We start from the raw sequence: 57,671 nt of genomic DNA, 5'->3' as shown, positions 1-57,671 counted from the left end.
CGGCTATTGCCATGAGCACCGCTTTCCTTAACCGTCAGCGAGATCAGGCGGAATGCGATGGTGAGCACCGCCACGCCAATCACGCCGGACAGGATATACATGGCAGCCTGACCGGCAAAGTCAAGGCCCTGCTCCTCGGAATAGGCCTGCAGATAATCGCCCGTGGGCAGGACATCGGCAAAGGTCGGAGTATCGAGGCCAACCGAAGTCTGCAGACTGTCGTCACCAGCCTCCTGAACGGCGGTCGCGGCGCCCTCGGCGTCCCACTCGCCCCATGCGTCACCCGTGGCCAGCAGGCCCAGCGGCGTGGCCACGACAAGCACGGCGACCAGGATGAGCGTGGGGACCAGCGAGGTCTTCTTGGCGGCTGCGCCCTCGGCAGTAAGCTGTCCATCGGCGGCTTCGGGGCCGACGATAACGCCCGGCGCCGTCTTCTTGATAAAGCCGTAGATCGCGGCAGTCGCCACGCCCTCGACCACACCGGCTACCAGCATGTGCGGAATCAACATGGCCGGAATGGAAACAGACAGCGGGAAGGGGCAGTATAGCGGGGCACCCGAGGCGTTGGTGAAGAGCATCGGCTGAATGCCGAACTCGATGGCAGCGCACAGGGCAGCCACGCACAAGCCGATCCAGCCGCTCACGATGGCAGAAACCGAAGTGCCCCAGCTCTTGTCGTGCAAACGGCTGTTAAGCGCGCGGAACACGATGGCTGCGGCAAACGGCAACACGAAGGCCATGTTAAAGCAGTTAGCGCCAAAGGACAGGATGCCGCCGTCGCCAAACAGCAGCGCTTGCAGCGCCAGCGCGACCGAAACCGCGATGGCAGCGGCCTCGGGACCCAGCAGCAGCGCGATGAGCGCGCCGCCGACGGCGTGGCCTGTGGTGCCGCCAGGCAGCGGCACGTTGAACATCATGAGCAGGAAGGAGAACGCAGCGCAGATGCCCAGGAAAGCCATGTGCTCGCGATCGAGCGTGGCGCGTACCTTTTTGATGCAATGGACCCAAACGGGCACCATCGCCACCGCCATAACGGCATCGGTCTGCGGGGACAGGTAGTTATCTGGAATGTGCATATACGCCTCCCGGTTATCGACGCACAGAATTGCAACGCCGCTTGAATCACCTTGTCAGTGTTACGCATTGTCAGATTCGTAACACGCCGCGGGCTATCATAGCAAAACGGCGCACTGCCGACAAAGCAGCACGCCGTTATGTAATGCGCGTGTCATATATGAAGGCTCAACGGTGCCTTATACCGAAAACAGCAGTCACGTAAGACTCGGCGGCAGCCGACGCTGGCCTATATCCGGCGCAGGACCTAGCCGCGGACCTCGCCGTTTACGCCCTTGCACACCTTGGTGACGATCTTCTGGTGCGCCTTTTCGACCTCTTCGCTGGTGAGCGTGTGGTCGTCGGAGCGATACGTAAGCGCAAAGGCCATGGATTTCTTGCCCTTGCCGATGCGGACCGGATCGCGGTAGACATCGAACAGGCGCACGCCCTCGAGCAGCTTGCCGCCGGCACTCGTAATACGACGCTCAAGATCCTCGCAGGTCACAGTGTTGTCAACCACGATAGCGAGGTCGTGCTCAACGGCCGGGTACTGCGAGAACTCACGGTAGTTCTCCTGGTTGCGGGCGCCCTTGATCAGCTTATCCAAGTCGAGCTCAAAGGCGACGACGACCTCGTCAATGCCCATAGCCTCGCGCGCCTCGGGGTGGATCTCGCCGACCCAACCCAGCACGGTGCCGCCGGACAGGACCTCGGCAGCACGACCCGGCTGCAGGAAGGCATAGCCCTCGCCCTCGACGGGACGGAAGCGAACCTTCTCGATGCGCAGCTGGGCGAGCAGCTCCTCGACGATGCCCTTGCCAAAGAAGAAACGCAGCTTGCGGTACTTCATGCTCCAAGACTGCTCGCTCCACTGGCCCGAGAGCACACCCGCCACGGACTTGGTCTCCTTGGGCAGGCTGGCATTCTCGCGACCATGGAACAGGCTGCCGACCTCGTACAGGTGCACGTTGGGCGTACCGTGCGCCTCGTTGTAGGCCACGGACTGCAGCAGGCCCGGCAGCAGCGAGCGGCGCATCTCGGTCTGCTCGGCCACCAGCGGGTTCATGAGCACCACGGGGCAGCCGCGGCCCTCGGTGGACATACCGATCTTCTCCAGGTCGCCCGGGGCGGCAAAGCCAAAAGTCGTGGTCTCGTTGAGGCCGCAGGCGCGCAGGATCTCGCCGACCTTGCGGGTAAGCTTCTGCTCGCGCGTCAGACCGCCGATGTGGTTCTTGGCAGCCGGAATGGTCGCCGTGACGCGACCCATGCCCCATAGGCGCAGGACCTCCTCGATCAGGTCGATCTCACGCGGCAGGTCGGGACGGAAGCTCGGCGGCGTGACCATAAAGTCCTCGCCGTCGCACTCGACGGTGCAGCCCAAGCGGGTGAGCGAGCGCTCGATAAAGTCGGGCTCGATGTCGGCGCCGCAGATGGCGTGCACGCGGGCAAGGCGCAGCTTAATGCTGTCGATGGTCTTGGGCGCGGGGAACACGTCCACATAGCCGGGGGCGACCTCGCCGCCGGCGATCTCCTCGATGAGCGCGCATGTCACATTGGCGACGTCCACGCAGCCGGTCTCGTCGACCTGGCGCTCAAAGCGAATGGAGGCGTCGGAGATCAGCGAAAGGTCGCGGCTGGTGTGCGAGGTGCGGCCGGCATTGAAGCAGGCGCTCTCGACCATCACGTCAACGGTATCGTCCTCGATCTCGGAATCCATGCCACCCATAACGCCGGCCAACGCCACGGGGCGCTCGCCGTCGGTGATGAGGCCCATGCCGGCGTCGAGCGTGCGCTCCTCGCCGTCGAGGGTCGTAAACTTCTCGTCCTGTTGGGCGGCGCGAACCACCACGCGACGATGGCCATCGCGCTCGGCAAAGGTGTCCAGGTCAAAGGCGTGCAGCGGCTGACCGGTGAGCATCATCACATAGTTGGTGATGTCGACGATGTTGTTGTGCGGGCGCACGCCCAAGGCGTTAAGGCGCTTGACCATCCAGTCGGGCGACGGGCCGACCTTGACGTTGCGCACGATGCGGGCAACGTAGCGGTCGCACAGGCCCTCGTCGGCAATCTCGACCGAAAGCTCGTCGTCGGTCGCGCGGCCGGTCTCGGCCTTGATGGCGGGCAGCTCAACGTGGAAATCGCGGTCGAAGATGGCGCCGGTCTCGCGGGCCATGCCGATCATGGACAGGCAATCGGGACGGTTGGGCGTGATCTCGCAGTCGAGCACGGTGTCGCTCGAGCCCACGTACTCGGCAAACGGCATGCCGCAGGGCGTATCCTCGGGCAGGATCATGATGCCGGAGTGGTCGCCGCCCAAGCCGAGCTCGCGCGCGGAGCAGTTCATGCCCATGGACACGACGCCGCGAAGCTTGCTCTTCTTGATCTTGACGTCGCCGGGCAGGACAGCGCCGATCATGGCCGTGACGATGTGGTCACCGGCCTCGAAGTTCTGCGCGCCGCAGACGATCTGCAGCGGAGCGGGGTTGCCGTCGGCGTCGAGGTTCTTGTCACCCACGTCGACCGAGCACACATACATGTGGTCGCTATCGGGGTGCGGGGTCTTGGTGAGCACCTGGGCGGTCACCACGTGGTCGAAGGACTCGCCCACGGTGTCGATCGCCTCGACCTCGGTGCCGGTACGGATATATTCGTCCGAAAGGGTCTTGGGATCCTCCGGAATATCGATCATGGTCTTGAGCCAGTCGTAAGAAACGCGCATCTAACTGGTCTCCTTTCATAAATGCGGCTTTGAGCCGGAAACTGCAACTAAGAAGAAAGCGTTCTAGAACTGGTTCAAGAACCTCATGTCACCAGTCATCAACGTGCGCAGGTCGGGCAGGTCGTAGCGCAGGGCCGCGACGCGCTCGGCGCCAATACCAAAGGCGAAGCCGGTGTACTTCTCGGGGTCGATACCGCAGTTGATCAGGACGTTGGGGTCGACCATGCCGCAGCCCAGGATCTCGATCCAGCCGCTGTGTTTGCAGAAGTTGCAGCCCTTGCCGCCGCACACATGGCAGCTCACGTCCACCTCGCAGGAAGGCTCGGTGAAGGGGAAGAAGTGCGGGCGATAGCGCGTCTTGCGATCCTCACCAAACATGCACTTAACAAAGTAGTCGAGCGTGCCCTTAAGATCGCCAAAGGTGATACCCTCGTCGACGACCAGGCCCTCGATCTGGTTGAACTGCGGCAGGTGGCAGGCGTCGGCCGTGTCGGGACGGTAGACGGTGCCCGGGCAGATCATGTAGATGGGCGGCTTCTGCGACTCCATGGTGTGGATCTGCACGCCCGAGGTCTGGGTGCGCAGCAGCACGTCGGACTCGCCGTGAGCGTGAGCCTCGGGATGCGCGACGCTGCCGGGGTTGTTGTCGACCACATAGAACGTGTCGCGAGCCGAGCGGCTCGGGTGATCCATGGGCGCGTTGAGTGCGGTGAAGTTGTAGTAGGAGGTATCGACCATGGGGCCGGACTCGACAGTGTAGCCGATGCCGCAGAAGATGTCCTCGGCCTCCTCGATGATCTGCTTGATCAGGTGCTGGTGACCGATCTGCGGACGGATCCCCGGCAGCGTGATGTCGACGGCCTCGTGCTCGAGTGCGTGCTTGAGGGCGGCGGCCTTCATCTCGGTGGTGCGCTCGTCGAGCATGCCCTCGATCAGATGGCGCATCTCGTTGGCGCGTTTGCCCATCATGGGACGATCCTCGGGGGCGAGCTTGCCCATCATGCGCATCAGGCCGGTGATACGGCCCTTGCGACCGAGCAGCTCAACGCGCGCAGCCTCGAGCTTGGCGGCGTCGTCGGCGCTAGTGACGAGCTCCTTGGCCTCTTCCTCGAGTTTGACCAGATCATCAATCAGACTCATGTCTTCCCTTTCGTCTCTCGCGCTCCCCGCTTGCCGAGGCGGCTGCCGCCGTCTGACGTTGCGAAAACGCGGCCCGGTTCGGTAACAAAAAACCGCCCTCGGGCATGTGCATTGCCCAAGGACGGTTGAATTCCGCGGTACCACCTTGTTTGACCCGGCGGATGTCTGGCCCGCCGCGCCCACTCTTTGCCCCTTGTCGCGAGGCTCACGGCTTCCCTACTGGGGCTTCGCCGCCGCTGGCCGCGTGCCCGTTGAGGTTGCTGCTCGGGAGTGAACGCTTGGCCCTTGCCACCGCAGGAAGGCTTGCAGCCCATGACCTTCCCTCTCTTGCCGGCGACGCGACGGGCAAAACCCTCTCCGTCAACGCATTGGGCTATAGGATAACACATTCTGCGAGCATATCGCCGCGTTCCGTTTTTTTCGCACTGGGTACAAGGCAGGTAGCTGTGCAAACTGGCCGCACGCCCACCCGTGGCGCTCGGCTCACGAGATCAAGGATATGGTATGGGAAATAAGCACGATAAGAAGGCCAAGGCCGCAGCGGACAAGACGCCCAAAGGCATAAAGGTCGACAAGGCCGTCAAAAAGTTCCGCAAACTCGAGAGCAAGCTGTGGACTCGCGAGTACCTGCTCAAGATTGCCGAGTTCGATGGAGCGACGATTGCTCCTGCCAACGGCGCTGCCGCCCGTGCCGACGCCATGGGCACGCTTGCCGGCGAGCATCACAAGCTGCTGACCAGCGAGAAGTCCGTTGAGCTCGTACGCTCGTTAGCGCGCGAGACGGTTGCAGGCGGACACGTAGACGACCCGCAGCTGCTCGACGAGATTCGCGTGCTCGGCCGCGACCAGCGCGAGGCAAGCGTTATTCCTACCGAGGAGGCCGAGGCCTGGACCAGGCTCACCTGCGAGGCCGACGCCGTGTGGCATAAGGCCAAGACGGCCAACGACTGGGCGAGCTTTGAGCCCTATGTGGATAGAATCGTCGCCCAACTTAAGCATCAGGCCGAACTCATGGACCCCAAGCGCGACCCATACGACGTTTGGCTCGACCGGCACGAGCGCGGCCTTTCCGCCAAGAGCTTCGACGCGTTTTGCGAGGAGGTCAAGGCCACGGTCGTGCCGCTCGTGCACGCCATCGGCGAGCGCGGCCAGCAGCCCGATGCCGACTTTTTGCACGCCCGCGTGCCCGAGGCCGCCCAGCGCGCCATGAGCTTCGACCTGATGAAGCTCGTCGGCCTGAACCTGGACGACACCACGCTTGCCTTTACCGAGCACCCGTTTAGCGAGGGCTTTGCCGTGGGTGACGCGCGCATCGCGACACACATCTACGAGGACGATTGCATCTCCAACGTCTACAGCATCATCCACGAGGCGGGGCACACCATGTACGAGCTGGGCGTCAATCCCGCCTATGCGCGCACCCGCCTGGAGGGCGGCACCTCCATGGGCATCCACGAGAGCCAGAGCCGCTTTTTCGAGAACACCGTGGGCCGCAGCCGTGCCTTTATGGGGCCGCTGCTCGAGGTGCTGCGCCGCCACGCACCCGAGGTCTACGGCGACGTCGACGAGGACACGCTCTACCACGCCGTGAACATCGCGCAGCCTTCGCTGATCCGCACCGAGGCCGACGAGCTCACCTATCCGCTGCACGTTATGGTGCGCTACGAGATCGAGCGCATGCTGTTTGCCGGCGAGGCCACGGCCAAGGACATCCCCGCGCTTTGGAATCGCTTTATGGATGAGTACCTGGGCATTCCCGTTCCCGACGACACGCACGGCTGCCTACAGGATACGCACTGGAGCAGCGGCTCGTTTGGCTACTTCCCCACGTATGCGCTGGGCAGCGCCTACGACGCCATGTTCGTGCCGGCCATGTGCCGCGACGGCGTCGACCTTACCGGTGCCTGCGCGAGCGGCGATCTGGCGCCCGTCCGTGCCTGGCTGGGCGAGCACATTTGGCAGTGGGGCCGCGCCAAAGACGCGCCGGAGCTCATCAAGAGCGCCTGCGGTATGGCGTTTGACGCCCGCTACTACTGCAGCTACCTCCAGGACAAGTTCACCACGCTGTACGAGCTGTAAAGCTTAGGCGACACGCCAACGCAAAGGGGGCGCCGCGGAATTGGTTCCGCGGCGCCCCCCTTTCACCTAGTCATTGGGGACGTTCTTTAATGACTAGTCGTTTGGGACACTCTTTGCCAGCCAGAAGCACGGATGACGAAGAGTGTCCCCGATGACTAGTCGTTTAAGAACGTCCCCAATGACTAGGTTGACGCCGATGTCTTGGCAACGTCGAGCAGTTACGCGGTTTGGTAAAACCGCGTAACTAAAGGGCTTCGAGTGCAGCGGCGATGCGCTTCATGGCGGCATCGGCGGCTGCCTGGTCAGGAGCTTCGGCCAGTACGCGGATCACCGACTCGGTTCCGCTCTTGCGCACGAGCACGCGGCCCTCGCCCGCCAGCGCGGCCTCGGCCTCGGCGATCGCATTCTGCACGCCCATGTTCTCGAGCGCGGCGTCCTTGTCGGCCACGCGCACGGCAACCTGCGCCTGCGGCAGCAGCTTGCACGGAGCCGTGAGCTGCGAGAGCGTCTCGCGCTCGGCGCGAATCACTTCCATAACGCGCAGCGAGGTCATAATGCCGTCGCCCGTGCGCTCGATATCGCCAAAGATCGTATGGCCCGTCTGCTCACCGCCCAGGCTGTAGCCGCCCTCGCGCATCTTGGCATACACGTGACGGTCGCCCACGCCGCTGGTCACGGCGCTCAGACCGGCAAGCTCCAGCGACTTGACCAGGCCAAAGTTGCTGGCGATCGTCGGCACCACGGTACCGCCCGAGAGGCGCCCGTGCTTGTTCAGATACACGCCGCACACGTACAGGATCTGGTCGCCGTCTACCACGCGACCGCGCTCATCCACGGCCAGGCAGCGGTCGGCATCGCCATCGTAGGCAAAACCCACGTCCAGGCCCTGCTCCACCACATGGCGCTGCAGGCGCTCCATATGCGTGGAGCCGCAGTCGACGTTGATGTTAAAGCCATCGGGCGCGGCATTGATCACGCGCACGTCGGCACCGAGCGCGTCAAACACCGGCTTGGCCACCGAGGAAGCCGAGCCGTTGGCGCAGTCGATACCGATCTTGACGCCCTGCAGCGAAAAGTTCGCACTTGCAATGAGCGAAGCAATGTAGCGGTTGCGACCCTGCATGTAGTCCACCGTGGCGCCGATGTGGTTGCCCGTGGCCAGCGGCACCTCGCTCTTGCCATCGATGTAGTCCTCGATGAGCTCCAGCACGTCCTCGTCCATCTTAAAACCGTCGCTGTTGACGAGCTTAATGCCGTTATCGCAAAACGGGTTGTGGCTCGCGCTGATCATGATGCCGCAATCGAAGCAGCCTTCCACAGTCTGATGCGCTACGCCTGGCGTGGGGATCACGTGCAGCATATAGGCGTCCGCACCGCTCGCGACCAGGCCGCTCACCAGCGCCGCCTCAAACATATAACTCGAGCGACGTGTGTCCTTGCCCACGATGACGCGCGCTTTGCGCTCGCGGTTGGCGCCGTAATACCAGCCCACAAAACGGCCAATCTTATAAGCGTGCTCTACCGTCAGCCCAACGTTGGCCTCACCGCGAAAGCCGTCGGTGCCAAAGTACTTCATATCTTACTTATCCTATTCGAACGTTTGAGCGGTTGGCGTGGTACGAACCTTAAGCTCTTTGTGCCCAGAGTCCTTCGAAGTCGTGACCGTGTACTCGACCTTTATGTCTTGTCCAAGAAGCATGTGGACACCGCCCCATGCAACCTTCAAGCCATCGTGCGTCGCTTCGTTCATCTCGATAGAACCGGAGCCCGAAGTCTTAATATCCGAAATGCTGCCTCCCGCAGGAGCATAGAGATAAAGCCTCAGCACCTCATCGTCAATATCCTGGCTAATGCCGTTATGGCCCTGGAAATAACCAGGCATCTCGGCCTTCTCCTGGGGGGTCATCGTGTTCTTGAGCGTGGTGGTCACTCGATACGTCGTCGAGCCATCGGCATTTTCAACCGAAGAATCGATGGTGACTCGCTTATCGAGGAACCAATCCATCTTTGAATAGCTGTAGTTGTTCACATAGACGCCCAAGATCGGAGCCTCCGACGTATCGGTTTGGAGAGCGCCCGATATTCCAAGAGCCTTCGCGGCCTTTTCCTCGTCATCATTTCTCGAATACATGAGGATGCGACCCTCGGAAGCGCCCTTTTCGATGGCGGCAGCAATCTTAGTAATATCGCTGGAGCCCAGTTCGTCCACAATCTTGTTAAAAGCTGATCCGGCAACCGCCGCAAAAATGGCGTCCTGTTCCTCTACCGGGTAATTCCAATAAATATCGTGCAGCAACACCTTTGCAGCGTTGCTTCCATCAACGACGGTGCCGTCAGGAAGCTGTGTGCCACCTACAACGCCGAGCATATACTGCAAAAATACCGGATCGACTGCAAATACGCCGTCGATGTCATCTCCGACAATGGCCTTCTGCATATCGCTGACAAGCTGAGCCGCACGCGGATAATCAGGCGTCATCGTAACGTCGCCCATCGTGTATCCGAGCGTGTTGAATCCGGTCAGGCCCCATCCGGTCGTGAACAAGTTTGCCTCTTCATCGGTGATGGGAAGCGGGCTCAAAGGCTCTTTCATCATGTCGACTTTGACAAAATCGCCCAGTTCGAGCTTACCGTCAGTCACCGACATCACGCCGCGAGAACCGGGGAAACCGCCGCAGGCGCGGATCTCGACGTTGCTCATCGCGAGCACAAGATAATGACGCGTCTGGCCGTTGGCGCCGAGCATCTGGGGAAGGACGGGGGCGACCTTCTCCGCCGCGTCAACCGCACCGTTGAGGGTGGCAAAGCCGTCCTTGGCCTTATCGACCAGCTCGGTCACCTGGGAAATATGAGTATCGCCAATGCCCTGGACCTTCTCGTTGGCGCTCTTGAACACCTTCGAGCTGCTGGAAAGCGAATCGGCGACCGCCTGCAGCGCGGACACGTTAATCATGCCGTCCTGGAACAGCTTGCCGGGCGTAGCCTGCGAGAGGTTGTCGGCCATGGGAACCAGCGCATTGCTCGAGACATCGGACAGGGCGTCAATCATGGTGCGGGCCGCATTGATATCGCTGCCATACACCGGGATAAACGAAGCCGCCGTCCACAGCGGGCTCGAGGTCTCCGCCTTCATGCTGTTGCAGAGCTCATCGATCTTCTTCGCGTCGTCAGGCAGCGTCGAAAAATCGCCCGACGTGACCTTGTCCTTAAGGCCACCGACGATCTCGACAGCCTCCTTCGCTTCGCTCTTTACGGTCTTTGCCGAGTTAAGCAGCATAAAGCCGCTTGCGCCAAGCGCAACGAGAAGCACCGCGACTACAGCGGCAATAATGGCGCCGGTGTGACGCTTTTTGCGCTCGCCCTTGCGTTGGCGATGACGGACCAAACCGTCAGAGGTCGAACTCGACGAAGCGTCGCTACCGTAGTTCAAGCCAAAATCGTAATAATCTTCCTTGGAACCCGAGCCCGCAAACTCGGCACCGCTATCATCCAAGCGGGCGAACGTGCCAGTCTCGGAGGAGCCGGTGTAAATCGTGCCGAGGTTACCCGTAAGCCCCGCGCCACCGGCAGAGGGAGTATTGTTGTCGGCCTTGCCGGCATTAACGTTGCCGGCGCCATTCGCGGCGTTGGCAGCACCTGCGTTGTTCGCAGGTACCGAAGGAGCCCCGCTCGGCTGCGACGCAGAGGTTGCACCGCCCGCAAAGACATTTCCTCTTGCACGGCCGGTCTTTTTTGCCTTTTGAGACTGCTCGTACAGAGCGGTAAACATCGCCGTCTCGCCCGGGGACACGCGCTTACCGGAACCGCCCTGTCCAGCGCCGCCCGGCGTGCCGGCCTTACCAGCCCCGTTCGGACGCGGCGGAACTGCAGGGCGGCCGCTATCGCTGCCCTTAAAGTGATTACCAGCCATAAAGAAATCCTCGCAATTGAGTCGCAATGAAAAAGTCCATAACGTTACTAGTTTATGGCATTTTGAGCATCGACAGCTAAACTCCAGACACGGACATCAATTGGCGAAAATGCGGCACAACACCTTTTCTGTCTTGGCGGCGGCGCTAGCTACACCGTGAGGAACATCATCACGATGATCATGACAAAGCCGATAAGGTCGGTCGGCAAAAACACCGTCCCCAGCATAACGGCGCTGGTGATGGTCGCCGAAACCGGCTCCACAGTTCCGATGAGGCTCGCGCGCACCGAGCCGATGTCCTTAACGCCCTGCATATAAAGCATGTAAGCAAAAAACGAGCCGATAACCACGAACACCGCGAGCGCCTCGATGCCGGCAGCGTCGAGCGCCGGCATATGCGCCCAGGGCTGCACGAAGACGCACGAGACCACGCCCGCCGTGAGCATTGCCGAGCCCGTGACGATGGGGCTGCCGTATTCGGGCAGGATCTTGGCGGGAATCACCGCCATACACGCGGCGCTGACCGCACACATAAGACCTGCTGCCAGGCCAAGCGGCGAGATATTCAGGCTGGTGGGGTCGCCGCCGGTGGCGATTAAAAAGGTTCCACCCAGAGCCAGGCCAATGCCGATGACTTCGCGAGTACGCGGCATGCGGCGATCGGTCACGCAGGCGTAGCCCATGATGATAACGAGTTGCAGGCACTGGAGTACCGTCGCGGTTCCGGCATTAGTCAGGCGCACGGCCGAAAGATAGCAAAACTGGTTGAACAGCAAGCCAAGGGCGGTAAAGAGCAGCAGCTGCTTGCGATCAGCGGGTGTGGTCCAGAGCTTAATCAGGCGCTCGCGGTCGCGCGTGACAACCACGGCCATAAAGAGTAGACCGGCGAGAATCTGACGCACGCTCATAAGCCACAAGGTGTCGACGTGGTAGGTATCGAACAGAAAGCTCGCGCTGGTGCCCGAGAAGCCCCAAAACGAACCGCCCACCAGCGTAGCCAAAACGCCCGTGATCATCTTGCGCGACGAAGCGCTGTTCAGGCGGTCGCGCCATGCGCGACGGGTGCTGCGGCTGAGCTCGTCGGTGCCCTCGGGCACATCAATGTTCGATATATCGGTCATCGGCACCGAAGCCCCTGCGCCTTCGACCTGCTCGACACGCTCTTTGCTCATTCCACTCCCCCGAAACAGCCTGGAACAATTCGGCTTACCTTACCACGGCGAAGTCACCAGCTGGAGGCTTGTCCGCTTATCGGTAGGACAATTCCGCAGGCGCCTTCCATAGCTCGATACCGCAATGGCCTTGCATTATGCGACAGCCAAATCGCGGCAGCAGGCTCTTTTGAAATGGATACGGCAAAGCCCCCGAATTCCACAATGTAAGCGATTTTTAAAAATGTTCTTGCCACCGAGTTCAGGCTCCGTTATATTATCCCTTGCGCGCTTGCGCACCCTTGATCGGGCGTTTAGCTCAGGGGGAGAGCGCTTCCCTGACACGGAAGAGGTCAGAAGTTCAAATCTTCTAACGCCCACCAAATGTTCGCAGCTCAGAGGCTATGTCATCTGGGCTGTTTTGTTTTATGCCGCCAAATCCGCCGGCAGCTCCAACCGCCCAAACAACCACCCCGCCCATGCGCAAAACCGCGTCAGCGACCCAAGCGCCTATCCCGGCTGACCCCGCAGTCAATCAAAACCGCCCCAATAGCCACCGAGGCCGAGACCAACGCGTCTCGAACCCATCTGAGCCGCAGCTTCTCGGCAAAACGCCACAACGTCCACACCCTGCGGTATCCTTGAGTCACTTGCACCTGCAGCACCAAGGAGCCGCCATGCGCACCGAGCTCGATGTCCCCTTTTCGCACAAAGAAGAAGCCAAGGCGCTGGGCGCCAAATGGGACCGGACCAAGAAGATCTGGTATGTACCCAGCGGCGTCAACCCCGAGCCCTTTGCCGAATGGCTGCCCGGTGTTGACCGATCCGACCCCTCAGCGCCGTATATATATCTAGTACTGGGCAAGCGCGAATGCTGGAAGTGTCACAAAGAGACCTCGGTCGCGGCCTTCGGCATTCCCTATCGAACCGATAACGACGAGAGCATCACCATCGCGCACGCGCCCAACGAAGCCGGGCACATTGCCATCGACACGGCCAACGCCAACGCACTCGCCATCGTGCCCGCTCTTGGCTGCGTGCCGGGCGAGATCCGCGACTATCTTTCTAAGCGCTGCGGCTACAAGCCCGTAGGCGCGCGAGCCTCCAAAGCCCCGTCGCTCGGCAACACGTGCACCAGTTGCGACGCGCTGCAAGGCAGCCGCTATCTGTTCGAGGAGCCCTCGTCCCCGTTTGCCCTCACTGCCATCAACAAGCTGCCGGCACTGGAGTTTGTGCGCGTCGAGGTTGCCGGCGTCTTTGGCGTCCCGGCCACGCGCACCGACTTTGACCAGGCGCTCTTTACCTGGGCACGCGACCATCACGCCGAGTTCCACAGGCAACTCGGCGAGGGGGTTTATTTGTAGAGACGAAGAGGCCTTCACAGCCAGCTCCTCCGCATCACCTATCCCTCGTCGCCGGCGTCGTACACGATATCGAGGCCACAAACAGGGCATTTCTCCGGATACACCGGCATATGAACGCCTGTCCGTTTTCTCACTTCGTCGCTGAGCCTGTCGCGCGCATCGATGAACCGAATGTCGAGACACGGTATTTGCGAGCCGCAGCAAGGACAGGCGACGACAAACGACCCGCAATCAACCTCTACGCTCGGAAACATATTGTTGTCTATAAGGGCACACGGCAGTTTTCCGTACTTCCCCATTGCAATATCGCCTCGCCAGCTCATACACGCTCCCCTCTCGCTATACAAATCAGAAAGAGCATGCACCGGCGGGCGTGCGCGAGATTGCATCGCCACGCGATCCGATCAAACAACACGATCGTCAAAGAATGCCAAAACCAAATACGCTAATACGGCAGAAGCCCCGCCTTTTCACGCTTCTTTTCCGAGCGATCGAACTCAATGCGATGGGCCTCAAGAAACACCGTATTGGGTCGCCACTGACGCTCATTCGGCTGCCTTAGCGTCGCACCCGCAAAGGAAGCGTAGTCGGTCTTATCCAGCAGGTACGATCCGCACAGCCGATATTCGCCGCAAACAGGCTCAAACGAAATCAGGTGAGCATCAAATAGGGAATGAAGGTCGCGCCGAAGCAGAATGCCGTTGCTGGCAACCTGCGATTTGGGTCCCGAGTAATTCTCGATATGCGCAGCCTCCAGAGCTTCGCTGACGCCACAGTCCGACACCGCGCAACGGCCGTCATAGGCGGCAACGAGCTGCTTGCGGAACCATTGTTGCCCCAATCGCTCGCGCCTTAACGCATAGCGGACCTTTTCGTCGTCGGTCGCACCCTGTCCGGCAAACTCAATATCGACGGGCATGCGCTTCAGATAACTCATGTCGGGCGCAAAACGAGGGTCCGGCCCGCCTTTATGAACAGGACCGTGCAGAACAAACCATCCGTTTTCGGGCTCGAACCGCTCAACAAACGCAAGGCCGAGCACCTTATAGCCCACCTCGGTTGCAAATATGACTCCGACTGGAACGCCGCATTCCATGCAGTTGAGCATTTTACGGTTGTAATTCTGGTCCCGAAAACCAACGGTACCCGGCGCTTGAACCGAGTACTTAATGACCCACGTACCATCGTCCAAATAGAGCGGAGGCACATCGGTGTAGAAGCTCTTTTTAGAGTTATGGACCGAGAGCGCAAAGATCTTATTGGGATCTTGCTTCACCCGATCCTGGCCCGGCCAGAAGATCCCTGAATCCCGCGTTACGGGAAAGAAGTCCGAGCCAATTCTCAAACGATACTGATACTGAGGGCTATCTTCCTTGGTGTGGTGCGGAAGGCTGGTCCAAACGCCGCCGCGCTGCTCCTCACCCAGAAACCACTCCCATGCCTCAACGTATTCAGAAGGCACGAGACTGCAGGCACGGTCATAGCTTGGTCCATCCATCAACGGAACAGCAAGGTCAATGTCGTTCATCGCCAGCACCTACAACCATACGAACGCGAGTCATGCCCCTCAATAATATGACCGAGAGTCAATTATTACGAGATCTCATTCCGCGATCGGCACATCGTTGATGCTCTCGGTTTGCCGCTGGCGCGCTCGTACCCCGCTACCCCACTCACCTGTATACTGATGTAGCACGTGTTTCATCCGGGCTTGTTGGGCCGGATTGTTCATGGGAGGGTCTTATGGCTGCTTCGAATCCGCCTAAGGGGAGCGTTTCTTCTTCGTCCATCAAGCCGGTTACGCGCAAGGCCGTGCGTTGCCAGCGCGAGGTCGCTTGGCTTGTCACGCAGGCGGCGGGCAGACTCGTGGCGACCAATCAGGACGTCAACGCGCCTACGCCGAGCCTTGTGTTAGCGGCGGCGCTGGATTTTGTGCGCCAATTGGAGCTTGCCGCACAGGATGCCAGCGGCCACCTCGACTACCAGAATGTTATGGCACCCGACCTGCAAACGTTCTGCCACATGGCCAAGTTGCCCGCCGCGCCCAATGCGCTTTCGGACGCAGGCTACATGTTTACGCTTTCGGGCGCGGACCTTATCCGCGACATCTATGCATACTGCAGCGAGCTCGCCGAGCGCCACGTCTTTGACGCGGCTGAAGTCAAACCGGGAAATGTCATCAAGCTGGTTCTTAGGCTGTTCTTGATGGACGGGTTCGGGGCCATGCCGGCGTAAGCCGAGTCTTTAGCATCACCGTCGACTGGGCAACGACCGCTTTACCTTAATGGACGCCAATCGAGAGTCGATTATTGGGTCGCCTCGTCCACTAACGCATCTATCCCACGCGCTCCGACAGTCGATACTTGCGGTTGCGGCTCGTCGCCGGCGCCGTGGGCTCAAGCTCGCCTTGAGCAATGAGCGCGTTGACGCGCGACCTAACCTGGGAAATTGTGAGCCCTGTGTGCTCTGCCAGCTCGCGCGTCCCCAGCTCGCCGTAGTGTTTGAGTGCCGTCACAATTAAGCCCCCGCCATGATCGACCGGCTCGATCTTTGAACGGTAAAGTACGACCTTGAACCGATCGAATCCGGGGCAGAACAGGGGCTCGGCCAGACCATGCGCGCGCATAGCATCGATCATCATCGGGATGCCCGAGCCATTGCCCTCAGCCGGCGAACCTGCGCCATCCGGCAGCGGGACAATCGACATGAGCTTCACAAGCGTCGCGTTACGGCATCGGGAGCTGCCGTCAAACAAGTTCTCGCGAGTCTTTCCCCCGTAAAGGCCGCCAGGATTCGTCACCTCGACACGATCGTCAAAGACGTCGACGGCAATCGATTGTCCACAGAACCGATCCCCGTATTCTCGATGGATTACGGCGTTGGCGATTGCCTCGCGCAGAACCTCCTCGGGAATCTCCAGCGAGTCGATACACGAGATGCCTTGGACGGTCGAGATGCGGCGCAGGTTTTTGGCGACAGCTGCGACGGCATCCGAGATCATCTCGCCCAACGTTCCCTCACAGATTGTGCGGTCCATGAACCTCAGCGACCCCACAGCTCCCTTTTGAGCTCCCACGTGGACAGCCACGTCAATGAAGAGCTTGGGATAGAACTGCTGAGGGTAAACGCCCGCGGCAAGGAGGCCGGCCTTGGTAACATTGCCCTGGAAGTCGAGGAAATTCAGACGCTCCATCTTTGTCTTCTTGTCCGCCGCACCGCGCATCGCTCGAGGCGTCAACGAATAGGCACGCTCTATCGTGCGGTCGACCAGCGACTCGTCGAGATCGCCCACACTCGTGCCGGGCACCGCATCGCGATCGCTAGGACTCGTCCGCTCATATGACGGCAGTGCCAAAACCTCGGTCGACGAAAGCGGGACATCTTTGTCATCGATGCGCTTGTAGCTGCCGCCCTGGGCGCCTCGCTCTATGACATAGCAGGGCTTGCTCGACGGATCGAGCTCCTCAATCGTAATGACGAGAACGATGACGCCCTGAAGCTCCACTCGCTCGATCGTGTATTTGGGCGGATTGGCTAGCTTTCCTCGACCGCCCGCATCACCCATGCCTGACACAAATTGGTTGAGCACTTTCTCGGTCTCGAAGTTCTCAACCGGGACAAAACCTGCGCGCTCACTCACTCCGAGCACGATGATTCCGCCGGCAGTGTTCGCGAATGCGCTCACCGTTTCCCACACGTCGCGGGAAAGCGTCGTGGCGCTCTCCTTCACTTCGACGTTAAGATCATCCGAGCCCATACGCCTTAAAGACTCAAGCAGACCGGTCAGCTCGTTTTCGTTCATCTGCACGTCCTTTCGCTCGGTCCTGCGGAGAATGCCGCGGATAGATTTCCCTCGTCTCTCAGTTATCTCTCGTAATTATCTCTCATCTATCTCTCTATCTCTCGGCTTAGAGATAAGAGATAGATAGAGATGGAATGTCTACCACTTGCTTCATTTATACATATTTTTGCTGGTAGAACAATCGGTATTGAGACAATACCATGATTGCCTGTCTCTTTGCTGCTCAGTTATCTCTCATATTTTTCTCTCATCTTCCTGTCATCTCTCATATTAGAGACGAATGAGAGACGAGAGATACGCGGGTGATGGACGAGTGAGGATTTTCGGACGGTCGGATATCGAGAGTGGATATTTGGACGGTTTTTGGGGCTTTTGAGGCAAATTCCGTCCAAATATCCACTCTCGTTCGATAGGTATCCGGAAATCCTCGCTCGTCCGTCCGAATATCCACTCTCGTTTGGCGAGTGTCCAAATTTCCACGCTCGCGCGGCGGTCACGCGGGGCCTTTACCCAATCCGCCGGTATCGCCTTCAGTTCGCTGCAGAACCGCGGCCCCATATGGGTATACTCTCGAGGATTCGACTCGATTCGCCCCCGCTGAGGCGTCAAAGGAGACTGCATATGTCCACCACCTCAACCGACCCGCGCACCGCTGCCGCCGCACTGCTGGTGCCCGGCACCACCTGCCACGGCTTTGCCGTCGAGCGCCGCGAGACCGTGCCCGAGCTCGACTCGGACGCCTACGTGCTGCGCCACACCGCATCGGGCGCTCGCCTGCTGTACCTGGCGTGCGACGACGAAAACAAGGCCTTTGCCATTGGCTTTAAGACGCCGCCGGCCGATTCCACCGGCGTGTTCCATATTCTTGAGCACTCGGTGCTGTGCGGATCGGCCAAGTTCCCCGTCAAGGAGCCATTCGTCGATCTGATCAAGAGCTCCATGCAGACGTTCCTCAACGCCATGACCTACCCCGACAAAACCATCTACCCCGTTGCCACCACCAACGAGCAGGACCTGTACAACCTGATGGACGTGTACCTGGACGCGGTGTTCAACCCGGCCATCTACACCAAGCCGACTATTTTTGAGCAGGAGGGCTGGCACTACGAACTGGACCTGCCGGAGGGCGCCGAGGGCGAGGTCGACGGCAGCTCCGCGAGCCTGCGCGAGGGCACGCTGCGCTATAACGGTGTGGTGTTCAACGAAATGAAGGGCGCGCTGTCCGACCCCATGAGCGTGCTGGACGATGCTGTTAACGCCGCGCTCTATCCCGACACCGCCTATGCGCACGAGAGCGGCGGCGACCCGCGCGCGATTCCCACGCTCACCTACGAGCAGTTCCTGGACACGCACGCGCGCCACTACAATCCTTCCAACTCTTATATAACGCTCTACGGCGACCTGGACGTGGACCGAGCACTGGCCTTTTTGGACGAGCGCTATCTGTCGCAGCCGAGTGCCGCGAGCCGCCGCATGGACACTGCCGTTGCCGCCGGCGAGGACCCGTCCGCACTGGCGCCCAATCCGCTGGGCGTGCAAGCGCCCGTGACCTGTGAGTATAAGCGCATCGAGATGGCAACCACGCCCGAGAACGCCCTGGTTGGCCTGGGCCTGGTGCTGGGCAGCGCGCTCGACCGCAAGCGCACGATCGCGGCGGATATCCTGTTCGAGGCGCTGCTGGGCTCCAACGAAGCGCCGGTTAAGAAGGCAATTCTGGCCGCCGGCCTGGGCGGCAACGTGGTGAGCTATACCGCGGCCGAGAGCCTGCAGCCCTACGAGCTCATCATGCTGCAAAACGCGCAGCCCGACGTGGCGCGCGAGCTGCGTCGCGTATTCCAGGACGCCTGCCGCGACCTGTGCGAGCACGGCGTTCCGCGCGAGCGCCTGGAAGCCATCATCAGCAGCAACGAGTACGACCTGCGCCAGCGCGACTATGGCATCGCCGACGGCGTGGCCATTGCGTGCGACGCGCTGAGCACGTGGCTCTACGATGACGACGCCGCGACGCTGGCGCTCAAGTACGGCCCGGTGTACGAGGAGCTGCGTGGCGAGCTGGACGGCAGCTATTTTGAGGACCTGCTGCACGAGCTGGTGCTGGAAAACGACCACATGGCTCTGGTCGAGCTGGTGCCGGTGGACGCCGCCGAGGGTTCGGAGGGTGCCGAAGCCGCCGAGCTGGCAGCCAAGCGCGACGCCATGACCGATGCCGAGCTGGCCGACGTGGTCGAGCGCACGGCCGCGCTGCGTGCCGCGCAGGAGGCAGAGGACACACCCGAGGCCAAGGCCACGCTGCCGCGCCTGCGCGTGTCCGACATTGGCGAGGTGCGCCCCGAGCCGCCACTGGTCGTGGACACGACTGCGCCCATCCCCTGCCTGCGCCACGGCATCCCCACCAACCGCCTGGCCTACGCCATGCAGTATTTCGACCTGAGCTGCGTCGCATTTGAGGACCTGCCCTATGCGACACTGCTCTGCCGCCTGTTTAAGCAGCTGCCCACGCGTGAGCATTCGGCCGAGGAGCTCGACAACTTGCTCGCCGGCAAGCTGGGCTTTTTGAGCTTTACGACCGAGGTCATGACCCAGCCCGACGTGGACGGTGTGCGCCCCTACCTGCTGGTGAGCGCCGGCGCCCTGTCCGAGAAGATCAATGCGCTGGCGAGCCTGCCGCGCGAGGTATGGTCGAGCACGCTTTTGGCAGACGCCGACGCCGATCGCGTGCGCGACGTGCTCACGCAGATTCGCATTGGGCTTGAGCAGGGCTTTATCAACAATGGTCACTCGGCGGCGCTCGGTCGCGCGATGAGCTACAGCTCACCTTCGGCCGTGGTTCGCGAGCAGCTTTCGGGCGTGGACTTCTACCTGTTCCTGCGCGATCTGCTCGACCACTTTGACGAGCGACTGGACGACCTGCGCGCCAAGCTTGCCGAGCTGGCAGGCCGCATCTTTGTGGCCGATGGCTGCATGGCGAGCTTTACCGGCAGCGACGAAGACTTTGACGCGTACTGGGATGCCGCGGGCGACCTTGGGCTGGACGCTGGCGACGGCGCCGATACCGGCCGCGACGCGCTCGTGGTGCCGGCGCCGCGCGACCGTCACGAGGCTTTCGTCATCCCCAGCGACATCTGCTTTGCGGCAAGCGCGTGCGACCCGCGTCGCTTGGGCATTGACGTGACAGGCGCTTGGGCCGTGGCTGCCAACGCACTCTCCTACGACTACCTGTGGAACGAGATTCGCGTGAAGGGCGGTGCGTACGGCTGCGGATTCCGCGCAGCCGGCGAGCGTCAGGCGGCGTTCTACACCTACCGCGACCCGGCAATCGATCCTTCGATTGAGCGCGTGGAGCGCGCAGGCGAATGGCTCGGCAGCTTTGAGCCCGACGAGGCCGCCTTTGAGGGCTTTATCGTGAGCTGCGTGAGCGGCATGGACGCACCGGTGAAGCCGTACGCGCTCACCAAGCGCCGCAACACGACCTACCTGGCCGGGCTCGATCCGCACGCACGCGAGGAGCGCCGCGCCCAGATGCTCGCCGCCACGCCCGGTGAGCTCCGCTCGCTCGGCGCCGACGTGACGCGCATCGCAGCCGAGTCGCCCACCTGCGTCTTTGGCGGCCGCGAAGTCATCGCCAAGAGCAACGCCGACTTTAACGTCGTCGACCTGATGGGCTAACGCACGGCAAAGGTAGATTTTTGGGACATGTCTGAAAATCTACCTTTTTTCTGCGGTTTGAGCGGGGTGGCGCAGCCCACCGCGGCGGTTTGTCTCAATCTGCAACATCTAGGTCCAATTTTGCCGAGTTACTGTTGCAGATTGAGACAAACCGCCGCAGACGCCCACTCCACAGCACAGACCACCACAAAGGTGCCTGTCTCCTTCCTCAGTTGTGATTCGAACACTTGTTCTATACGCACACATGTTCTATAGTAGAGATGCTTGCATCAAACTGAAATTGCAACTAGAATACAGTTGCAGAATGTGAGGCGGGATGACTCGATCCGATAAACTCATCGCCCAGCTGCTTAGCTGTCCTTCAACGTATAGATTCGCTGACTTTCTTAAAGTTATGGCTTCATATGGCTTTGAAATGGACCGCAAAGGCAAGACATCCGGATCGCGCGTTCGCTTCTACAGGCCATCAGATGGCAGGATGTTCGTAATGCACGCGCCTCATCCATCTGACGAATTGACAGCGGGGACCATTCGAAACATCGTTCGCTTTCTGCAAGATGTCGGAGGTAGTCATGAGTAACGTTTTGGCATACAAGGGTTATTTCGCCCCGGTCGAGTTCGATGCCGAACAGCATGTGCTAACAGGTATGGTCGCCGGCATTAGGGACGCAATCGTATTTGAAGGCTCCACGGCTGAAGAAGTGGAGCAATGCTTCCACGACGCCGTCGACGATTACCTTGAGTTTTGCGCCGAGAAGGGCAAGGAACCCGAGCGGGCTTTTAAGGGCTCGTTCAACGTAAGAACGGGCTCTGAGCTCCACAAGCAAGCAGCGCTGGCAGCGGCAAAGAAGGGTGAGTCACTCAATAAGTTTGTGACTGAAGCGATCGCTGCGGCGCTGTGAAGCCAACGTCGAGTCGAAGCCGCCACAAAGGGCGCCTTTGTGGCGGCTTCGACGTTTGCCCAGATAAAGCCTGCCAAAATAAACCTGTCCCTTTTTGGTAGGTTTGGGAGAGAGGGCCGGGATGGACAAGGCTGAGTTGCGGCGGGCGGTGATTGCTCGGCGCGATGCTCTCGATTTGGATGTGCGGGCGGCGAAGTCTGCTGATATCTGTGCGCGGCTGGTTGAGCTGCTGGGCCGCTTGGATGCCGCGGCGCCGCGCACCGTTGCCGTCTATGCCGCGATGGGTTCCGAGGCAGACCCTGCCGCGTTTGCCGTTGCGGCCGCCGTGCGCGGCTGGCGCGTAGCCTATCCGTGCATGCTCTCGGCAATTGATGCCGCAGCTTGTGGCCAGCGCATGTGCATGCGGGCAGTTGCCGCCGACGATGCGTCCGCGGCTCCGTTTATCGCCCACCCCACGCGGGCCTTCGCGGCCACGGACATCGACAGCGACCGCTTCCCCATCATGCCTGCCGAAGCTCTCGACATGATCGTCGTGCCGCTCGTGGCCTTCGACCAAACCGGCGCGCGCCTGGGCTACGGCGGCGGTTGTTACGACCGCTACCTGCCTATGCTCTCGCCCGCATGCCAAATCATCGGCATCGCCTTTGACGAGCAGCACGTCGACCGCGTTCCCACCGACGCTCACGACCTGCCGCTACCCCACATCATCAGCGCCTAATCGCCGCCATATCAGCCACGGCTACAGCAGTACCATCGCAGCCTAGTGCTCCTCGCCGGCGCGGGCCAGGTCGTAGGGCGTGGTCTGGTAGACGTAGTAGTTGAGCCAGTTGGTGTAGAACAGCTGAGCTTGGCTGCGCCAGACGTTGCGCGGATCGACGGAGGGGTCGTCGCCCGGGAAGTAATGCGCCGGCACCTGAGGGTTGAGGCCGCGCTTCACGTCGCGCTCGTACTCCAGGCGCAGCGTGTCGGTATCGTACTCGGGGTGACCAAAGACAAAGAAGCGACGGCTGTCGGTCGACTTGACGATGTACAGGCCCACCTCGTCGGACACGGCCACGACCTCAAGCTGCGGCTCGGCCTCCACGTCCTCGCGGCGCACGTCGGTGTTGCGCGAATGTACGGCATAGAAGCGGTCGTCAAAGCCGCGGACCAGCGGGCTTTGCGGCTTCACCAGATAATGCTCGAACACGCCGCTCGCCTTTGCCGGCAGGTCGTACTTCTGGATGCCGTAATGATGGTACAGGCCGGCCTGCGCGCCCCAACAAATGTGCAGCGTAGAGTGCACGTGCGTGGTGGACCAATCCATGATCTGGCAGAGCTCGGGCCAGTAGTCGACCTCCTCGAACGGCATCTGCTCCACCGGCGCGCCCGTGATGATCAGGCCGTCGTAGTGGATGTCGCGGATGTCGTCGAACGTGCGGTAGAACGTCTCCAGGTGGCCGGCGCTCACGTGCGTGGCCTCGTGCGTTTTCGTGCGCAGCAGGTCCACCTCCACCTGCAGCGGCGTGTTGGAGAGCTTGCGCATGATCTGCGTCTCGGTAGCGATTTTGGTGGGCATGAGGTTGAGGATGAGCACGCGCAGCGGACGGATGTCCTGGTGCAGCGCGCGGTACTCGGTCATGACAAAGATGTTCTCGCTCTCGAGCTGCGCGGCGGCAGGGAGGGCGTCGGGGATGCGAATGGGCATGAATGCTCCTTACGAGTCAGTTGCAGTTATGGTACAACGACCGGCCCCATCCGCGCGAGTACATCGCCCGGCGATGCCGTCAGCGGCCCAAATCACTCCAAAAGTAGAGATTAAGGCATGCCCAAAAATCTATGGCGCTTTAGCCTAGCAAAGTGGCAGCAGGACGCTACAATGGTTCGACGCGAAAAACTCGGCCGAAAGGATACATATATGTACCAAACGCGTAAGATCGGTGTGGTCGGCCAGGGCCACGTAGGAGCACATGTTGCCAACAGTCTGCTCATGCAGGGCATTGCCGATGAGCTGTACCTGTGCGATATCAACGAGGCCAAGGTGACGTCCGAGGTCCAGGACCTGCGCGACTCCCTTTCGTTTGTCCCGTACAACACCAAGATCGTCAACTGCTACGACCACTACGAGGAGCTTGCCTGCTGCGACGTCATCGTCAACGCCGCCGGCAAGGTCGCGCTGGCCGCCGGCAACCGCGACGGCGAGCTGTTCTTTACCACCGACGCCGCCCGCACCTTTGCCAAGCGCATCGTCGACGCCGGCTTTGACGGCATCTTCGTGAGCATCTCCAACCCCTGCGACGTCGTGTGCACCGAGCTGTGGCACCTGACCGGCTACGATCCCAAGAAGATCATCGGCTCGGGCTGCGGCCTGGACTCCGCCCGCCTGCGCACCGAGATCTCCAAGAAGGTCGGCGTGAGCCCCAAGTCCATCGACGCCTACATGATCGGCGAGCACGGCTTTAGCCAGTTGGCCGCCTTTAAGGCCGCAACCATCGCCGGCAAGAGCCTTAACGAGCTTCAGGCCGAGAACCCCGACAAGTACGCCTTTGACCACATGGAGGTCGAGGAGCTCGCGCGCAAGGGCGGCTACGTAACCTACCAGGGCAAACAGTGCACCGAGTACGCCGTCGCCAACTCCGCCGCGCGCGTTTGCGCCGCCGTGCTGCATAACGAGCACGCCGTGCTTTCCGCCTCCACGCTCATGACCGGCCAGTATGGCGAGGAGGGCATCTTCACCTCCCTGCCGTGCGTGATCGGTGCCGAGGGCGTCGAGGAGGTCTACACGCTGGACCTGTCCGAGCACGAGCTCGAGGGCTTCCACAAGAGCTGCCAGCACATCCGCGACAACATCGCCCAGCTCGACTGGTGGGACGCCGAGGCCTACGACGCAAAGTAGGCCGCTGGCTACCGCAACCTTGCGAATCTATGCGCGATACTAAGCGGGCCGCGCCGGAAATCCCCGGCGCGGCCCGCTTTTTGACTCACACGGCACGCTTGCGAATCGAAGGTGAATGTTCTTCGACAGATGGAACAGGGCGCTTTAATCCTCAAACCACGCGATTGCGCGAATGGGCGAGCCGTCGCAATCCTCGATTTTGAGCGGTGCGCAGCTAAACCAGAACAGATCGTCGCCGCAACAGTCCAAGTCCTTAAGATTCTCGATGTTGACGATATCGCATGCGCGGAACAACTTCTTGTGGCGCGTCAGGTTTTCGTCCGCGATGGGGTCGAGTCCAATTACATCAAAGCCGATGCCCTTGTAGCCGCCGTCGATGATCAGGTCCAACACCTCATCGTCCACGCAAGGATAGTCGCCAAAGTACGCCTCGGTTCCCCAACGCTTATCCCAACCCAAGTTGAACAGCAAAAACTCGGCTTGGGTCACCTTATCGCCATAGGGACGGAGCTGCTCCACAGTAATGGCCTCACCCTCGGCGAGCATGCGGCAATCGACAACCAATGCCCTGCCTATAAACTGGCTTGCCGGAAACGCATCGAGCGTCTTGCGGTCGGCAAACAGATGCGCCGGTGGATCCATATGCGTCCCCGTATGGGTGTACATCTGCATGAGCGTCTCTTTAAATCCGTCGTGCTCGTAGGTGCTCGCCGGCAGCAGCTTGGGTGTATCGGCTCCGGGAAATACCGGCATGTCTTCCCTAATAGTGTGAGTCAAATCAAGCACGCGCATGTTCAATCCCCATTTCTTTCTTGGCAAAGCAAAACGGGGCCCGCACTTGGCGGAAGCCCCGTCGTGAGAGGTTATTCCCGGTACCTAGTACTGCTCGATGCCCATGTAGCGACGAACCTCGGGGCTGTGGTCAAACACCTTGCCGCGGGCAGCACGCAGCTCGCAGCTCATCGCGTAGAAGAAGATCGGCTCCAGGTACGAACGCACGCTGGCAGGCACTTCACCCACGCCGTACTCGAGCGCATCGAGCACCATGACGGTATCGGTGTGCGTGTTGAGGAACGCAAGAGCGCGCTCCTCCATGGGGCGGCACTCGCCCGATCCGAGCTGCACAAAGTAGAACACGCCGGGCTCGGTGGCTTCGAACGGGCCATGGAAGTACTCGCCGGAGTGGATGTAGCAGCAGTGCTGCCACTGCATCTCCATGAGCGAGCAGATCGCCATGGCATAGGTCTGGCTAAAGTTGGGGCCGGAGCCCAGGATATAGAAGAACTTGTGCTGCTGGCAGAGCTCGGCAAAGCGGGCGCCCAGCTCGGCGTTGACCTTCTCACGGGCGGCGGGCAGCAGCGCATCCATCTGCTTGAGGCCCTCATACATGTCGGCGAGCGACTCGTAGCCTTCCTGCTGGTCGAGCAACTCGGCGGCGATCAGAGCGCCGATGCCCTGCGGCACCTCAGCCTGCGACACGCCCTCGCCCCACGGATAGACCCAGGTGGTCCACTTGCCGTTGTCGATCTTGGAGCCCTCGCAGTCGGTAAGGGCAATGACCTCGGCGCCGGCAGCCAACGCCATCTCGCAGCCGTCGACGACCTCCTGCGTGTTGCCGCTGTGGCTGCAGGCGATGACGAGCGACTTCTCGCCAAGACTCTTGGGGGCCATCAGGCAAAACTCGCGTGCCGTGTAGACCGTCGAGGTAAACGTGGTGGCCTCGCGCTTGAGCAGTTCGTTAGCCGGCATGAGGTCGATCATCGAACCGCCGCAGGCAATCCAAAAGACGTTCTCGACCTTGCCCTTGCGCTCGATAATTTCCTGAACCAGATCGTGTGCGTTCATGCTGATGCTCCTCCTTGCGTGGCGGCTTTTGGCGACGGCTGCTCGTACCTGCTGTCGTTCTATGTTGTTCTATATATACCACGCAAGCAGCCACGGTGGAAGCCATTGCAGTAAATTTGTTCCATGTTGTTCTATTCGTGAACGTTAGATGTCGAACACGTAGCGCGAGCCCACGATCTTTTGACGACCGAGCAGCAGGGGCCGCTCGTCCTCATCGGTAAAGTACGCCTCCATATAAAAGAGCGGCTCGCCGACCGGCACCTCCAACAACGGGGCCACCTGAGCATCGGCAAGCGCAATCTCCACGGTACAGGGGTCGGACTTGAGCGGCACGTGGCCCGAGTGCTCGGCAACGAGCGCAAAGATGGAATTGTCCGCGAGGTCTTCGTCGCGCATCGTTTGTAGATACGGGTGGTCGGCAAGCACAAAGGCGTTGTTCTCGAGCATGACGGGGATGCCGTCGGCCGTGCGCACGCGCTCGACCACGATAAGCTCGCAGCCGGGCTCCACGCCAAAGAACGCCGCATCCTCGTGCGTCGCCGCGACCACCGTGCGCGACACCAGACGCGCACCCGGCACCATGTCGTTGGCAGCACAACCCTCAGTAAAGCTCTGGACGTCACCCTTCTGGCGAATCTTGCGCTTGAGCTTGGGGGCGCACACAAACGTGCCCCTCCCCTGCTGGCGGTTGAGATACCCCGCGCGCGACAGCTCCTCGATGGCACGGCGCACGGTGATGCGCCCCACGCCGTAGGACTTCGCGAGCTCCATCTCGGCAGGGATGCGCGAGCCGGCGGGGTACACGCCGCGCGCGATCTCGCCCTTTAGGTCGTCCATGACCTGCTGGTACAGCGGCACGGCGGGCACGTCAGTGCGGTCGGTTTTATCGTCGAATGCCATCGTTACACTCCATCCCGCGCATGCTCGGACTCAAATTCTTCAATCGCCGCCATAAACTGCTCGCCAAAGGCGTCGGCTTTTTTCTCGCCAATGCCGTTGACCTGGATCAGCTCCTCGCGCGTCTGCGGACGCAGGCGGCACAGGCCGCGCAGGGCCTTGTCGGAAAAGACCATATACGGCGCCATCTCCAGCTCGGTCGAGATCTCCTTGCGGAGGGCACGCAGGCGCTCGAACAGCTCGGCATCGTCGCCAACGCGCGGGCGCTGATCCAGCTCGGCCTCCTCGCGCAGCAGATCGACGGCGCGGCGGGCGCGGGCCGAGGCCTTGCGCTTGGACGCGCGACGCTTAACGGTAAAGGCGAACGCCTCGTCCTCGACCTCGCCGGCACGCGGACCCAGTCCCACGACCGGGTACTGCCCCTGCGAGGTGGCCAGATAACCGCGGCCGCACAGCTGGCCGATGATGTCCTTGATGCGCCCGACCGATTCGCTCGACAGCTCACCGTAGCCGCGGTCCTCGTCCAGATGCATCTGGCGAATGCGCTCGGTGTTGCCGCCATGGAGCACGTCGGCGACCAGCGATTTGCCAAAGCGCATGGGGCGCGTGGCCACATAGCGCACGGCGGCGCGGGCCATATCGGTGACGTCCTCGACCTCGAACTGCGTGAGGCAGTTGCTACAGTTGCCGCAGCCCTCGGCGTCGTCTGTGGTGCCGCCCGCAGCAGCCGCAACCGCATGCTCGGCCGCGGCTTCGTCGCCAAAGTAGCGCAGCATGTATTCGCGCAGGCAGCCGGTGGTATTGCAGTAGCCCTCCATCTGGCTGAGCAGGCGATAACGGTTCTGGAGCGCCCACGCGCGCTGCTCGTCGTCAAGCGCCTCGTCGGCCGCATCGCCGCGGTCGATCAAAAAGCGCCGCATGCGGAAATCGTTACCGTTCCACAGCAGATGGCAGCTGGCCGGGTCGCCATCTCGGCCGGCGCGACCCGCCTCTTGGTAGTAGGCCTCGATGCTCTCGGGCACGTTGTTGTGAATCACGTAACGCACGTTGGGCTTGTCGATGCCCATGCCAAAGGCGTTGGTGGCAACCATCACCTGGATGTCGTCGTCGATAAAGGCACGCTGGCTCTGGCGGCGGGCGTCGTTGCCCATGCCGGCATGGTAGCGCCCCACACGAATGCCGCTGGGGCCCAGTGCCTCGACAAGCTCCGCGGCCAGCGCATCGACCGTCTTGCGGGTCGAGCAATACACGATGCCGCTCTCGCTCGAATGCGCGATCACATAGTCGCGCACCCACGCGGTCTTGGCCTTGTCTCCCATCTCCTCGCAACCAAAGTAGAGGTTCTTGCGATCAAAACCCGTCACCACGGTCGCGGGGTTTTGCAGGCCGAGCATCTGCTGAATGTCCGCACGCACGCGCTCGGTCGCCGTAGCGGTAAAGGCCGCCACGATAGGGCGCTGCGGCAGGGAATCGATGAACTCGCGAATCTGCAGATAGGCGGGGCGGAAATCCTGGCCCCATTGGCTCACGCAGTGGGCCTCGTCAATGGCCACGAGCGGCACGCCGATGCCGCCGTCCGCCGCGGCCTCCTGCGCAAAGGCTATAAAACGCGGCTCGAGCAGGCGCTCGGGCGCCACGTACATAAGCTGATAGCGGCCCTCGCGCGCCCGCTTGAGCACGGTGTTTTGCTGGGCCGGAGTAAGGCTGGAGTTGAGATAGCTGGGTCGCGCACCCGCCGCGAGCAACGCACGGGTCTGGTCCTCCATAAGCGACAGCAGCGGACTCACCACAAAGGTGATGCCGGGCAGCATGAGCGCGGGCACCTGGTAGCAAATGGACTTGCCGGCGCCCGTGGGCATAACACCCAGCGCATCGCGACCGGCAAGGATCGCATCGACCATGCGGTCCTGTCCCGGGCGAAACGAGGTGTAGCCAAAATAGGCGCCGAGCGTGTCGAGCGCCATCTGCTGCATGCTATCGGTCATGGTTTCCTAACGTCCAAGTCATCTGCCGCCGATTATACGCCGCCACGCGGACAGCAGCACACGGCCGCCGCCCAGACTAGTCGTTTAAGAGCGTCCCCAATGACTAAGGAGTGTCCCCAGGTGCCGACAGAAAAGGAACGTCCCCAAGTGCCGCATCCGGGCCATGGCAACGCCGATGTTTTGGCAACGACAGCGAAAGCCCGCCAGAGCGAGCAAGGTGCCTTGAAACAAGGCGGCATTGACCTTCTGGTCATGCCGCCGAAGTTGAAAGGCAGATTGCCGCTCTGGCGGGCTTGCAGCGTCGACCGATCCGCCGTTCGTTAGAACGGCGGAACCAACCCTACATCACCATAACGTAGCGCGATCCCACGTAGTACTGCTTACCCATCAGGACCGGCTCATCGTTGGGACCGGTAAAGCCGGCACGCAGATTGAGCAGCGGATCGTGCGGAGCAATGCCCAACTCGGCCGCCTGCTCGGTATTGGCACGAACGGCCTCGACCGTGCGGTAGCCAACCGAGACAATCGGCGTTCCGCCAACACGCTCGACCTCGGCAAAAATCGACTTGTCCTCAAGATCGGCCGTCAACAGCTCACGGTAGGCGTCAAACGGCACAAAGATGTTCTCCTCAAAGATGGGCTCGCCGTCGGCCGTACGCACGCGCTTGATATGCAGCAGCAGCGCATCCTTCTGCAGGCCAAAGAACTCCATCTCGTTTTGGCGCGCCGGCACAATCTGGCGATCGATCACGTGCGCACCGGCCTTCATGCCATTGCCGGCACACAGCGCGGTAAACGTCTGCAACGTCGAGGCGTGAAACTGGCGATTGATGTGCGGCGTGGAGACAAAGGTGCCACGGCCCTGCTGCTTAACCAGGTAGCCATCGGAGCACAGCTCCTCGACGGCGCGGCGCACCGTAATGCGGCTCACGTCGTACTGCTCGGCTAGCTCAAGCTCGGACGGAATACGCTCCTTGGGTGCATAAACACCTTTCTCGATCGCATCCTTGATTTCGTCGTAAATCTGCTGGTAAAGCGGTGCATTTTTGGGCGCAGGCATATCTAATCACTCTTATCGAAATATCGAAATAACTAATACGTATATAACGTCTAGTTTCATGTTATCTCATATTGATAAAACGATATACCCTCCCTACCAAAAAGCGACAGCTTCATTTTGGTAGGTTTTATCTGGGCAAACGAGAGCCCCCCGAAAGCAACGGGGCTTTTGAGGGGCTCATTCGGAAGGGTTGCGCCAGGCCGGCAAAAAACCAAAACCCTACTTGCCGTCGTCCTGCTGCAGGCTGTCCTGCTCGCTGAGGCGCGCCTGCCTGCTGGCCATACGTGCGGGCTTGTCGGGATCGGGTACGGCCGTGGGCATGGGTTCGTCGACATGACCACCCCACCAGCCGCCCACAAAGTTGAGCGTGTGGAACACGTTGATCACGGCGCCGGGATCAATGTCGCACACCAGCTTGATAATGTCCTGACTCTCGTAGGTCGAGACAACGGCATGCAGCAGGTACATCTTTTCGCGGCTGTATCCGCCGATGACCTCGGCGCAGCTAATGCCGTGCTGAAAATGGTCAACATAGGCGGCCATGACCTCGTTTGCCTTGCGCGTCGTGATCTGCAGCGTCACGCGGTCGTAGCGACGATAGAAACTGTCGATGGTCTTGGTCGAAATAAACTGGAACACGATGGAGTACGCCGCCTTGTCCCAGCCAAACATAAAGCCAAAGATCGCCAGGATAAAACAGTTAAAACCAAAGATGACGCCCCATATGGTCTTGCCCGTGTGGTTGGAGACCCACAGCGCGATAAAGTCGGTGCCGCCGGTGGATGCGCCGGACTTTAGCGCGATGGCAGCACCCAGACCCGAGACCACGCCGCCAAAAATGATGAGCATGATCTTGTCGCCCAAAAACGGGGAAAAGTGAAAGATGTTGAGGAACAGCGACGAGAGCACGACCTGCATCATCGAGAAGATGACGAAGCGCTTGCTAATGCCGCTCCAGCATAGGAGCGCCACAGGGATGTTGAGCGCGAGCATACCGAGCGAGATGTCGATGTGAACGCCGCCCAGCGAGGTAACGCGATCGAGCAGGACCGCGACGCCGGTAAGACCGCTCGGAAGCAGGTCGGCGGGCTGAATGAACGCCTGGATTAGGAATGTCTGGAGAACGGCGGAAATGGTGACTGCCACAGCGGTGATGGCGCGGCGGACGATGGTGAGACGGCCGAGCACGAGCACGCGATCCGTGAGTTGATCGATGGCGTTCGCCACGCAGGCTCCTTTCGAAGGCAGATGTAGTTGTGGGGCATGTCCGCGATTGTAGCATGGAGCGTGCGGGAGCGCTTCAATTCACCCTCTCTCGACGACCAAAACGGGACCAGCAACCCCCACAACCAAAGGGCAAAATTCCAAGTGAGTAGACTTTTTACGATCTGCCGAGCACACCCAAAAATAGCCACCTCTGTGACCTGCGGTTTTACAAAGGAAGATATGTTTTGTGCTCGGCCTGCGCCAAAAAGTCTACTCAATTAGCCCGAATCGAAGCCAAACAGATCAAAATCGAAACCGAATTGAGCCAGTCCACCGCAAAAAACGTTTGAACCCGTGCTTCTTGCGGTGAATCGACGCTACAGAGCGGCCAAAATGTCGGTCAGGTTGTCGATGACGACGTCGGCGGCGGACTGGTCCAGGTTGACGCCTTCGTGCGGACGCAGTGCCAGGACGCGGGCGCCGGAGCGCTTGCCGGCCTCGATGCCCAAAGGCGAGTCCTCGATAACCAGGCACTCGGCAGGCTCCACCCCCAGCACCTCCATGGCACGCAGGTAGATCTCGGGATCGGGCTTAAACGCGCTGCACTCGTGACCGCTGATGGTGTAGTTCAGCACGTCGGCGATACCGGCAATCTCCACCAGCTCGTCAATGAGCTCGCGATAGGACGAGCTTGCGATGGCGCACTTCACGCCGCGCTCGTGCAGCTCACGCATCACCGGCTCCGTCTGCTCGTTGAGCAGCTCAGCATACGGAACGGGGTGGACCGGGCTGTAGACCTGCTTGTACTCCACGCGCAGACGCTCGCGCAGCTCAACATCGTCGGGCACCAGCGCCTCCCAAATGGCGGGCTCGTTAGACCCCGAAAGATCGGGAATCTCGTCAAAGTGGAACCCCTTCTCTTCCATAAACGCCACGCGGCGACGGTTGTAGAACCACTCGGTATCGACCAGCACGCCGTCCATGTCAAACAGCACTGCCTTGATCATACGCATCTCCTCCCACCTGCCAAAAAGGGACAGGTTTATTTTGGTAGGCTTTATCTGGGGTTTTATGGGGCGACGAACACGCCCTCCCCAGAGCAAAAAAGGGGACGGGGCGCAAACCCCATCCCCTCTCAATCAACCCGTAAGGTCTACTTACTTGTGATTAGTAGGAAAGCTTCCACATGTAGCGACGCATGGTCAGCGGGTGCTGACGGGCCTCGGCGATCTGGTTGCCGTACTCACGCATAACGGCGAGGTGCAGCAGCGGGTTGAAGTAGGTGATGACGCTCGCGGGCACGGCGTCAGCCAGGCCGTAGTCCTTGGAGTCGATCAGAGCGACCTTGGCGCCCATGCGCTCAAGGAAGGTGAGGGCGCGGGCGTCCATCGGACGGGTGGCGCCATCGGACATGAAGAAGACGTAGGGCTTACCCTCGGTGGAAACCTCGAACGGGCCGTGGAAGTACTCGCCGGTGTTGTAGGCGGCGGCGTCGATCCACTGCATCTCGGTGAACAGGAAGGCGGCGTGAGAATAAGCCATCTTCTCGGAGGCACCGGAAGCCATGAAGTAGATCATCTTGTCGTCCTTGAAGTCCTCGGCGAACTTCTTGGCGAGCTTCTTGCAGTGCTGAGCGGCGTTCTCGCAGAGATCGAAGATGTTGGTGAGGCCGGTGATCATGTCCTCGTAGTGGTCATAGCCCTCGGTCTGCTGAAGGATCTCGAGAGCAAGAGCGATAGCATAGCCGGGCTTCTCGCACTTGGCAGCGTAGTTGGCGTGGAAGCCGTGAACGATGACGTGGTCGGCGTCGACGGTCAGAGCGGAGCCAGCCTTGTTGGTGAGGGAGACGACCGGGCAGTTGTGCTTCTTGGCGGTCTTGTTGGCCTCGACGGTCTCGGGCGTGGAGCCACCGAGGGAGCAGGTGATCACGAAGGTGTGCTCGTTGACCCAGGAGGGCGTGTCGTAGTTGAACTCGTTAGCGGTGAAGATCTGAACGTTCAGCTTGTCCGTGTTGTTGGCCAGGAAGTACTTGGCGGGGTACAGGTCGGACATGGAAGCGCCGCAGCCGACGAAGGCGACGCTGTGGATCTCGTGGTTGGACAGGACGTCAGCGACGATCTGCTTAGGGAGGTTAAGGTCGATCTCGTACATCTGACACATTCCTTTCGATTTTTGCGGCGCCACATTGCCGGGCGCTCGCAGGGTTACCATGGTTTGGACCGAGTCGCCGGCCCGTTGAGGATGTGACAAAGGGACTGCCCTTTGTCACGTATAGGGATGGAAGCCTGCCTGGGGTATGGGATGCCAGGCAGGCCCCCGGGGGAAAGCGGTTAGACGCTTGGTCGCGACTAGGCCAGGATGCCGGCCGCGGAGAGGGCGATGCCGCCCACGATGGCGATCACGAGAAGCCAACCGGTGTTGACGTTCTTCTTGATGAGCCAGTACATAAGGCCGGTGAGGCCAAGGGAGATCATCTGGGGCATCATGCCGTCCAGGATGTCCTGGATAACGACGGTGCCCTCAGCGAACTGCAGCGGGGTAGTGGCGCCGATCAGCGTAGCGATCATGCCGCCCACGGACATAAGACCCACGATGCCGCAGACATACATGAGCTTCTCCATGAGGTCGCCGCCCTGGAGCTTGCTCAGGTACTCGTGGCCGCCCTGATAGCCCATCTTGGCTGCGAACCAAGTGATCAGCACAGAGGGGACGATGGAGATGAGCATGGCCAGGATCGGGCCCATGATGGAGCCCTGCTGAGCCAGCTGAACGCCCAGGCCAAAGGCGATAACGCGGATGGTGCCCTGGAAGAAGGAGTCACCGATGCCGGAAAGCGGACCCATGAGGGAGGTCTTGACCGCGTTGATCGAATCGGGATCGAAGTTCTCGGGATCCTTGGCGTACTCCTCCTCCATGGAGGCGGCGAGGCCCAGGATGAAAGCGCTCGTCTGCGGGGTGCAGTTGTAGAACGCCATGTGACGGTGGTAAGCCTCTTTCTTAGCAGCGAGCTGCTTGGGGTCGGACTCATCCGGATAGAGGCGATCAAGCGTGGGAACCATGCCGTAGAGGAAGCCCATGTTCATCTGACGCTCGTAGTTCCAAGAGGCCTGGATGGCCCAGGAGCGCCAGAAGAACTGGCTGACCTTCTTGTTCAGGGACACGTCCTTGGTTGCGGTTGCCATAGTGTGTTCCTCCTTAGTCTTCGTCGTCTTCGAGCGGATCGTAGTCGGAATCGACACCGGCGGCTGCATGGGAACCGTTGAACTTGAAGCCCATGAAGACGACAGCCAGGCACACACCGATCAGAGCGACCGCGATGACGGACAGGTTGAGGTAAGCGGCGAGCAGGAAACCGATGAACAGGAACGGAGTCATACCCTTCTTGATCATCATGGTGAGCAGCAGGGCCAAGCCGTAGGCGGTCATGATCTTGGTCGAAACGTTAAGACCAGTGGACAGCCACTCGGGAACCATGTTGACGATGGCCTGAACCAGGTCGGTGCCAACAAAGACGGCGAGGAAGATCGGCAGGAAGTACATGATGGCGTACAGACCGGAGCCGGCGCAGATGTGCATACGGTAGGCGGTCTTGAACTTTCCGTTATCGATCGCGCTATCTGCCACATGAGTGAGGGCGGCGATGATGGAACGGAACACGATGCCGAGGAGCTGACCCAGGACGGCGACCGGGATGGCGATCGTCATGGCGGTCTCGGCGGAAGCATCGGTCAGGCACGCAAAGGCAGCGGCCACGATGCCGCCCAGGACCATATCGGGCGGAACGGCGGCGCCGACCTGCACCAGGCCCATGGACACGAGCTCGACGGCGGCACCGACGGCAAGACCGGTGGGCACATCGCCCAGCAGCAGACCGACGAGCGTAGCGCCAACGAGAGGCTGCTCGAAGTTAAGACGACCGAGCAGGCGGGAGTCCCACATGCAGAACACGCCGACGAGGCCGACGAGCACCGCACTGATGAACGTATTCATACCCTTCTCCTTTCAGTCAGGCAAAAGCCTGGTTGATTACAGCTTGGCGTCGATGTCGACGCTCTGATACGTAGGGGTCTGCTGGACGTAGAGCTTAATGCCCATGTCGAGCAGCTGGTTGACGTCGGCCTTCTGGTTGGCGTCGAGGAAGACGGAGCTGTCCTTGCCTCCGACCTGATCGGCACCGTCGTGGTTGGCGGTGGCGCCCAGGTTGATGGCATCGAGCTTGTAGCCCTGGCAGAACTGCAGCATCTCGGCCGTGTTGCCAAAGACGAACATGACGCGCTCGCCGAGGGTGTTGAGCTTGTCCATCTTGGCGAGGGCACGCTCGACGGTGAAGACGTTCAGGCGCACGCCCTGGGGCTTGGCCAGCTTAAGAGCGCCCTTCTTGATATCATCGTTGGCGGCAGCGTTGTCGACAACGATGATGCGCTCGGCCTGAACCTTGGTGGTCCAGGTAAAGACAACCTGGCCGTGCAGCAGACGGTAGTCAAGACGTGCGAGGACGATCTTGGCGGGACCGGAGCTGTGACGGGGCGCCTTGGCCTTCTTGGCGGGAGCCGCGGCAGCCTCGACCGGTGCGTTGGGGTTGGTCAGACCGGTACGGGCCTCGTTGATGAGGGCCGCGAGCTCGGCGCCCTTGACGGGGACGGGGCTCATAGCGAGCGTCAGTGCCAGCGGGATGTTGAAACCGCTGACAACCGTGAACTTCGTGCCGTTCTTGGAAAGCTCGACCATGCTGTTGTTGACCGAGCTGCCGAGCATATCGGTCAGCACATAGACGGTGTCGTCCGCGTTGAACGTGGCGATCATGGCGTCCACCTTATTGGTGATGGGCTCCTTGTCGTCACGAGCAAGCGACACGACGTGGACGTTCGACACGTCGCCGAGAACCATCTCGAGCGTGTCTTTGGCGCCTGCGGCCAGGCCGCCATGAGATGCGAGAATGATCTGATTCATCTTGCCTCCTCCTTTTCGTTATGGTCATTATAACGTCTTATACGTTGCTTATATTGCTAATTAGTATAAAGACCGTTCGCGGGTGAAAATCGACCGTTGACGGGTTTAACGCAATCGAAACGTTGGTGCAGGGTAGGTCGGCGCTGTCTTGGCGACGCCCGATCAGACGCCTCGCCAATCCCCTATCGCACGAAGTACCAGGGGCTTTCCTGCACGGTGGGCTCCAGCGCGATGCCAGTGCGTTCCTTAAACAGATCCATGTCCTGCGATTTCTCCGTCCACCACGCGTTGGGCTTAAAGGTCATGCTCTCAACGACATGACCGACAAATACACTGTTGCGCAGCTTGGAGAAGTCGGTGTTCATGATCAGGATGGACGCGAGCACCAGCACAATGCCCAGAACCTTGATCGCGCCGGCGGGCTCGGCATAGACACCAATGCCCACCAGTACGGTGACGACCGTCTCGAAAGACATTACGACGGGAACTTTCGATGTCTCGAGCCCCATGGACAGACCCTGCATATATAAGATGTAAGCCACGGCTGTGGGGATGAGTCCAAAGCCAAAGAACAGCAGCAGCAGCTGTGGCGACATGGCCGCGGCGACATCCGGCCACGGAGCCGCGATAGCCGCCATAACCGCACCGCCAAAAACAAAACCCCAAAACGTGACAGCCAGCGGGTGGACCGTCTTGGTTGCTATTCGGCTAAACACCGCGAGCGACGCACCACAAAAGCCCGCAATCACGCCCGACGTGACGCCCCAAACCGAAAAATGAAAACCGGAAAGGTCGCCATTGGTCACTGCAAGCACGCAGCCAACGATGTTGAAGACAATGGCAACGAGCTTGTTGGGAGTCACGTCCTCGCGATAAAGCACGCGACCGAGCACGACGCCAAACACCGGCGAGGTATAGAGCAGCACCGAGGCCGTGGACATGCCCACCTCGCCCATGCACTCGTAATAGCAGGTGTTGGCGGCGGCCAAACCGATGATACCGACAAGCGCGCAGGGAACAAGCTCTTTAGGGCTTGCCTTGAACAGGGCCAGCGGACCCTGAGCCACGGTAGACCCCTCACCCGGACGGCAGCCCATAAACATCAGGACCGGCGCCAAGATAAGCGCTCCGACCAACAAGCGAAAGGCAGCCATGCTCTGGGACGAAACGCCCATGGCCGAGATGCCGTTTACAAAGATTCCGATGCTGCCCCACATAAGCGCGGCGACCAGCACCAGCACATAGCCCAGATTGCTTTTCTTCAACGCAGCCTCCTCGGTATTGTTTCCAATATGTTTCACACTACGTTATAGTCGTTATATACATTTTTCAAGACACAAATCGGTGAGCGGGAAAATCCGCTCGCCCACACACTCATTGGGTACTCATTGGGGACGTACTTAAATGAGTAGTCGTTGGGGACGTTCTTGGATGACTAGTCATTTAAGAACGTCCCCAACGACTAGGACTGTCCCCAACTGCCGGCAGAATAGGAACGTTCCCAACGTCTAAGGCGCCGCTGGTTGAGCATAAGTCAGCGAGCGGGCCGCATTTGAGGCAAGGTGACGTGAAACGAAAGGGCGCTGACCTTCTGGTCGCGCCCTTGAAGTTGAACGTCAGATTGCCCAAATGCGGACCGCGCAGCGTCGAGCCGTTACGCGGTTTGGTAAAACCGCGTAACTAATACTCAAGCTTCCACATGTAGCGGCGCGTCATATAGTCCTTGTGGGTGACGGCAGAAAGCGCACGCATGTAGACGTTGTTGAGGATCGGGGCAAAGATCAGGTGGTTGAAGTACTCGCTCACGCTGTCCTTGATGTCGTTGAGGCCGAGCTCCTTGGCGTCGAGCTGATAGACGCGCTCGCCACCGTACTGGTTGACGAAGCGGATGCCGCGCTCGTCGTTGCAGCGGCTGCGGCCGACGCTGATGAGCTGGAACAGCGAGGTGCGCTTGTCCAGGATCTCGAAGGGGCCGTGGAAGAAGTCGCAGGTGTTGATGGTGCAAGAGTCGATCTGCAGCATCTCCTGCACGTTGCAGATGCTAAAGACGTAGGCGGCACCAAAGAGCGGACCCTGAGCCATGACGTTGATGCAGGGCTTGTCGGCGTTCTGCTCGGCCCACTTGGCAGCGAGCGGACGGGTGTACTCGACGGCCTTGCGATAGATGGGGTCAACCAAGTCGAAGGCGGCCATAGCGGTCTCGTACTCGGCATAGCCCTCGGTCTGCTGCGTAAGCTCCATGGCGATCATGGTCACGACGGCGGAGTTGGTGCGGCCCATGCAGGACTCGTCGACGGCCAGGCTGTCATACTGGATCTTGTAGTCGCAGACCTCGGTGAGGCCGGACTCGTCGACATAGATTGCGATGGTGCTGGCGCCGTGGTCCTTGGCGACCTGGGCGGCGACGATGGTCTCCTTGGTGCCGCGCATGGACACGACGACGGCCAGGGTGTTCTCGTTGACGTAGGCCGGGGTGGCGTGCACGAACTCGTTGCTGGTGTAGCTGGAGCTCACGACCTGCGTGGCCTCGTGCTCCATAAAGTACTGGGCAGGATAGTTGCCGCCGTTGGATCCGCCGGCGCCAATCCACACGACGCGCTTGATGCCGCCCTTGTCTGCCTTGTCAGCCAAAACCTGGGAAACGACATCCTTAACCTGTTCCTGAGTAGTCATCGTGCATCAGCCTTTCTTCTCGTTTGATGCTCATCACAGGCATACAAGTTACATACATGTTTTGGTTATGTCGACTAGTTGTATGCTATATTTGTCTTAGAAATTTTGCTGATGCGGTTTTCGATAACTGGATACCAGCGGTTTTGTTGTTGTATTGAATACATGCCTGATTAGATACGCATACAGGTTAGATACAGGTTGATCGCATGAACGCTTCATCTAAAAAGAGACTGACCCAATACGAGCGCTTGGCGGGCATGCTGCGCGACCGCATCGCCTCCGGCACCTACGCACGTGGAGACAAGCTGCCGTCCGAGATGGAACTCATAAACGAATCGGGGCTGTCGCGCAGCACCGTGCGCCATGCCCTTAAGGTACTAGCTGATGAGGGTCTGGTTCGCACCGAGCGCGGGCGCGGCGCCTTTGTGGCCGACACGCCGGCACTCCACGAGAACAATCTGGTGTTTTCGAGCTATACGGCGCAGGTCCAGGGTCAGGGCATGAAGCCCACCACGCGCACGATGGACTCGGGCTTTGCCAAGGCCGCGGGCAATGCGGCCAGGTTTTTTGATGTCGCCGTGGGCAGCAAGCTCGTCAAACTTGTCCGCCTGCGTTATCTGGACGATGCGCCACTGTGCCTGGAGACCACCTATCTACCACCGAGCTTTGAAGCACTCATCGACCGCGATATCAACGGTTCGCTCTACGCCACGCTGCGCCAAGAATTCCATCGCGCGCCGGCACAGGGGCATAAGACCTTTGAGGTGTGCTACGCCTCGCAAAACGAGGCGTTTTTGCTCAACGTCAAGCGCGGGCAGGCGCTGATCCTGATCACCGACTACGTCTACGACACCGACGGCCGCCCGCTCCATGTCTCCAAGCGCATCCAGCGCACCGACCGCGCCAAATACACCGAGCCCATCGGCTAACCAATCGAAAACCACCACAAAGGTGCCTGTCCCCATTGTGGTGGTTTTAGGCGAGGATGTCGGGAAACCAGGTTGGCTTGGGTTGGTTGGATGTGCGCTCGGCCAGGACCAGCTCCATCCAGCACATGTCGTACCAGCGGCCGAACTTTTGGGCGCAGCGATCGAAAGCGCCCACCAGGCGATATCCCATATGGGCATGGAAATCCTGGCTGTTGTGCGTCAGATACTCGTCGTCCTTGTCGTGCGGCACGGCGATGAGGGCGCACATGTTGGTGATGCCCATCGCGATCAGGCATTGCTTGAGCGCATCGTGCAGCTTGCGGCCCAGCCCGCCGTGGCGTACATCGCGCGCCAGGTAGATCGATGTCTCGACCGACCAGTCGTATGCCTCGCGGCTGTTAAGCGGACTCACGTAGGCATAGCCTACCGGACGCCCGTCCAGCTCCATCACCAAATACGGGTAGCGCTTGAGCGTACGCTCGATGCGCCCGGCGAACTCCTCAACGCTCGGCACCTCGTATTCGCAGGTAATCGCCGTCTGGCGCACATACGGCTCATAGATGGCAAGCAACGCCGGCGCATCATCGGGCGTCGCCAGGCGAATCGTCGGCTCGGACATCTCGGTCATACAACCCTTCTCCCCCAAAAGCAAAGGCCGCCCTGCGCCAAGCCCAGGCGCAGGGCGGCCCCTTGTCATTACATCAGGCTACAGGACAGCCGCCAACGCGTCGATATCCTCCTGCGTCGTGGCCCAGCTGGTGCAAAAACGCACCACCGTGTGGGTATCGTCGTACTTTTCCCAGTACTCGATCGCCGCATGCTCGCGAATGCGGGCCATGTCCTCGTTGGGCAGAATCACGAACTGCTGGTTGGTCGGCGTCTCCAAGAAGAACTGGTAACCGCGCTCGTGCAGCACACGACGCAGCGTCTGAGCGGTCTCAATCGCCTGGCGCCCAATCTCAAAATACAGGCCGTCGGTAAAGAGCGCCTCAAACTGCACACCCGTCAGGCGGCCCTTGGCCAGCAACGCGCCATGCTGCTTAATACGCGGAATGGGATGCGCCGGGGCGTGCATGCCGCAAAACACCACAGCCTCGCCGCACAGAGCGCCGCACTTGGTGCCGCCGATGTAGAACACGTCGCACAGCTGCGCCAGCTCGGGCAGGGTAATGTCGCACTCATCGGCCGCCAGCGCATAGGCCAGGCGGGCGCCATCCACAAACAGCGGAATCTCGCGCTTCTGGCACACTGCATGGATCGCCGCGAGCTCGGCCTTGGAGTACAGCGTGCCGTACTCGGTCGATAGACTCACGTACACGGCGCCCGGGAACACCGTGTGCTCGTAGCTCTCGTTTTCGTAGAACACCTGGATATAGTTCTCCAGATCCTCGGCGTGCATCTTGCCCTCGTAGCCGGGGATGGTGAGCACCTTGTGACCGCCAAACTCGATGGCGCCTGCCTCGTGACAGGCGACGTGGCCGGTCTCGGCAGCAACGACGCCCTCGTACGGCGCAAGCAACATGTCGATCACCGTCGCGTTGGCCTGCGTGCCGCCCACCAGAAAAAACACGTCGGCATCGGGGGCCTGACAGGCCTCGCGGATAAGTTGCTTGGCACGCTCGGTGTGCGCATCGGTACCGTAGCCGGGCTGCGGCTCCATATTGGTGTCGACGAGCGCCTGCAGCACTGCCGGATGTGCGCCGTGGGAATAATCGTTGTTAAACGCGAGCATGGCAATCCTCTCTTACCGGGTATCGGCCAGATGATTCAAACGGAGCTATTGTACGCCGTTGGGATAGGCAATGCGTGCGGCAAGGCACTCAAGTGCCAGTACCAGGGCAAAACCGCAGCTCACGTCACTCAAAAAATGCGCGCCGATCACGATGCGCCCAAAGGCGACGAACGCTGCAACAACAACCGCCGCCCAAAAGACCACGCGGCGACGCGAAGGTTTTTCCTTAAAGGCTGCCGCGGGAAGCCCGGCGAGCATAAGGCCGATCGCCGCATGCGCCGTGTGTCCGCTCGCAAACGACTTGAACCCGTCCTTTATCACGCCGGCGGCGATATAGGTCCACTTGTCGGGGTTGCCGATCACCCACCACGGCTGAAAATTGAGCCCCGGCGTGACCTCGATCACGCGCATGCGCGGGCGCGACCATAACGGCTTAACAATGACGTTGAGGATGATGGCCTGAGCGACCCACACGGCCAGCACCATCAACGCCCAGCGCGTAAGCTCGTCGGACTCGGTCGTGCGCGTGAGGCGGTAGGCGATGAAGTTGGCTGCGATGACCAACGCAAACGTCAGAACCAGCTGAAACGCAATAAGCTTGCCGCCGACGCGCAGCGATCCGATAATCTCGTAGCCGACCAGACCCACGTTGATCAAAACGCCCAGCGCAGCGAGCCACTTGCTCGCCTTGGAATCGGGGCGTGCCGAGCGCACGAGCATAACGCCCGCGATGCTCGCCGTCAGCTCGAACGGCAGCTCACCGGCCGCCTCGACAAAGCGACCGTACATGCTGCCGATGTTGAACAGCGCACTCGAGATTTGATAATCAAAGAAGCTGCCCACGCCCAGACAAAGGCACAGAACAACTGCGATAATGGCGACATCTTTCTTATAGATGTATCCGAACATGCTTTCCTTTCGGTCGGGCGAAGGACAGTCAACCTGCAATGTGGGTGAGACGAAGATGACTTTGTCCCGTAAATACCCTTACAGGTTGAGCATAAGTAAGCGAAAACGTTCCATTTGTGGCAAGGTGGCCCGAAGGAGGAGGGAAGCGTACTTGCGTACGCGACCGACGAGTGAGGGTCAGATTGCCCAAATGGGGCGTTTGCAGCGTCGACCCGCTAGTCATCATCGCTCGCACCCAGCTGCTGCAACAGCATGAGTGCCGCGGCCACGGGGCCGGTACCGTCGTTGGCGTCGAGACCGCGACCCAGGCCGCTGCCCGCGCCGGCGCCCGCCTTGTAGGGCACCGACAGTTTGCGGCTCTTGGGGAAGTTCACCGCGCCATAGCGGGTCTTTAGCTCAAAGGCCACCTTCTTGGGCACGTCGACGCCCAAAAACGTGATGCGACCGCCGCTGAGCGTGACGCTCTCGAGCCCCAGGCGCTCGCCGCGAATGCGGATTCGTGCGCGATTGAACAGGTTGAGTCCTGCCAACGGCAGCTCGCCATGCGCGGCCTCGGTCTCTTCCTGCACCTCATCGATGCTCTCCAGGTCCTCGGCCGCTGCGAGCTTGCGGTACACGAGCACGCGCTGGTCCACCGCCGGCAGGTACTCCTCGGACAAGAAGTAGTCGGCCGGCAGGTTGATGCCCACGCTCGCCGCCTCCACGCCGGCATCGTCGTCGCCGCGCGCCTCGGCCACAGCCTGTCCCAGCATCTGCGTAAACAGGTCAAAGCCCACACTCGACAGGTTGCCGTGCTGCTCGGCGCCCATAAGCGAACCGGCGCCGCGGATCTCCAGGTCGCGCATGGCAATGCGCATGCCGCTGCCCAGGTCCTGGAACTCGGAAAGCGCGGTCAGGCGCGCCGTTGCCTCCTCGGTGAGCGGCAGCTCGCCCGGGAACATAAAGTACGCATAGGCCTGCGTGGCAGAACGGCCCACGCGGCCCTTAAGCTGGTAGAGCTGTGCCAGACCCAGACGCTGCGAGTCCTCGATGATGAGCGTGTTGGCGGTCGCGTTATCGATGCCACTCTCCACGATGGTCGTGGCGATAAGCACGTCGATCTTCTTGGTCGCGAACTCGATCATCACGTCCTCGACCTCGCGCGGGCTCATCTTGCCGTGCGCCACGCCCACGCGCGCCTCGGGCGCGGCCTCGTGCACACGCGCCACGGCATCGTCGATGGTCTTGACGCGGTTGGACACGTAATACACCTGACCGCCACGGCCCACCTCCAGGCGAATCGCCGCACTCACCACGTCGGGGTCGTACTCCCCCACGTGCACGATCACGGGACGACGCCCGGTCGGCGGCGTGGTGATCAGGCTCATGTCGCGCACGCCGCTCGTGGCCATCTGCATGGTTCGCGGAATCGGCGTTGCCGAGAGCGTGAGCACGTCGATTTGCTCGCGCAGATTCTTGAGCTGCTCCTTGTGCTGCACGCCAAAGCGCTGCTCCTCGTCGATGATCACCATGCCCAGGTTCTTGGGGTTCACATCGGCAGAAAGCAAGCGGTGCGTGCCGATGAGCACATCAATCGTGCCCTCGGCAAACGCCTTAAGCGCGCGCTTTTGCTGCGCCGGCGTGCGGAAGCGGCTGAGCACCTCGACCTCGAGGCCAAACGGGGCAAAGCGCTCAAAGAATGTCTCGTAGTGCTGCTGGGCCAGAATGGTTGTGGGGCAGAGCACCATGACCTGACGGCCGGAGTCCACGCACTTAAACGCCGCACGCAGGGCGACCTCGGTCTTGCCGAAACCCACGTCGCCGCACAGCAGGCGGTCCATGGGCTTGGGCGCCTCCATGTCGGCCTTGATGTCGGCAATAGCCTCCAGCTGGTCACGCGTCTCGTCGTAGGGGAAGCTCTCCTCCATCTCGATCTGCTCGGGCGTGTCGGGCGGACAGGCGATACCGGTAATCGACGAGCGGCGCGTATACAGGTCGACCAGGTCAAACGCCAGCTTTTTGGCATTCTTGCGCGCTTTGTTGGTAGCCCGCGTCCAGTCGGCGGTGTTGAGCCTAGTCAAGCGCGGCTTATCGCCGTCGGGACCAACGTATCGCGTGATACGGTCGACCTGCTCGAGCGGCACGTAGAGCTTGTCGCCGTCGGCATATTCCAGCAAAAAGTAGTCGCGTTCCTTGCCGCCCACTTCCTGGCGCGCGATCTCGCTAAAGAGTGCGATGCCATGGGTGGCGTGCACCACGTAGTCGCCCGGCTTAAACGGGAAGGTGATCTGCGTAATGTCCACCTTGCGGCGGCTGCGCGCGCGGTTGGCGTCCATGCGGGCGTTGAGGTCGGCGATCGAGAACACGGCCAGGTTGGCATCGGGCACCACCACGCCCTGCGGCAGGGCGGCATCGACAAAGGTCACGCGCCCGCGCGAGATGGTGGGCACGGCGGCGCCGGCGGCAGCCTGCGCGGCGCCCGCCTCGAGCGAGCGGGCGTTGAGCGCGTCGGCCTTACGCTCGCGAATGGAAGCATGGGCCTCCTGGCGTGCGGCACGGTTGGCGGAATCCGCCGCTGCCACGCGCACGCGGTCGCCAATAGCGCCGGCGTTTTCGGGGGCCGCCGTCAGCGACTCCTCAAAGGTAATGCCCTCGTCACCAAAGGTGAGCTCCATCGACTCGCGCGCACCGCGGTCGGGAATGGCAAACACGCAGGCATAGCGCTTGCCCACGACCTCCTGGATGCGCGTCATAAAACGGTTGTCCGATCCTGCGATGGCAGGCTGCTCAATCTTCAGCTCGGCCGTCACCGCACCACCGGCACGGATGAGGCTCACATAGTTCAGGCGTTGCTGGGAACCAAAGTCGAGTTGCTGGGCACGCACGTACAGACCGTCCAGGCGGTCGACACCCGCCTCGCCGGCACGTGCCTCGATATCCTCGTAGGCGCGCAGACAGTCGTCGAACAGCGAGCGCGGCTCGGACAGCACCACGAGCGCCTTGCCGCCCACGTGCGCCAGCGGGCTTACGGTCTGGCCGTACATCACCGGCAAAAAGCGGTCGAGCTCGGGCGTGACAATGCGTGCATCCACCATCTCGAGCAGCACCGCCAACTTGCTGTCGTCCTGGCTGGCGCGGTAGAGCGCCACATGCATGTTGTGGACGGCCTCGTCGGTAAGCGCCAGCTCACGGCACGGGAAGATCTCGATGCTGTCCTCGTTGCCGATGGTCTGGCCCGTTGAACTCACCATGCGGCGGATGCGATCGATCTCGTCGCCGAAGAACTCAATGCGCACGGGCGCCTTTTCCTGCGCGGGAAACACCTCGACGGTGTCGCCGTGCACACGGAACAGGCCGGGCGCGTCGGCGGCGCCGGCATTGGTGTAGCCCATGCCCACCAGACGCTGCGGCACCTCGTCAAAAGGAATCTCCTCGCCCACCGCGAAGGTCGTGGACTCCCAGTAGTGGCTCTCGACTGGTGGCACGCAACGCAGCAGCGCGCGAGCCGAGGCGACCATGATGCAGTTGTCGCCGCGCACGATGCGCCCGAGCGCCTCGCAGCGCTGGGCTACCACGGCGTCGTCGGGCGCCTGCTCGCGCCAAGGGTAGTCCTTGCGCTCGGGAAAGCGGCACACGTGCGCCAGGCCCACATAGGCAGCCAGACTACGTGCGGCGCGATCGGCCGCATCCTCGCCACTCACGATGTAGACCGTGGGGCGCGGACGACGCGCAAACTGGGCGGCGGCCATAAGCGTTCGGCCCGACTGAGACACGGCCAGCGTCACGTCCTCGCCAGAATCGAGCCCGGCCTCGACGGTCTGCAGTGCCTCGGCAGTATAGAGCTGCGCGGCTATACGGTGAATGAGCATGCTGTTCCTCCGGCATTGCAACGCCAAAAGCCCGCCGAGGCAAGCTCGGCGGGTATGCGGCGGATTTCGTTGCCTGTCATGGTAACGCATGAGGTGGGCACGCCAGCGCGCGCCGAACAGCCACCCCAAAACGCGCATGCCCGAACGCCCTCGGCACAAAACAGCCTGATCGGACAGCACCAATTACCAGCTTCTACCTGCATTACTTTGCAATTATGGCAATTTCTACTTTACAGTTGTGGTAACTTCTAGTTAGTAATTATGGTTTTTTGCCTTGCCGATGTGGCAAATCCCAAAGACCTGCCACGAAACCCGGCAGATACCGACAAACTCGGTACGAGACTTTCAAACCAAAAGCATGCCTACGAGCATGAGATGCTAGACACGAAGGGCGTTAAAAATGATTGAGCGAACCATGGCCCAGAAGCTACGCGACATGTCAGAATGGTTTCCCGTCGTCTCGCTTACGGGGCCACGCCAAAGCGGCAAGTCAACTCTCATCAAGGCCGTTTTTCCTGAATATGAATATCTCAACCTCGAAAACCCGGAAGTCCGTCGCGCCGCACTCGATGACCCCGTCGGCTTTATCAGCAGGCGCCCCGATCATCTGATCATCGACGAGGCCCAATATGCACCGGAGCTGTTCAGCATGATTCAGGTCGCCTCCGACGAACGCGGAAGGACCGGCCAGTATGTATTGTCCGGCTCGCAAAACTTTTTGCTCATGCACAACATCCAGCAATCGCTTGCCGGGCGCGTCGGCATGCTCAAACTCCTGCCTCTCTCCTACCAGGAGCTCAGCGACACGCAAATCTCGCTTGACACCTACCTGATTCGCGGGGGATACCCGCGCATATACGATGCGGGCATCCCCACCGATATGTTCTACCAAAATTACCTTATGACCTATGTGGAACGCGACGCGGGCGGCCTTCTCGACGTGCGCAACCTGAGCTCCTTTAGAAAAATGATCGGGCTGTGCGCGGCTTGCGTGGGAGGGCTGCTCAACCTATCAAGACTCGCCGCTGATGTGGGAGTCGCCACGGCGACGATCAGCTCGTGGCTTTCGATCCTGCAATCAAGCTATTTGGTGTTCCTGCTTCAACCATATGCTGGAAACATGCGCAAGCGGCTTACCAAAGCGCCAAAATTGTACTTCTACGACACGGGACTACTTTGCCATCTGCTTGGCATTCACGACGAGCGCAGTCTCATGAACCACCCCCTAAGCGGGGAAATATTCGAAAACCTCGTTGTCTCGGAACGCCAGAAGGCATACCTCAACAGAGGCCTCGAGCCCACGCTTGCCTTTTATCGCGACGACAGCAAACGAGAGATCGACCTTATCGATCTAACAGAGCCGGCTCGCCCACAGGCGTTCGAAATCAAATCGGGCGCTACCTACCGCGACACATTCGCTCGACACCTACGCTCTGTTGGTTCCGAACTTGGCATTCCCGCAAAGGACCGAGCCGTCGTATATCACGGCTCCGAGCGCTACGATACCGAGGGGGCATCGGTCGTGCCGGTAGAAGAGTTCTTGCTTCGGGAGTCGTAGCGAGCGCCGTGGTCACCGGCCGCGTCCCGATTTGTACCGCCCGGAGATACGCAAGAGTGGCGGCCTGCCCTTGTAACCTAGCTCACCCGTACGCTGGGGCACAAATCCGCCAGCGGGCACTCGTCGCACTTAGGTTTGCGGGCGTCGCAGATCTCGCGGCCAAAGGTAATCCACTGGTGGTTGACCGATTCCCAATACTCGTGCGGCAAAATCTTGAGCAGGTCTTGCTCGGTCTTGAGCGGCTCCTTGGCATGCGTCTTGGGACTCAGCATCAGGCGGTGCGCAATGCGGTTGACGTGTGTATCGACCGCGATGCCCTCGACAATGCCAAATCCCACGTTGAGCACGATGTTCGCCGTCTTGCGACCCACACCCGGCAGTTTGACGAGCTCCTTCATGTCGGCCGGCACCTCGCCACCATAATCGGCAACGATCATCTGCGCGGCCTCCACAGCGTGCTTGGCCTTACTCTTATAAAAGCCGAGTGACTTAATGGTGTCGGCCACATCGGCCACGCTCGCCCCCGCCATGGCCTCGGGCGTGGGCCACTGGGCAAACAGCTTCGGCGTCACCTTGTTGACCTGCGCGTCGGTCGTCTGCGCCGAGAGCAGCACCGCGATGAGCAGCCTAAAGGGATTCTCGTGGTCCAAAAAGCACTCGACCGGGCCATAGCGACGGTTGAGGCGCTCGCACACCTCAACGGCGCGCTCGCGTTTGGCGGCATTGGTCTCGCGTGGCATAACGACTCCTCGGCTCAGCGGCATAACAAACTTATGGGCACGATTGTCCCACGTATGGGGGCCTTAAGCCTCCAAAAATGCGCCGGTCTGGCGGCTCCACAGGCTTGCGTATTCGCCGCCTGCCTCGACGAGCTGTGCATGCGTGCCGTCCTCGACAATCTCGCCGTCGGCCAACACCACGATGCGGTCGAGCGCCGCCACGGTGGACAGGCGATGTGCCACCACAATGGAGGTGCGGCCGCGCATCAGGTTCTCGAGCGCCTCCTGCACCAGCGCCTCGGACTCGCTATCCAAAGCAGACGTCGCCTCGTCGAGCACCAGAATCGGCGCATCGGTCAGGATAGCGCGGGCGATGGCCACGCGCTGGCGTTGGCCGCCCGAAAGCTTAACGCCGCGCTCGCCCACCATGGTGTCAAAGCCATGGGGCAGGCGGTCGATAAACTCCAGGGCATTAGCCAGGCGCGCAGCCTCGCGAATCTGTTCGTCGGTGGCGTCGGGGCGGCCGTAGGCGATATTCTCGCGAATGGAGCGGTGGAACAGCAGCGCCTCCTGCGGCACGTAGGCAACCTGGCGGCGCAGGCTCTGCTGCGTGCAGCGCGAGACGTCCTGGCCGTCAACGAGCACGCGACCACCCTGAACATCGTCCAAGCGCAGCAACAGCTTGGTGAGCGTCGTCTTGCCCGAGCCCGATTTGCCCACCAGGCCCACGCGCTGGCCCGCCGTCACATGGAGCGTCAGGTCGTCGAACACGCTCTCGCCCGCCGCGGCGTCACGGTATGCAAAGCTCAAGTGCTCAAAATCAATCGCACCATCGCCTACCTTGAGCTCGGGGGCGTTCTCGTCGTCTGCCACCAGACGCGGCTCGTCCAGCACGCGCGTCATCTCGGCCGCATCGCCCAGCGCGCGGTTAATGCGTTGCATCATGGAGCTCACGTAGTTCAAACGCATAGTGAGGTTGTACGTATAGGTAAAGATCATGACGAGCGCGCCGGCCGAAATGCCAAACCACGCGTTGCCGCCCGCGACGAACACACTCACCACGGCCATGGTGATGACGATAAGGCCCGAGGTCGTAAAGTTGCGCTGCATCATGGCGTGCATCGATACCGTTTCGGCATCGCGCGCGGCACGGTCGGCGGTATCGAATAGGTCGCGCTCAAAGTCCTCGCGCCCGCAGGTCTTGACGGCCAGGATGTTCGTGACCGCATCGGACAGCACGCCCGACAGCTTGTTCTGTGCGGCGGACGTCGCGGCCGAAAGCGGCATGATGCGCTTGTACATAAGCCAGACAAACGCAATGTAGACGACCATGATACCCACCAGGATTACGGTAAACGTCGGCACCACCGGGGCGAGCGCCGCCACCGTGCAGACAACCGAGGTGATGGTGGGAATGAGCGAATACACCGTCACGTCCACCAGACCCGTGTAGCCGCTCATAAAACGGCTCGTCTGGCTCACAAGCGATCCGCCAAATCGACTGGTGTGGAATGTCATGGATTGATTGGAGAGCGTGTCAAAGCACAAGCGCGCCAGGTGATAGTTGCCCGCAATCTCGAGCTTGTAGACGGTGTAGTCCTGCAGCTTGGAGAGGATCTGGCCTACCAGATTAACGAGCACGAGCGCCAGAATGTAGGGGCCAAAGACCTCAAGCACCTGGTCGCCCGCCACGGGGCCGGTCTGGACGCGGTCGACGATAAGCGCCATCACGTAGGTGTTGGCAAACGTGAGCAAAAAGATATAGCCCGCCGACGAAAATACCGAGAGAAAGACGATCAGCGGCTGCGTGCGCGTGACATCCCAAAAACGCTGCAGCGTGCGGCGCACGGTGGAGCGTTTGAGCGGACTGGTGCTTCTCTGAGACATGGGCTTCCTTTCGCGTCTGGCAGGGCGAAACGCCATTGTTGCACACCGAAGTGCGCTTCAGGCACGTGCGACGCGAAAAGCGCTCGCGCTCCGCGCTTGCGCAGACGCCCCGCCGTCAGGTGCAGCTAGTCCTTGTCTTCTTGGTCTGCGAGCAGGCCCGCGGACTCCAAGCCCAAAATCTCGTCGGCCTCCCGCGCGTCTTCCAGCGCGTCGATGTCCTTGAGCTTGCGCTCCATGACGTTAGTGCGCGTGGTGATAATGCCCTCGACCGTCTTGCCCGCGGTCTCGATCTGCTGCTGCGCGCGACGCAGTGCCGCCTGATAGCGCGGCAGCTCGGCCTTGACGGCGGAAAGCACGCGCAGCACGTCGTCGGTGCGTTTTTGCAGCCTAAACGTCTGATAGCTCATCTGCAGGCTGTTGAGGATGGCGGCCATGGTGCTGGGGCCGGCAACGTTGACGTGATAGTCGCGGCCCAGGGTCTCGATAAGCCCGGGGCGGCTGACGACCTCGGCGTACAGGCCCTCAAACGGCACAAACAGAATGCCGAAGTTGGTAGTCGCGGGCACGCTCAGGTACTTCTCGCAAATGTCCTTTGCCTCGCGCTTCACCATCATATCGAGCGTCTTCCGCGCTGCGGCGACGGCCTCCGCGTCGCCCGACTCCTGGGCGTCGAGCAGATGCTCGTACGCATCGCCCGGGAATTTGGAGTCGATCGGCAGCAGCACGGGGTCGCCCTCGTCTACCGGCAGCTTGACGGCAAACTCAACGCGCTCCGAGGCGCCAGGCTTGGTGGCAACGTTTTCCAGATACTGGTCGGGCGTAAGGATGTCCGCCAGGATTGCGCCCAGCTGCACCTCGCCCAAAATGCCGCGCGCCTTGACGTTGCCCAGCACGCGCTTAAGGTCGCCCACACCGGTGGCGATGGATTGCATATCGCCCAAGCCCTTGTACACGGCCTCGAGCTGGTCACTCACTTGCTTAAACGATGCAGACAGACGGTCGTTGAGCGTACGGGAAAGCTTTTCGTCCACCGTCGCGCGCATCTGATCGAGCTGCACGTTGTTGTCCTTGCGGATGGCGCCCAGCTGGGCATCGACCGTCTCGCGCACCTTGTCCAGACGGTGCTCGATGCCCTCGCGGTTGGCGCCAAGCTGTTGGGCCGTCTCGCGGCGCAGGTCATCCATACGGTCGCCAGCCTGCGAGAACTCACGCGCGATGGTCAGATAGCGCTGCTGCTCCACGGCGGCGTCGGTCGTCTGCTGCTGCGCGATGGCGTTTGCCGTGCGGCGGGTTTCTGCCAGCGCGACGTTCAGGGTGTCGAGCGCGTTGTTGGCCTGCTCGAGCGCCGCCAGCGTCTCCGCACCGCTATCGCCGCGCTCCCGCAGCTCGGCGCGAAGGCTCTTAAGCTGCAGGGCACAAGCCACGGCAACCCCCACCGCCACCAAGGCAATCACAACAAGCGCAATATCAATAGCAGACATAGATTCCGCCCAACAAACCCAATCGATTATCAATCAAAACTGCGATCAATCTTACCCCGCCACACGCACCGGGCGCCCGGCCCCTTCTTGGGTGCCCCTCTCCTCCGCATATTCCATAATGCGGCGCGCCGTCTCCCTGCTCACCTTTGAGTCATCGCCGGCTAAGTATGCGTACACGTTTCCCTTATTCAGATTCAAATCGCGGCAGAGACCGTAGCGCGTTACGCCCGATTCCTCTAGCGCTCCCAATGTTCTTTTTCGCATCAGGGCGTTGATCCTTCTGTCCGCCACTGGCTTTTCCTTCACCGCTCTATACGCACGCCAAACGTTGGCATAACGGTTGGGGAGCTCACTTTTGGCACATAGAGACGCCATACCACCCGCTTGATCGTACAAGGACAAAACGCCTCGGTAATCCTCTTCCATCCACGAACCCTCGGATAAACCCAGAACGTATTCGACTTTTCCTTGCGCCAAAGCGAGCAAAAACAGAGGCTCCGCCACGCGCGGCGCAACCGTCGTCGCCTGCTCAACCAGTTTTCTAAAACTCAGCGACTGCTGTCCGGATAGCTCTCGGCAATAGCCTTTTAAGAATCCCTCAAAGGTCAGATTCAACCGAGCACCTCCTTTTTGTATTGCCTGTATGCACAGACCATCTCTTGATAACTCCGCTCCGAAGGCGACGACGCCAGATCCTCCAAGGATGTCGTTAAGTACCTTAACATGGCATTTTCTATTATTATTCATCATCGATAATACTATTCAGTCGCATGACAGGATTCCCAGGATGCGAGGATTCTACTCATGGCGATAATCCCTACACCCCAGAAGTCCTAACGTGACAAACGCTAACTCTCCCAGCCGGCGCGAATGGTTGCTACGACATCGCCTAGGCGCTGGCCGAGAGCCGCTAGATGTTGGAGCACCTCGTTGGGCGATGCGCCGTTGAGGATGCACGTGAGGGCATACGATGCCAGAAAGATGGCCACAAGCCCTAACGGGATGAGCACGATCATCGCCAATGTGCGCAAGCGCTGGCCCACACGGCGACGACGCGCACGACGCTTGTCGAACGCGAGCTCCTGCGCATATGAATCTTGCTGTACGGAATAGGCCTCTGGTGCCGATTCGCACCCGGGCACAGCTGCAGGTACAGCAGCGGGCACGACATTTTGCGCAAAGGGCTGGGCTGCCGCCCCTTGCATTTGCATCTCCATGAGTCGTTGCTGCTGACGCAGCATGCGCTCAGCTTGTTGCTGCGGAGTCTCAAGAAACAGATCCATGCTGGCCTCCAAAATCGGAGCATTCGACGCTTACGACCAGCATCCCGCACCGCCATGACCGCGACAACGCAATCGCCGGCAATAGCCACAAAGTTTCTTTTGCTCAAAAGCTGTCGAAAAGCTCAACAACTCCCCTACCAGCACTTTCTCTGAGCTTTTTTCGTCAGCAATCTTTTGGCCTTCCACCCTTACGCCAACTGACCAAAATCTAACCAAAAGCTTGACGGAAATTGTGAAGACAGGGACCCCATACAAAAACGTGCCGCCCCAAAAGGGGCGGCACGCTAACTTCTTATCAGTTTTTCAGTAGCAAGCACGCGACGACCCGAAGCCGGAGCACAGGGTAGGGAAACACCTTTACCTCGCGCGACCTGCGCAGCCGTGAGCGAGAGGGAAAGGTGTTTCCCCGCCCCGTGCTCCGCAGTCGGTGGAGGCAGCTTTAGATGCCCGCGAGACCTCGGGTGGCGGTGGCGCACATAAACGCCAAGGCTAGAATCACGAGCGAGCCCGCGATGTCTGCCAGCACGCCCATTGCACGGCGTTCAAACAACCAGCTCTCAAAGTGCGGGGCGACGTTGCGCCAAACACGCCACAGCAAGATGCCCATACCGATGACGCCCGGGATATTGAGCAGTAGGATCTCGGAGCACAAAAGACCGATCAGGTTACCGGCGGCAAAGCCCGCATCACCCTCGCAGTATTTGCGGTAGACCATATACAGCATGTACGCCACAAACGGCTGCAAGCACGCAGAAATAAACGAGACCACCATCGAGGGGTCCTGCGAAAAGACCTCGGTGAGTTTATCGACACTCGTGGCGTCCTTCGAAGCCAAGAATAAACCGATAACCACAAGGGGCACCACGCCCAAAATTACCTCGACCAGAGTAAACAACTTGGCAGTCAAATCCTCACTAGCCGAATTCAAATGAGGCGCCCACTCAGGATGAGCATGCGCGCCGACTTTCTTGTCCTTCTCGGCACGATCGGCCTTTTTACCCTCGGCAACCCGACGACCAGGATCCTTGCGAGTTCCCGCCGCAGCAACCCGAGCCCGAGACTTCTTACCCATACAAAAACACCCCATCAGGTAGTAGATAAACTAAAAGTCGCCACCCAGTGTACCCCACCCATGAACGGTGCCGTCCCAACCAGTCCCCATACAAAAACGTGCCGCCCCGATAGGGGCGGCACACAAACTTAGTTATCAGCTTTTCTGTAGCGAGCACGCAACGAACCAAAGCGGGCCGGGAGGGCCGGACTACCTTCCCTCAACGCGACCCTGCGAAGCCGTGAGCGAGGAGGGAAGGTAGTCCGGCCCTCCCGGCCCAGCTCACGCCAGCGCCAAGCGCTAGTAGTTCACCACCTGCTCCTCAAAGTACGCCTTCGGGTGGTTACACACCGGGCACACCTCGGGCGCCTCGGCACCAACATGCAGGTGCCCGCAGTTCAGGCACTTCCATACCTTCACGCCCTCGCGCTCAAACACCTCGCCCGACTCAATGCGCTCGACAAGCTTGTTGTAGCGCTCCTCGTGAGCCTTCTCCACGGCGCCGACGCCACGGAACTTTGCGGCGATCTCGGTAAAGCCCTCCTCCTCGGCGGTCTTGGCGAACTCGTCGTACATCGTGGTCCACTCGTAGTTCTCGCCTGCAGCGGCATCACGCAAGTTATCCAGGGTGTCGGGAACGGCGCCGTCGTGCAGATACTTAAACCACAGCTTGGCGTGCTCGGACTCGTTGCCCGCCGTCTCGGCAAAGATATTCGAGATCTGAACGTAGCCATCCTTCTTGGCCTTAGATGCGTAGTAGCGATACTTGGTATGCGCCTGGGACTCACCGGCAAAAGCGGTCTCGAGGTTCTTCTTGGTTTGAGAGTTCTCAAAATCCATAGGTGTACTTCCCTTCAACATGCCGCCCGTAGGCTTCGAGCGGCCTTGTCTTTAGGATGCCCTCAAGCCGAGAATTTAAACCTTACAATCCTCTTCTTCAGATTCGGGTTGGCTACACGCTTAGCCAGCGGTCACCCTCCACACGGCAAAAGCCCTCACGCTCCAAGTCGGCCAAAATGCCTGCGACAAGATCGTGATCGACCGGCTCGCGGCCTGCTGCCGCCTCCATTTCGTTGACACCCGCCACGGCCTCGGCGAGCGTGATGCCCGCCGGCCGCCCATCGCGCGCAGCCAGCAGCATGCGCACAATATGGGCGCGCTTTTGACGGCGCGAGCCCTCAAACTTGGACTGACGGCTATAGCTCGCCGAGCGCCTGGACGGATTGGGCAGCGTCTTCTTAAGATACGCGCCATAATCCAGCAGCGCGTAATACCATGCGCGCGGCGTGTCGGCATCATCGAGCGGCACGGCAAAGGGAGCGATCTCATCCGCCGTCGCACCAGGAGCCGCCGGACAGGCGGCCTGAATCAGCGGCACCAGCTCGCGATCGGGAACGGCCGGCACATCGGGAAAGAAATGATGCAGAAAGACCGTGCGCACGTTGGTCTCCAGATACACACCCGGCAGATCGAACGCAAACGACCGGATGCCTTGCGCCGTCGCCGGGCCAATACCGGGCAGGGCGACCAGGTCGCGCGTCTCACGTGGAAACTCCCCACCCCAGTCTTCCATAACGCACTGAGCGGCTCTGTGAAGCGCCAGGGCACGTCGGTTGTAGCCCATCCCCTGCCAAGCATCCAAAACGTCGGAAGGAGCGGCCTGAGCGAGCGCCTGTACGGTCGGAAAGCGGTCGAGCCACGCGGGCATACGCGTCTCCACACGCGGCACCTGCGTTTGCTGCAGCATAACCTCGGAAAGCCAAATAATGTACGGGTCGCGCGTGCGGCGCCACGGAAGGTCGCGATAACGCAGGACCCCTTCCGAACGAATCATCGAACGAAAGGGGTCCTGAATCATAGCTATGCTCCTTATGCGGCGCTATTCCTCCCGGCAAGCGCACGCACAGGTGGCGTACTCGGGAAACGCATCGCGGTCGGCGAACTTGGAATCGACGGCCGGGAACTGGCGGTGAGCGACGATATCGCCCAGCGAAACGGAATCGAGGTAGTCGCGCATCAGCGCTTGAGCTCCGGCCCACAGGGGATGATAGCAGCACGTGCCCATGCGCGCACAGTCGCCATCGGGCGCGGTGCAATCGTTCATGACCATGGGGCCCTGAACGGCCTCAACGACCTGGCGGATGGTGACATCGTCGGGGCTGACCTTAAGACGCATGCCGCCATGGACGCCACGCAGGCTCTCCACAATACCGGCCTGAACCAAACCATGCTGAATCGAACGGGCAAACGAATACGGGACATTGACCTCTTCGGCGGCGGTGCGAACAGAAAGCAAACGCTCCGGATCCTCGGCAAGCATCGCCAGCATGCGAAGGGCGTAATCAGTCTTCCTCGATATGTCCATTTTTCCCCTTTCAAGGAATAGGAACAGCCCGAACGAGCTCCGGGGCCGAGCTTACGTCGAGACACCAATGACCGTATGGACGCCCAAATAGCAAAACGGGTGCCCACTGAATGCCGTGTTTGAAGCCTCTTGCATCAAAAACGGCCCATAGTGCAATTTAGTATAACCTAACCCCCTGCTTCGTTGAACTGGTGTTGTGCAACAAACGCCTTGTTTAAACACATGTCTCAAACGGAGCTTGTCCGGGAATTGGAAGGATTTGGTTTTGGGCGAAAGGGGCCGATGGGATCAAGGTCCTATCAAACGCAAAAAGCCACGTCCGAAGACGTGGCTTTAATTGCGTTGGCGGGAAGTACGGGGCTCGAACCCGCGACCTCCGACGTGACAGGCCGGCGCTCTAACCAAACTGAGCTAACTCCCCAGGCAGTCGTTCGCGTTTGTTTCCGCTCGCGTGCGCTGCGGGGATTAGTATACACAGAAGTCTGTCCGCCGCGCAACAACTTTTTTGAAAATATTTTTTGGGGCCTCCGGGGCCGGCTGGCGCGGGCTAAGTTTGCTGCTCTACAGTCCTGCGCAAGACGGAAAGCACATTAAGTGCTTTCCTTTGCGTGCGGAACTCGCGACAAACT

48 protein-coding genes and 2 tRNA genes (2 of these 50 only partly in view) are annotated in these 57,671 nt (G+C 60.6%); 12 read left to right on the top strand and 38 right to left on the bottom strand.

Going from position 1 to position 57,671, the window contains the following annotated elements:
- On the bottom strand, positions 1-13 hold the 5' portion of the coding sequence (locus tag GPK42_RS09135) for an energy-coupling factor transporter transmembrane component T family protein (RefSeq protein ID WP_215694872.1). It extends 824 nt beyond the left edge of the window; the window shows 13 of its 837 coding nt (coding positions 1-13); it begins with the start codon at positions 11-13; its stop codon lies beyond the left edge, outside the window.
- On the bottom strand, positions 1-1,076 hold the 5' portion of the coding sequence (gene cbiM / locus GPK42_RS09130; RefSeq protein WP_215694871.1) for a cobalt transporter CbiM. It extends 10 nt beyond the left edge of the window; the window shows 1,076 of its 1,086 coding nt (coding positions 1-1,076); its start codon is at positions 1,074-1,076; its stop codon lies off the left edge, out of view. The genes GPK42_RS09135 and cbiM overlap by 23 nt, the downstream gene beginning before the upstream one ends.
- 245 nt (positions 1,077-1,321) lie before the next feature.
- On the bottom strand, positions 1,322-3,775 hold the full coding sequence (gene pheT, locus GPK42_RS09125) for a phenylalanine--tRNA ligase subunit beta (protein ID WP_215694870.1): 2,454 nt from the start codon (positions 3,773-3,775) through the stop codon (positions 1,322-1,324).
- A gap of 63 nt (positions 3,776-3,838) precedes the next feature.
- A complete protein-coding gene (gene pheS, locus GPK42_RS09120) occupies positions 3,839-4,915 on the bottom strand; it encodes a phenylalanine--tRNA ligase subunit alpha (protein ID WP_215694869.1) in 1,077 nt (358 codons plus the stop codon).
- Positions 4,916-5,419: 504 nt separating this feature from the next.
- On the opposite strand from pheS, the gene GPK42_RS09115 reads away from it, so the two are divergent.
- Positions 5,420-6,994 (top strand): carboxypeptidase M32, encoded by a 1,575-nt coding sequence (locus GPK42_RS09115; protein ID WP_215694868.1) that lies wholly within the window; start codon positions 5,420-5,422, stop codon positions 6,992-6,994.
- 244 nt (positions 6,995-7,238) lie between these two features.
- On the opposite strand, the gene glmM is transcribed toward GPK42_RS09115, so the two are convergent.
- The 3 genes from glmM to GPK42_RS09100 all read right to left on the bottom strand — a co-directional run bounded on the left by glmM (position 7,239) and on the right by GPK42_RS09100 (position 12,076).
- Entirely contained in the window at positions 7,239-8,570 is a 1,332-nt protein-coding gene (gene glmM / locus GPK42_RS09110) for a phosphoglucosamine mutase (RefSeq protein ID WP_215694867.1), read from the bottom strand.
- Between the two features lie 12 nt (positions 8,571-8,582).
- Positions 8,583-10,904 (bottom strand): DUF4012 domain-containing protein, encoded by a 2,322-nt coding sequence (locus GPK42_RS09105; RefSeq protein ID WP_215694866.1) that lies wholly within the window; start codon positions 10,902-10,904, stop codon positions 8,583-8,585.
- A 149-nt stretch (positions 10,905-11,053) separates the two neighbouring features.
- On the bottom strand, positions 11,054-12,076 hold the full coding sequence (locus tag GPK42_RS09100) for a DMT family transporter (protein ID WP_215694865.1): 1,023 nt from the start codon (positions 12,074-12,076) through the stop codon (positions 11,054-11,056).
- Positions 12,077-12,363: 287 nt separating this feature from the next.
- Between GPK42_RS09100 and GPK42_RS09095 the strand changes: the two genes are divergently transcribed.
- Together GPK42_RS09095 and GPK42_RS09090 are read left to right on the top strand one after the other, a co-directional pair.
- A tRNA-Val gene (locus GPK42_RS09095) sits at positions 12,364-12,438 on the top strand.
- 294 nt (positions 12,439-12,732) lie between these two features.
- Positions 12,733-13,419, top strand: a complete 687-nt coding sequence (locus tag GPK42_RS09090; protein ID WP_215694864.1) for a DUF5710 domain-containing protein — start codon at positions 12,733-12,735, stop codon at positions 13,417-13,419.
- 38 nt (positions 13,420-13,457) lie between these two features.
- On the opposite strand, the gene GPK42_RS09085 is transcribed toward GPK42_RS09090, so the two are convergent.
- Positions 13,458-13,742 (bottom strand): hypothetical protein, encoded by a 285-nt coding sequence (locus GPK42_RS09085; protein ID WP_215694863.1) that lies wholly within the window; start codon positions 13,740-13,742, stop codon positions 13,458-13,460.
- A gap of 122 nt (positions 13,743-13,864) precedes the next feature.
- Positions 13,865-14,947, bottom strand: a complete 1,083-nt coding sequence (locus GPK42_RS09080) for an HNH endonuclease (RefSeq protein ID WP_195543795.1) — start codon at positions 14,945-14,947, stop codon at positions 13,865-13,867.
- Between the two features lie 215 nt (positions 14,948-15,162).
- Here GPK42_RS09080 and GPK42_RS09075 point away from each other — a divergent pair, with 215 nt between their 5' ends.
- Positions 15,163-15,654 carry a hypothetical protein gene (locus GPK42_RS09075; RefSeq protein WP_215694862.1) on the top strand — a complete coding sequence of 164 codons (492 nt, stop codon included), beginning with the start codon at positions 15,163-15,165 and terminating at the stop codon, positions 15,652-15,654.
- A 100-nt stretch (positions 15,655-15,754) separates the two neighbouring features.
- Here GPK42_RS09075 and GPK42_RS09070 read toward each other — a convergent pair whose 3' ends face one another.
- Positions 15,755-17,221: an ATP-binding protein gene (locus GPK42_RS09070; RefSeq protein WP_215694861.1), complete on the bottom strand. Its 1,467-nt coding sequence runs from the start codon at positions 17,219-17,221 to the stop codon at positions 15,755-15,757.
- 621 nt (positions 17,222-17,842) lie between these two features.
- Between GPK42_RS09070 and GPK42_RS09065 the strand changes: the two genes are divergently transcribed.
- The 4 genes from GPK42_RS09065 to GPK42_RS09050 all read left to right on the top strand — a co-directional run bounded on the left by GPK42_RS09065 (position 17,843) and on the right by GPK42_RS09050 (position 22,507).
- Entirely contained in the window at positions 17,843-20,887 is a 3,045-nt protein-coding gene (locus GPK42_RS09065; RefSeq protein ID WP_215694860.1) for an insulinase family protein, read from the top strand.
- A 316-nt stretch (positions 20,888-21,203) separates the two neighbouring features.
- A complete protein-coding gene (locus GPK42_RS10230) occupies positions 21,204-21,467 on the top strand; it encodes a type II toxin-antitoxin system HicA family toxin (RefSeq protein ID WP_215694859.1) in 264 nt (87 codons plus the stop codon).
- On the top strand, positions 21,460-21,789 hold the full coding sequence (locus GPK42_RS09055) for a type II toxin-antitoxin system HicB family antitoxin (protein ID WP_022094981.1): 330 nt from the start codon (positions 21,460-21,462) through the stop codon (positions 21,787-21,789). The genes GPK42_RS10230 and GPK42_RS09055 overlap by 8 nt, the downstream gene beginning before the upstream one ends.
- A 121-nt stretch (positions 21,790-21,910) precedes the next feature.
- Positions 21,911-22,507 (top strand): 5-formyltetrahydrofolate cyclo-ligase, encoded by a 597-nt coding sequence (locus tag GPK42_RS09050; RefSeq protein WP_215694858.1) that lies wholly within the window; start codon positions 21,911-21,913, stop codon positions 22,505-22,507.
- Between the two features lie 42 nt (positions 22,508-22,549).
- Here the strand turns inward: GPK42_RS09050 and metA are convergent, their stop codons facing one another.
- Positions 22,550-23,476: a homoserine O-acetyltransferase MetA gene (gene metA / locus GPK42_RS09045; protein ID WP_215694857.1), complete on the bottom strand. Its 927-nt coding sequence runs from the start codon at positions 23,474-23,476 to the stop codon at positions 22,550-22,552.
- 210 nt (positions 23,477-23,686) lie between these two features.
- Between metA and GPK42_RS09040 the strand changes: the two genes are divergently transcribed.
- Positions 23,687-24,664 carry an L-lactate dehydrogenase gene (locus GPK42_RS09040; RefSeq protein WP_117563734.1) on the top strand — a complete coding sequence of 326 codons (978 nt, stop codon included), beginning with the start codon at positions 23,687-23,689 and terminating at the stop codon, positions 24,662-24,664.
- A 144-nt stretch (positions 24,665-24,808) separates the two neighbouring features.
- Here GPK42_RS09040 and GPK42_RS09035 read toward each other — a convergent pair whose 3' ends face one another.
- The 4 genes from GPK42_RS09035 to GPK42_RS09020 all read right to left on the bottom strand — a co-directional run bounded on the left by GPK42_RS09035 (position 24,809) and on the right by GPK42_RS09020 (position 29,391).
- Positions 24,809-25,456: a cyclase family protein gene (locus GPK42_RS09035; RefSeq protein WP_055285255.1), complete on the bottom strand. Its 648-nt coding sequence runs from the start codon at positions 25,454-25,456 to the stop codon at positions 24,809-24,811.
- 84 nt (positions 25,457-25,540) lie between these two features.
- On the bottom strand, positions 25,541-26,509 hold the full coding sequence (locus tag GPK42_RS09030) for an SIS domain-containing protein (RefSeq protein WP_215694855.1): 969 nt from the start codon (positions 26,507-26,509) through the stop codon (positions 25,541-25,543).
- A gap of 144 nt (positions 26,510-26,653) precedes the next feature.
- Positions 26,654-27,409, bottom strand: a complete 756-nt coding sequence (locus GPK42_RS09025) for a GntR family transcriptional regulator (RefSeq protein ID WP_215694854.1) — start codon at positions 27,407-27,409, stop codon at positions 26,654-26,656.
- A gap of 2 nt (positions 27,410-27,411) precedes the next feature.
- Positions 27,412-29,391, bottom strand: a complete 1,980-nt coding sequence (locus GPK42_RS09020; protein WP_215694853.1) for a RecQ family ATP-dependent DNA helicase — start codon at positions 29,389-29,391, stop codon at positions 27,412-27,414.
- Positions 29,392-29,511: 120 nt separating this feature from the next.
- On the opposite strand from GPK42_RS09020, the gene GPK42_RS09015 reads away from it, so the two are divergent.
- A complete protein-coding gene (locus GPK42_RS09015) occupies positions 29,512-29,715 on the top strand; it encodes a hypothetical protein (protein WP_215694852.1) in 204 nt (67 codons plus the stop codon).
- A gap of 16 nt (positions 29,716-29,731) precedes the next feature.
- Here GPK42_RS09015 and GPK42_RS09010 read toward each other — a convergent pair whose 3' ends face one another.
- The 9 genes from GPK42_RS09010 to GPK42_RS08970 form a co-directional block, all read right to left on the bottom strand.
- Positions 29,732-30,451 carry a GntR family transcriptional regulator gene (locus tag GPK42_RS09010; RefSeq protein WP_215694851.1) on the bottom strand — a complete coding sequence of 240 codons (720 nt, stop codon included), beginning with the start codon at positions 30,449-30,451 and terminating at the stop codon, positions 29,732-29,734.
- A gap of 219 nt (positions 30,452-30,670) precedes the next feature.
- Positions 30,671-31,678 (bottom strand): YitT family protein, encoded by a 1,008-nt coding sequence (locus tag GPK42_RS09005; RefSeq protein WP_215694850.1) that lies wholly within the window; start codon positions 31,676-31,678, stop codon positions 30,671-30,673.
- A gap of 356 nt (positions 31,679-32,034) precedes the next feature.
- The gene (locus tag GPK42_RS09000) at positions 32,035-32,664 is read right to left on the bottom strand and encodes an HAD family hydrolase (protein WP_215694849.1); all 630 of its coding nucleotides are present in this window, start codon (positions 32,662-32,664) and stop codon (positions 32,035-32,037) included.
- 160 nt (positions 32,665-32,824) lie between these two features.
- Positions 32,825-33,808 carry an SIS domain-containing protein gene (locus GPK42_RS08995; RefSeq protein ID WP_226790479.1) on the bottom strand — a complete coding sequence of 328 codons (984 nt, stop codon included), beginning with the start codon at positions 33,806-33,808 and terminating at the stop codon, positions 32,825-32,827.
- A 197-nt stretch (positions 33,809-34,005) separates the two neighbouring features.
- On the bottom strand, positions 34,006-34,839 hold the full coding sequence (locus GPK42_RS08990) for a PTS system mannose/fructose/sorbose family transporter subunit IID (RefSeq protein WP_117848824.1): 834 nt from the start codon (positions 34,837-34,839) through the stop codon (positions 34,006-34,008).
- A gap of 13 nt (positions 34,840-34,852) precedes the next feature.
- Positions 34,853-35,647, bottom strand: coding sequence for a PTS mannose/fructose/sorbose/N-acetylgalactosamine transporter subunit IIC (locus tag GPK42_RS08985; RefSeq protein ID WP_022095161.1), 795 nt, complete (start codon positions 35,645-35,647; stop codon positions 34,853-34,855).
- A 36-nt stretch (positions 35,648-35,683) separates the two neighbouring features.
- Positions 35,684-36,607, bottom strand: a complete 924-nt coding sequence (locus tag GPK42_RS08980) for a PTS sugar transporter subunit IIAB (RefSeq protein ID WP_215694848.1) — start codon at positions 36,605-36,607, stop codon at positions 35,684-35,686.
- 182 nt (positions 36,608-36,789) lie between these two features.
- Positions 36,790-37,872: a DMT family transporter gene (locus tag GPK42_RS08975; protein WP_215694847.1), complete on the bottom strand. Its 1,083-nt coding sequence runs from the start codon at positions 37,870-37,872 to the stop codon at positions 36,790-36,792.
- A gap of 415 nt (positions 37,873-38,287) precedes the next feature.
- Complete coding sequence (locus GPK42_RS08970; protein ID WP_118226093.1) at positions 38,288-39,280, bottom strand: SIS domain-containing protein; 993 nt, start codon at positions 39,278-39,280, stop codon at positions 38,288-38,290.
- Positions 39,281-39,486: 206 nt separating this feature from the next.
- On the opposite strand from GPK42_RS08970, the gene GPK42_RS08965 reads away from it, so the two are divergent.
- Complete coding sequence (locus tag GPK42_RS08965; RefSeq protein ID WP_215694846.1) at positions 39,487-40,209, top strand: GntR family transcriptional regulator; 723 nt, start codon at positions 39,487-39,489, stop codon at positions 40,207-40,209.
- 46 nt (positions 40,210-40,255) lie between these two features.
- On the opposite strand, the gene GPK42_RS08960 is transcribed toward GPK42_RS08965, so the two are convergent.
- The 4 genes from GPK42_RS08960 to mfd all read right to left on the bottom strand — a co-directional run bounded on the left by GPK42_RS08960 (position 40,256) and on the right by mfd (position 46,698).
- Positions 40,256-40,837 carry a GNAT family N-acetyltransferase gene (locus tag GPK42_RS08960; protein ID WP_215694845.1) on the bottom strand — a complete coding sequence of 194 codons (582 nt, stop codon included), beginning with the start codon at positions 40,835-40,837 and terminating at the stop codon, positions 40,256-40,258.
- A gap of 78 nt (positions 40,838-40,915) precedes the next feature.
- Positions 40,916-41,941 carry a threonine aldolase family protein gene (locus GPK42_RS08955; protein WP_215694844.1) on the bottom strand — a complete coding sequence of 342 codons (1,026 nt, stop codon included), beginning with the start codon at positions 41,939-41,941 and terminating at the stop codon, positions 40,916-40,918.
- A 45-nt stretch (positions 41,942-41,986) separates the two neighbouring features.
- Complete coding sequence (locus tag GPK42_RS08950; protein ID WP_215694843.1) at positions 41,987-42,850, bottom strand: phosphatase PAP2 family protein; 864 nt, start codon at positions 42,848-42,850, stop codon at positions 41,987-41,989.
- Between the two features lie 215 nt (positions 42,851-43,065).
- On the bottom strand, positions 43,066-46,698 hold the full coding sequence (mfd, locus tag GPK42_RS08945) for a transcription-repair coupling factor (protein WP_215694842.1): 3,633 nt from the start codon (positions 46,696-46,698) through the stop codon (positions 43,066-43,068).
- Positions 46,699-47,098: 400 nt separating this feature from the next.
- Between mfd and GPK42_RS08940 the strand changes: the two genes are divergently transcribed.
- Entirely contained in the window at positions 47,099-48,256 is a 1,158-nt protein-coding gene (locus GPK42_RS08940) for an ATP-binding protein (protein ID WP_161115162.1), read from the top strand.
- 77 nt (positions 48,257-48,333) lie between these two features.
- Here the strand turns inward: GPK42_RS08940 and nth are convergent, their stop codons facing one another.
- The 10 genes from nth to GPK42_RS08890 form a co-directional block, all read right to left on the bottom strand.
- The gene (gene nth / locus GPK42_RS08935; RefSeq protein ID WP_215694841.1) at positions 48,334-48,996 is read right to left on the bottom strand and encodes an endonuclease III; all 663 of its coding nucleotides are present in this window, start codon (positions 48,994-48,996) and stop codon (positions 48,334-48,336) included.
- A gap of 63 nt (positions 48,997-49,059) precedes the next feature.
- Positions 49,060-50,862 (bottom strand): ABC transporter ATP-binding protein, encoded by a 1,803-nt coding sequence (locus GPK42_RS08930; protein ID WP_215694840.1) that lies wholly within the window; start codon positions 50,860-50,862, stop codon positions 49,060-49,062.
- A 125-nt stretch (positions 50,863-50,987) separates the two neighbouring features.
- On the bottom strand, positions 50,988-52,343 hold the full coding sequence (locus GPK42_RS08925) for a DNA recombination protein RmuC (protein ID WP_215694839.1): 1,356 nt from the start codon (positions 52,341-52,343) through the stop codon (positions 50,988-50,990).
- A 51-nt stretch (positions 52,344-52,394) separates the two neighbouring features.
- Positions 52,395-52,958: a hypothetical protein gene (locus GPK42_RS08920; RefSeq protein WP_215694838.1), complete on the bottom strand. Its 564-nt coding sequence runs from the start codon at positions 52,956-52,958 to the stop codon at positions 52,395-52,397.
- A 233-nt stretch (positions 52,959-53,191) separates the two neighbouring features.
- Complete coding sequence (locus GPK42_RS08915; RefSeq protein ID WP_215694837.1) at positions 53,192-53,626, bottom strand: hypothetical protein; 435 nt, start codon at positions 53,624-53,626, stop codon at positions 53,192-53,194.
- Between the two features lie 439 nt (positions 53,627-54,065).
- Complete coding sequence (locus tag GPK42_RS08910) at positions 54,066-54,698, bottom strand: hypothetical protein (RefSeq protein ID WP_196026328.1); 633 nt, start codon at positions 54,696-54,698, stop codon at positions 54,066-54,068.
- A gap of 279 nt (positions 54,699-54,977) precedes the next feature.
- Positions 54,978-55,517: a rubrerythrin gene (rbr, locus tag GPK42_RS08905; RefSeq protein WP_215694836.1), complete on the bottom strand. Its 540-nt coding sequence runs from the start codon at positions 55,515-55,517 to the stop codon at positions 54,978-54,980.
- Positions 55,518-55,629: 112 nt separating this feature from the next.
- Positions 55,630-56,535, bottom strand: a complete 906-nt coding sequence (locus tag GPK42_RS08900) for an HhH-GPD family protein (protein ID WP_215694835.1) — start codon at positions 56,533-56,535, stop codon at positions 55,630-55,632.
- Between the two features lie 21 nt (positions 56,536-56,556).
- Positions 56,557-57,042, bottom strand: coding sequence for an RrF2 family transcriptional regulator (locus tag GPK42_RS08895; protein WP_099432564.1), 486 nt, complete (start codon positions 57,040-57,042; stop codon positions 56,557-56,559).
- Positions 57,043-57,385: 343 nt separating this feature from the next.
- A tRNA-Asp gene (locus GPK42_RS08890) sits at positions 57,386-57,463 on the bottom strand.
- Between the last annotated feature and the right edge of the window lie 208 nt (positions 57,464-57,671).

The organism is Collinsella aerofaciens, assembly GCF_018785265.1.
Taxonomy (GTDB): Bacteria; Actinomycetota; Coriobacteriia; order Coriobacteriales; family Coriobacteriaceae; genus Collinsella; species Collinsella aerofaciens_AI.
The sequence above is the reverse complement of the archived record's forward strand: the minus strand, read 5'-3'. Positions and strand labels throughout refer to the sequence as shown.

What these genes read in the sequence shown, in the direction of transcription:
- pheT (WP_215694870.1), bottom strand. Translation starts at nt 3,775, where the DNA reads ATGCGCGTTTCTTACGACTGGCTCAAGACCATGATCGATATTCCGGAG.
- pheS (WP_215694869.1), bottom strand. Translation starts at nt 4,915, where the DNA reads ATGAGTCTGATTGATGATCTGGTCAAACTCGAGGAAGAGGCCAAGGAG.
- GPK42_RS09115 (WP_215694868.1), top strand. Translation starts at nt 5,420, where the DNA reads ATGGGAAATAAGCACGATAAGAAGGCCAAGGCCGCAGCGGACAAGACG.
- glmM (WP_215694867.1), bottom strand. Translation starts at nt 8,570, where the DNA reads ATGAAGTACTTTGGCACCGACGGCTTTCGCGGTGAGGCCAACGTTGGG.
- GPK42_RS09105 (WP_215694866.1), bottom strand. Translation starts at nt 10,904, where the DNA reads ATGGCTGGTAATCACTTTAAGGGCAGCGATAGCGGCCGCCCTGCAGTT.
- GPK42_RS09100 (WP_215694865.1), bottom strand. Translation starts at nt 12,076, where the DNA reads ATGAGCAAAGAGCGTGTCGAGCAGGTCGAAGGCGCAGGGGCTTCGGTG.
- GPK42_RS09090 (WP_215694864.1), top strand. Translation starts at nt 12,733, where the DNA reads ATGCGCACCGAGCTCGATGTCCCCTTTTCGCACAAAGAAGAAGCCAAG.
- GPK42_RS09085 (WP_215694863.1), bottom strand. Translation starts at nt 13,742, where the DNA reads ATGAGCTGGCGAGGCGATATTGCAATGGGGAAGTACGGAAAACTGCCG.
- GPK42_RS09080 (WP_195543795.1), bottom strand. Translation starts at nt 14,947, where the DNA reads ATGAACGACATTGACCTTGCTGTTCCGTTGATGGATGGACCAAGCTAT.
- GPK42_RS09075 (WP_215694862.1), top strand. Translation starts at nt 15,163, where the DNA reads ATGGCTGCTTCGAATCCGCCTAAGGGGAGCGTTTCTTCTTCGTCCATC.
- GPK42_RS09070 (WP_215694861.1), bottom strand. Translation starts at nt 17,221, where the DNA reads ATGAACGAAAACGAGCTGACCGGTCTGCTTGAGTCTTTAAGGCGTATG.
- GPK42_RS09065 (WP_215694860.1), top strand. Translation starts at nt 17,843, where the DNA reads ATGTCCACCACCTCAACCGACCCGCGCACCGCTGCCGCCGCACTGCTG.
- GPK42_RS10230 (WP_215694859.1), top strand. Translation starts at nt 21,204, where the DNA reads ATGACTCGATCCGATAAACTCATCGCCCAGCTGCTTAGCTGTCCTTCA.
- GPK42_RS09055 (WP_022094981.1), top strand. Translation starts at nt 21,460, where the DNA reads ATGAGTAACGTTTTGGCATACAAGGGTTATTTCGCCCCGGTCGAGTTC.
- GPK42_RS09050 (WP_215694858.1), top strand. Translation starts at nt 21,911, where the DNA reads ATGGACAAGGCTGAGTTGCGGCGGGCGGTGATTGCTCGGCGCGATGCT.
- metA (WP_215694857.1), bottom strand. Translation starts at nt 23,476, where the DNA reads ATGCCCATTCGCATCCCCGACGCCCTCCCTGCCGCCGCGCAGCTCGAG.
- GPK42_RS09040 (WP_117563734.1), top strand. Translation starts at nt 23,687, where the DNA reads ATGTACCAAACGCGTAAGATCGGTGTGGTCGGCCAGGGCCACGTAGGA.
- GPK42_RS09035 (WP_055285255.1), bottom strand. Translation starts at nt 25,456, where the DNA reads ATGCGCGTGCTTGATTTGACTCACACTATTAGGGAAGACATGCCGGTA.
- GPK42_RS09030 (WP_215694855.1), bottom strand. Translation starts at nt 26,509, where the DNA reads ATGAACGCACACGATCTGGTTCAGGAAATTATCGAGCGCAAGGGCAAG.
- GPK42_RS09025 (WP_215694854.1), bottom strand. Translation starts at nt 27,409, where the DNA reads ATGGCATTCGACGATAAAACCGACCGCACTGACGTGCCCGCCGTGCCG.
- GPK42_RS09020 (WP_215694853.1), bottom strand. Translation starts at nt 29,391, where the DNA reads ATGACCGATAGCATGCAGCAGATGGCGCTCGACACGCTCGGCGCCTAT.
- GPK42_RS09010 (WP_215694851.1), bottom strand. Translation starts at nt 30,451, where the DNA reads ATGCCTGCGCCCAAAAATGCACCGCTTTACCAGCAGATTTACGACGAA.
- GPK42_RS09000 (WP_215694849.1), bottom strand. Translation starts at nt 32,664, where the DNA reads ATGATCAAGGCAGTGCTGTTTGACATGGACGGCGTGCTGGTCGATACC.
- GPK42_RS08995 (WP_226790479.1), bottom strand. Translation starts at nt 33,808, where the DNA reads ATGTACGAGATCGACCTTAACCTCCCTAAGCAGATCGTCGCTGACGTC.
- GPK42_RS08990 (WP_117848824.1), bottom strand. Translation starts at nt 34,839, where the DNA reads ATGGCAACCGCAACCAAGGACGTGTCCCTGAACAAGAAGGTCAGCCAG.
- GPK42_RS08985 (WP_022095161.1), bottom strand. Translation starts at nt 35,647, where the DNA reads ATGAATACGTTCATCAGTGCGGTGCTCGTCGGCCTCGTCGGCGTGTTC.
- GPK42_RS08980 (WP_215694848.1), bottom strand. Translation starts at nt 36,607, where the DNA reads ATGAATCAGATCATTCTCGCATCTCATGGCGGCCTGGCCGCAGGCGCC.
- GPK42_RS08970 (WP_118226093.1), bottom strand. Translation starts at nt 39,280, where the DNA reads ATGACTACTCAGGAACAGGTTAAGGATGTCGTTTCCCAGGTTTTGGCT.
- GPK42_RS08965 (WP_215694846.1), top strand. Translation starts at nt 39,487, where the DNA reads ATGAACGCTTCATCTAAAAAGAGACTGACCCAATACGAGCGCTTGGCG.
- GPK42_RS08960 (WP_215694845.1), bottom strand. Translation starts at nt 40,837, where the DNA reads ATGACCGAGATGTCCGAGCCGACGATTCGCCTGGCGACGCCCGATGAT.
- GPK42_RS08955 (WP_215694844.1), bottom strand. Translation starts at nt 41,941, where the DNA reads ATGCTCGCGTTTAACAACGATTATTCCCACGGCGCACATCCGGCAGTG.
- GPK42_RS08950 (WP_215694843.1), bottom strand. Translation starts at nt 42,850, where the DNA reads ATGTTCGGATACATCTATAAGAAAGATGTCGCCATTATCGCAGTTGTT.
- mfd (WP_215694842.1), bottom strand. Translation starts at nt 46,698, where the DNA reads ATGCTCATTCACCGTATAGCCGCGCAGCTCTATACTGCCGAGGCACTG.
- GPK42_RS08940 (WP_161115162.1), top strand. Translation starts at nt 47,099, where the DNA reads ATGATTGAGCGAACCATGGCCCAGAAGCTACGCGACATGTCAGAATGG.
- nth (WP_215694841.1), bottom strand. Translation starts at nt 48,996, where the DNA reads ATGCCACGCGAGACCAATGCCGCCAAACGCGAGCGCGCCGTTGAGGTG.
- GPK42_RS08930 (WP_215694840.1), bottom strand. Translation starts at nt 50,862, where the DNA reads ATGTCTCAGAGAAGCACCAGTCCGCTCAAACGCTCCACCGTGCGCCGC.
- GPK42_RS08925 (WP_215694839.1), bottom strand. Translation starts at nt 52,343, where the DNA reads ATGTCTGCTATTGATATTGCGCTTGTTGTGATTGCCTTGGTGGCGGTG.
- GPK42_RS08915 (WP_215694837.1), bottom strand. Translation starts at nt 53,626, where the DNA reads ATGGATCTGTTTCTTGAGACTCCGCAGCAACAAGCTGAGCGCATGCTG.
- GPK42_RS08910 (WP_196026328.1), bottom strand. Translation starts at nt 54,698, where the DNA reads ATGGGTAAGAAGTCTCGGGCTCGGGTTGCTGCGGCGGGAACTCGCAAG.
- rbr (WP_215694836.1), bottom strand. Translation starts at nt 55,517, where the DNA reads ATGGATTTTGAGAACTCTCAAACCAAGAAGAACCTCGAGACCGCTTTT.
- GPK42_RS08900 (WP_215694835.1), bottom strand. Translation starts at nt 56,535, where the DNA reads ATGATTCAGGACCCCTTTCGTTCGATGATTCGTTCGGAAGGGGTCCTG.
- GPK42_RS08895 (WP_099432564.1), bottom strand. Translation starts at nt 57,042, where the DNA reads ATGGACATATCGAGGAAGACTGATTACGCCCTTCGCATGCTGGCGATG.